This is a genomic window from Sphingopyxis sp. (genome assembly GCF_036675685.1).
Lineage (GTDB): Bacteria > Pseudomonadota > Alphaproteobacteria > Sphingomonadales > Sphingomonadaceae > Sphingopyxis.
In genome coordinates this window covers 1-57,498 of record NZ_JAKFEM010000026.1, presented here as the reverse complement: position 1 = coordinate 57,498, position 57,498 = coordinate 1, and the positions used below count along the sequence as shown (strand labels likewise).

Genomic DNA, 57,498 nt, shown 5'->3' with positions numbered 1-57,498 from the left:
CAGCTTCCTGTTCATGCGTGCCAACGGAGCACAGCTGGCAGAAATCGCCGAGCTCGTCGAGGATGGGGTCATACGGCCCATCATCGACAGCATGTTCGGTTTCGCCGAGACTCCCGAAGCGATAAACCGCGTGGCGTCGGGACGCGCACGTGGAAAGGTGGTTATCGCCGTCGCCGAAACTCCTCCACAAATTCGGGAAATCGCGGCAGCGTGACTATATCTATTGAAACCGCGGATTCAGCCGCTGCTGATCACGACGGCGGATTGACCGCAGGCAGGCTGATCCTGCTTGCGAGCCTGGCCGCGCTGGGGGCGCTTGCCACCAATATCATGCTGCCCGCCTTTCCCGAAATGGCGCGCGCGTTCGGGGCGTTACCGCACGAGCTCGCCTGGACGCTCTCGATCTTCTTCGTTGTCTTTGCGCTGGGCCAGCTGGTTGTCGGCCCGATGGCGGATGCCACCGGACGCGCGCCCTTCGTCCTCGGAGGCCTGGCGATCTTCGTCGTCGGCAGCCTGATCTGCGCGCTTGCGCCATCGCTACCGGTCATGATCGCGGGCCGAGCCATCCAGGCGTTCGGCGCCTGCACGGCTTCGGTTCTCGCCCGCGCGATTGCGCGCGACCTCTACCACGGCCCGGAACTCACGCGCGCGCTAGCGCTGGTGATGATCGCGATGGCGGCGGCGCCCGGTTTTTCGCCTGCCCTTGGCACGGGCATGACGCTGCTGCTCGGCTGGCGCAGCATCTTCCTGCTCGTTGCGGGCGCGGGCGCACTGGTTGCCGTCTGCTACTGGGTCAGCGCCGGCGAGACATTGCCCGCCGCGCAGCGGCGCTCGGCCCGGCCAGCTGCAATCGCCCGGACCTACGTCGAACTCGCGTGCGACCCCCGCTTCATCCGTCCCGCGCTTGGCGTCAGCCTCGTCATCGGTTGCCTCTACAGCTTCTTCGCCGCTGCGCCGTCGATCCTGATGGCCGATCTGGGATTAAGCGCGGCGGACCTCAGCCTCTTTTTCGCGGCGACGGTTGCGGTGGTCTTCGGCAGCGGGCTGATGACCGCCCGGCTCGCGCGGCGCTGGGACGCACCGCGCGTCGGCATGGCGGGCATCGTGATCGCCCTGACGGGCGGGGTGTGGCTGGCCGTCCAGGGCAGCGCGCCCACGCAATTCCAGTTCATGGCGGCGATCACCTTGTTCCTGGCGGGCATGGGCCTCGTCAACCCGGTGGCCACCGCGATCGCGCTCGAACCGTTCGGCGACCGGGCGGGCATCGCATCGGCGTTGCTCGGCTTCCTGCAAATGGCATGCGCGGCGCTCGGCACCGCATTGATCGGGTCGCTGCCGATCGGACCGGCCGCCGCCTATGCGCTGGTCGTCTGCGGCGGAACGCTGCTGGCCGCCCTCATATTCTATCCGGCTTTGCGCAATCGTTCGGACCTGACGAACGCGCCTGGTTCGACAGCATAGCCGAAGCCGACCTCGTCACGGAAGGAAAAGGACATGATCCAGCGATTTGCCGATTGGCTGAGGCGTATGGAAGCCGCGTGGGCCGCGGCCTCGCGGAGCGATTTCGAGATTCTCGCGTCCGAGCTGACCGAACTCCGCGAGAAAGTTCGTCAGCTCGAAGCGAAAGACTGACTTCCGCAATTCGTTCGTTCGCTCGCTCGAACCGCGTTTCCCTCTTAGCAGCCTAGCAAATCCGCAAGCCCCGTCAGGCTGTCCGTCATCCAGTTCCAATTCTGCGCCGCGTCGGCATCGGGCGCGCGGCGACCGCCATATTCCTGTGGACGGTCGATATGAGCGGTCAAGAAACCGCACGCGCGCGCTGCGGCGAGGTCGCTGTGATGCGCAGCGACCAGACATATCTCTTCCGGCGCGACGCCAAGGATCGCCGCGGTGCCCAGATAGGCTTGCGGGTCGGGCTTGTAGGTACGAGTCACTTCGGCACCGAGAATAGCATCCCATGGCAAACCCGCCCGCCGCGCCATCGCCACCATCAATGCGATGTTGCCGTTGCTGAGCGTGACGACCGGAAAGCGGGTTTTCAGCCGCGTCAGCCCCGCGACCGCATCGGGCCAGGGATCAAGCCGGCGCCACGCTCGCACCCACTCGCTCAGGAGATCGTCATCGATAGCCGCCGGGTCGATAGCGAAGGTGTGCAACGTCTGCTCGAGCATTTCACGGTGCAGTACGTCCAGTGCCACGAAGCCGCGCCCAGATTCACGAAAGGCACGCATCACATCAATATAACGGAACCGCCAGCTGTCGGAAAATTCGGCCGCGTCGGCATCGGCACGTCCGATCTGCGCAAGAAACGCGGCGGATTCGCGGATGACACTGGTGCGCCAATCGACCACCGTCCCGAACACATCGAATGCCAGAACCTTGGGGGGCGTGGCGCAAGTCACGAGCCTTGCCTTGCTTTCCACCTGCAGGGCATGGGCCACCCTCAGATTTTGTTCCTCAGTGTCCATCAGCCCTGCCTCAGCCCGTTCGATCGCTGCGTACGCCCGGCGCCTCCCCTCTCCTTCTAACAGAGGCCCCGGGAGTGCCAAGCGCCTCGCTTTTCGTGGCGCCGAGCCTCAAATATGAACAATTTTGGCCGAAAGCCGACCGGCGGCTTGCAACTCCGATTGGAACAAACGGACGCTCCGTACCTGGGCGTCATTGCCGTAGGTCGTCATTTTGCAGCGCTGCCTGATTGGTACGCTGCGGTAGAACAGTCTCAGGCCTTTCTCACGATCCCATTCGCCAACATCCGGTCACACACAAACATTTTTTCAAGCGGGACGTCACAGCATCGGACGCCCGCTCGTCAGGCATGGTGACGCCGATATCGGCTCAGGAAGAAAGGAAGATCAGATGAAGCGGTTGAATTGGTCCGAAGTCGCTCCCGCCGGAGCGAAGGCCCTGTACGGTGTGCACCATTACGTCACCAATAACACCGCCCTCCCGGCAGAGCTGATTCACCTTGTATTCCTCCGGGTCTCCCAGATCAACGGATGCGCTCACTGCATCGATCTGCACACCCGGGACCTTCTCAAGACCATGCCGATCGACAAGGTCGCGCTGCTTCCAGTGTGGGACGAAGTCCCGCATCTGTTCCCCGACCAGTATTGCGCGGCACTGGCTTGGGCCGAGGAAGTCACGCGCGTCAGCGAGACACATGCTTCCGATGCGGCCTATGCGGCAGCAGCCGAGGCCTTCGAGCCGAAAGACCTCGTGGACCTGACGATCGCAATTGCGGCGATGAACGCCTTCAACAGGCTGGGCGCACCATTTCGTCTTCCGGTTGCGGTCAAGCCCTGAGGTGTGAGCGCTGCTCTTTTTGGCGTTATGGTACAATATCAGGTCTACCAGCAAAGCTAACCGCGCCATGCGACCCAAGAGAGCTTGTCCTTTCAGGAAACACGGCTCTTCATCTTACGCCCGTCCGATTTCGATCGGGCGGGCGTTCTTTTGGGCAAATCGTCGTTAATGGCCGTTTGGAGACCATCCGCTTTCGGATGCAAGTCTTCAAAAGCGGCTATTCGAGCGCGATAATGGTTTTCGAAAATTGTCGGACTATTTGAGACATTCGGTGCGGTCTGCTCAGCCCTTGTAGAACATCCATCCAATCATCACCGCGCCGGTCGCGATCAGCACCGCCGACAGCCACCGCCACCGTCCCGTCCCGTGCCACATCGCGTTCCAGATTGGACGCTCGACGATCGCCGCGCGCGCGCTGTGCGCGATGCGGTGCGAATAGATGGCAGCGCCCGATAGTGCGAGACCGGTCATCAACAGTCCGAAGAGGAACCAGGGAACGCGGGTCCAATAGCCCGCGAAGGTTCCGAAATGCAGCGGATCGGCCATTTCGGAGATACGCTGGTGAACGCCCAGATCTCCCCCGTCGCTGGTCATCACGACGCGCGCCGACGCGGCATCGATCCACACCGCATTCGCACGCGGACGCACCAGCCACGCGCTTCGCTGGCCCTGAAAGACGAATGCGCCTGATTTCTCGTCGGGGAATTGGACTGACTCGATTTCGAGCGCCGGGTCGGCGCGTCGCACCGTCGTGACGCTTGCGGCTAGCGCGTCAGCCGCGCCCATTGTGCTATCCGCCGGCGGCAGCGCAACCTCGCTTGCCGGCTCGGGCAGATCGGGCGCATCGCCGCCCAGCGTTTCGACCAGATACCAGAGGCCCGTCAGCGCGATCAGTGCGACGAACCACAGGCTCCACACCCCCGCCAACCGGTGAAAATCGCCCCATGCGGTGCGCGCGTCGCGCCAGCGGATCGGCTTGAAAAAGCCCCGCCACCATTTGCGGTAAACGACAAAGGATGTCGCGACGCTGATGAGCAGCAGGATCGACAGCGATGCCACGATCGGAATGCCATATTTGGTCGGCAGGTTCAGGTGGCGGTGGAGGTTGCGCAGCACGCGCTGGCTGTCGACAAAACCCTGTTCGCCCTGCACCCGGCCGGTCCTCGGATGGACGTGCAAATAGCCGCGACTTTCGTCGGCGCGCTGGAACGCGACCCGCGCGGCAAAGGCGCTAGCGGTCGGCCGGGCGATATAGTTGATCGTCGCGACACCGGGATAGCGCGCCGAATTCTGCGCAACTAAATCCCAGCGCGGCGGACCTTGGACCGACGACGGCGCGACACGCAGCGTCGGATGAAGCAGCCAGTCGATCTCGGCGCTGAGCACCGCGAGCGTCCCGGTGAACAGGATGAACGCGAGGAACAGCGACAGCTTGAGACCGACCCATTGGTGGACGACCCACCACAGCCGCCTCCCGCTGGCCTTCTTGGCTTTGATCGGAACGGCCGCGCCGGTCACGGGTCAGCTTCCCCTAAAACTTATACCCCACTTCGACAAAGGCCGAGCGCGGCTCGCCCGGGAAATGCCCGCCGCGGTCGTTAAAGCCCGACGCGGCATAGGTTTTGTCGAAGATATTGTCGACGCGCAGCCGCACGTCCCACGGCCCGCGGGTCCAGTTCACCGATCCGTCGAAGACGAAATAGGGATTGATCGACTGGTTCGACAGGCTGATCCGCTTCGCGACATAATCGCCGCCGAAGGCAAAGGCGAGCCCAGTGCTCGGGATCTGATAGCGCGTCCAGAACCCCAGCTTGGCCTTCGGGGCATTGGCAAAACGACCGTTCTGCACCGAATTGGTCGGCGGGGTGCGGCCGTTGTCCTTGGTGATCTTGGTGTCGTTGAAGGCATAGGTCACCGTCAGCACCCAATTGTCGGTGAGGTCGGCCGCGACGTCGAGGTCGAACCCCTTCGACGTCACTTCGCCGAATGCGATGAAATTGTTGAACCCGTCGCCTTCGGGGTCGCCGCGCGGGTCGGACTGGAGCAGGTTCTGGCGTGTGATCTGATAGATCGACAGGCTGCTCTGGACACGCCCGCCGAGCAACGCGGTTTTGATCCCCCCCTCGATCATGTCGCCCGTCGTTGGCGCAAAGGGCCCGCCGGCGCGCGGGTCCTGCGACGAAATGCCCTGTGGCTCGAAACTGGTCGCATATTGGGTGAACAGCGATATGTCGTCGCGCACGCGCCAGACGAGGCCGAGGCGATAAGTCTCATCGCTGCCCTTGAAACCCGTCCGCGTGCCATTTGCCGCGACCGCAATGTCCTCGAACCTGTCGGTGCGGATGCCCGCCACCGCGATCAACCGGCCGACGGTCAATTCGTTGAGCACATAAAAACCGTGGCGCTTGGTCTTGCTCAATGTCGTCGTCGCGGCCGGCATATTATATTTTGTCGGATCGCAGGAGCGATAGACCGGGTTCGCAAAATCAAGCGGGCACGGCAGGCCCGCGGCCGCCGTGGCGCGGCCAGTCAGCTGCGATGCCGTCGAAATCCCGTTGTCGCTGCTGTAATCGAAGCCCGCGAGTACGCGGTTCGACACATTGGCCGAAAGCTGCGCAGACCAGATGGCGTTGCCGCCGAACGACCAGATGCGGCTGTCGCGAAGCTGGTCGCGATACTGGCGCGCGACCGCGTCGAACCGGCCATCGCCGTTGCGATCGAGCAGATTGATTGGCTCGTGATATTTCTGCGTCTCGGTCGCGTCGATCCGCCGCCCCGTCAGGTCGATATGCAGATTGTCGGTGGGGTCGAGCTCGAGCTTCCCCTGAAAGGCGGTCGAGCGCAGCTTCAGGAAATCGCTCGGCTCATTATGATTCCAGCGCCGGTCGGCGAGGAAATGGCCGTCGGCATCGACCGCGATGCCGCGCAGCCGGTTCGCCGCGAGGTCCTGCTCGATCCGCCACACCTGTCCGGTCAGTTTCGCGATACCGAGGTCGACGGTCACGCCGCCGTCGAGCAGCAGCGACTTGTTGCCGGCAAATTTGCGCGGCAGGTCGCGATCCTCGAAAAAGGCGCCGCCGCGGAGCGAAATGACGTCGTTCACCGGCCCGGTGACCTCGGCCTGCCCGCCATAGCGATTCTCGGTGCCGCCGACGAATTTGACCGATCCGGCAAAAGTCTGCGACGGCTTCTTGGTCACATAGTTGAACAGCCCGCCTGGCGCGCTCTGGCCATAGAGCATGCCGGCGGGTCCTTTGAGGAACTCGACGCGCTCAATATTGAAAAGCTGCGGGACGGCAAAGCCGATATAGGGGTCGCCGCGCAGCCCGTCGTAGAAATTCTCCTGCTGGCGGAAACCGCGCGCGGTGACCCCGGCATAGGAAAAGAAGCTCACCCCCGAGATATTGCGGTACAGGTCCTGCGCGTCGCGCGCGCCCTGATCTTCGATCAGTTGCTCGGTGATGACGGTGATCGACTGCGATGATGCCAGCGGTTCGGTCGGCATCTTGCCGCTCGCCGTTTCCTCGACGCGGTAGAGCTGCGACGCTCGGCCGGTAACGACAATCTCGTCGACCGCGGCATCCTCGGCCGCCTCTTCCGCCGCCGCTGCCATAGCTGGAAGTATGGCCGAAGCCGCGACCGACAATCCAAGCACAAATTTGCGAATCATTCTCAACGCCCCTTCGTGAGCGCCGATAAGGTGAATGCAAATCAGTTGCAATAGAGAGAGCTGCGTTGCCGTACCACGATAAGCCATCGGTACTTGGCCGGTGCTGGCCGAAAGCGGTCTGGCAGCTTCGCGGCGCAGAGTGATGACAGCGGACATTCGTCCCCGAGCGGTGGAAGAAATCAGTGTGCGATGCAAAGGCTGTTCAGGATGACTTCATGTCAGCCGCCAAAAATTCCTGGCGAAATTCCCGAAACTCCGGCTTCCACCTCGAACAGCGCGCCGTCATAAACCGACGGCGGCAGGCCGGTCTTGGCTGAAGTCACGAACATCCGGTCGAGCCCTTCTCCTGCAAAACAGATGCTTGTAACGCGCAGAGCCGGCAGGGATATCGCACCATCTAGCCGGCCATCGGGCGAAAAGCGACTGATACGCCCCCCGTCCCAGTGGGCGACCCACAGATGGCCTTCGCTGTCGGTCGCCATGCCGTCGGGATAGCCATCCTCTTGCGTGAAAAGGATGAATGGCTGCTTGTCGCTGATGCCGACTTCGGAAAGCGCGAAGCGATAGATCGTCCGGCGCGCGGTATCGGAATGATAGAGCCAGCGGCCGCACGGAGAAAATGCGGGTCCGTTGGGGACCAGATAGCCGCTGTCCATGACCTGCCAGCCCCCGTCCGGCGCCAGGCGGTAGAGCGAACCGCACGCGTCGCGTTCGGCCATGTCCATCGTGCCGCACCAGATCGCGCCGTGACGGTCGGCCTTGCCGTCGTTCATGCGGTTTCCGGGCAAACGCGGTTCGGGGTCGGCGATGGGCTGAACCGCAAGCGTATCGAGCGAAATCCGGGCAAAGCCGCTCTGGAATCCGCCGATCAGCCCGCCGGTACGGTCCTGCACGACCCAGCCGAGCGGTTCGGGCATATCCCAGCGCTCAATCGCGCCGTCGGCGAGCGAAAGCCGGTTGAGCGCCGGCGCGAGAATATCGACCCAATAGACCGCATTGTCGCGCGCGCTCCACAACGCGCCTTCGCCAAGGGTGTCGCGGATGCCGCGGTCGATCAACCGCCAGTGGACCATCGTTTCCTCGCCCCCTTCGGCGTCAGTGATTGTCGCGCGGCAGGCCCATGGTCTGGGCGATGCGCTGGTATTTTTCCGCGCCTTCGAGAATCGCGCCGCTGCTCATCTGCCCGACGACGCTGCGCTGCATCTCCTGCCACGGGGTCTGCGAGACCGGATAGGCATAGCCGCCGCGGGCCTCCAGCGCCGCGCGCCGCGCCGCGAGCTCTTCATCGGAAACGAGCAGATCGACGGTTCGCCGGCGCAGGTCGACACGCACCCTGTCGCCTGTTTCGATCAGAGCGAGTCCGCCCATCGCCGCCGCCTCGGGACTCGCGTTGAGGATCGAAGGACTGCCGCTGGTGCCGGACTGGCGGCCGTCTCCGATGCACGGCAGCGCCGAAACGCCTTCGGTGATCAGATAGGCGGGCGGACGCATGTTCACGACCTCGGCGGCACCTGGATAGCCGATCGGCCCGGCGCCGCGCATGAACAACAGGGTCCTGTCGGTGATGCCGAGCGAGGGGTCGTCGATGCGCCGATGATAATCCTCGGGCCCGTCGAATACGACCGCGGGCCCCTCGAACGCCTCCGGATCATCCGGGTTCGCAAGATAACGGTCACGGAACTCGTCCGAAATCACGCTGGTCTTCATGATCGCAGCGTCGAACAGATTGCCCGACAGCACGAGGAACCCGGCTTCGTCCATGATCGGCTGCGCAAAGGGCCGGATCACCCGTTCGTCCTCGATCGCGGCGTCCCGGCAATTCTCGCCGATGGTGCGGCCGTTGACGGTCATCGCAGCATCCCGGATCAGCCCTTGTTCGATAAGCTGCGCGACGACCGCGGGGACGCCGCCGGCGCGATAATAATCCTCGCCCAGATATTCGCCCGCCGGCTGGAGGTTGACGAGCAGCGGCACGTCATGCCCGATCGTCTCCCAATCCTTGAGCGGCAGGTCGACGCCGATATGCCGCGCGATCGCCACGAGATGGATCGGCGCGTTGGTCGATCCGCCGATTGCCGAATTGACGGCGATGGCATTGTGGAAGGCGTCGAGCGTCAAAATATCGGAGGGCTTGAGATCCTCATGGACCATCTCGACGATTCGCTTGCCGGTGCGCCAAGCGCATTCCTGACGGTCGCGATAGGGCGCGGGAATCGCGGCCGAGCCGGGAAGCATCATGCCGAGCGCTTCGGCCAGGCTGTTCATCGTCGTCGCGGTGCCCATCGTGTTGCAATAGCCGGTCGAGGGCGCAGACGAGGCGACCAGCCGGATGAAATCCTCTTCGCCGATCTCGCCCGCGGCCAGCATCTGCCGGGCCTTCCACACGATCGTACCCGAACCGGTGCGTTCGCCCTTGTGCCAGCCGTTGAGCATCGGCCCGACCGACAGCGCGATCGCGGGGATGTTCACCGTTGCCGCCGCCATCAGGCACGCCGGAGTGGTCTTGTCGCACCCGGTCGTCAGCACCACGCCATCGAGCGGATAGCCATAGAGCGCCTCGACGAGGCCGAGATAAGCGAGGTTGCGGTCGAGCCCCGCGGTCGGACGCTTGCCCGTTTCCTGGATCGGATGGACGGGAAATTCGAGGGCGATTCCGCCCGCTTCGCGAATGCCCTCGCGAATGCGCTCGGCAAGGACGAGATGATGGCGATTGCACGGGGACAGGTCGCTGCCCGTCTGCGCGATGCCGATGATCGGCTTGCCCGACCGCAATTCCTCGAGGCTGAGGCCGAAATTGAGGTAACGCTCGAGATAGAGAGACGTCATGTCGATATTGTCGGGATTGTCGAACCAGGCGCGGCTGCGCAGCTTGGGCATAGTCTTTCCGTTCATGATGATGTTGATCAGCGCGCGGTGGACAGGCGATAGATCATGACATGCCGGTACGGCTTGGCCGGATCGACGCGCGCCGGCACGAAATCGGGATGGTTCGGCGCGTCGGGGAACTTCTGCGGCTCGAGCGCGATCCCATCGCCCATGCGATAGAGATGCCCCGCCTTCCCGACGAGCGTGCCGTCGAGGAAATTGCCCGAGTAGAACTGGATGCCGGGTTCAGTCGAAAACACCTCCAGCACGCGGCCGGAGGCCGGATCCGCAAGGCGGGCGGCCAGCTTCGGTTTGGCGGTCAGGCCCGCGTCGAGCGCGAAATTATGGTCATATCCCCGACCGGAGACAATCTGCTGGTCGGTGCCGTCGCGCAGGCCGTCGGCGATCCGCCGCGGCGCACGGAAATCGAAAACCGTGCCCGCGACCGGGCGCCGCTCGCCGGTCGGGATCAGCTTCCCGTCGACAGGGGTATAATGGCCCGCGGGAATCGTGAGGAGGTGATCCATCGCGCCCTGCGGCGCGCCCTCGCCCGCCAGGTTGAAGATCGCATGGTTGGTCATGTTCACGATCGTCGGCTTGTCGGTCCGCGCCTCGAAGGCGATGCCGAGATTGCCCGCCTCGTCGAGCGAATAGGTGACAGTCGCCGAAAGCGTCCCCGGGTAACCCGCATCCCCGTCGCGGCTGGTATGCCCCAGAATGACCTCCGCTTTCGGCCCCGACTTCGCCGAAACGACGGTCCATGCCGCCTTGTCGAAGCCCTCCCCGCCGCCATGGAGACTATTGTCGCCGTCATTCTGCGGCAGTTGATAGGATTTGCCGTCGAGCGAGAATTTGCCGCCGCCGATTCGATTGGCATAGCGGCCCACCGTGACCCCGAAATAATTGGGATGATCGACATAGTCCGACAATCCGTCATAACCGAGAAGGACATCGGCGACGCGACCGTCGCGATCCGGCGCGAGCAGCTTTTGCAATGTGGCGCCATAGCTCAGGATCACTGCGGACATGCCATTGTCCGCCTTCAGCGTGATCGCCTCCACCGCGGTTCCGTTGGCAAGCGTGCCCGCGGGCGCGCGCGTCGCTTCGGCGGCCTGCGCACCGAAAGCGAGTACAGGAACTATCGCGAGCGCCGCCGCGGCGAATGCCTTTTCCCGAATCCTCATTCCCGATGCTCCCGACAGACTGGATGATGCGCCCCATTGACGCGACAGCTTCGCGCATATACTCCGACAAATAGAAAAAGCGCAAGCGGGTTCATCGACGCAGCCCGCGCCACATCTAGAGAGGACTGACATGCCCGCAATGGTTCCTTCACCCGGCTCGCCGGCCGACGGTCCGCACGGCGGAGGCGTCCGGTACGGCCCGGCGCTGGCGCTGCTCGCCAGCCTCTTTTTCATGTGGGGCTTCATCACAGTCATCAACAATACGCTACTGCCGCATCTGCGCAGCGTGTTCGATCTGAACTACACCCAGACGACGCTGATCGAATCGGTATGGTTCATCGCCTATTTCGTCGCGTCGATTCCGTCGGCGAAACTGATCGAGCGGATCGGCTACAAGAAATCGTTGGTCATCGGCCTGCTCGTCATGGCCGCCGGCGCGCTCGGAATGATGCTCGCAGCGGCAATCCCGTCCTATGGCGTCACACTGGCGATGCTCTTCATCATCGCCAGCGGCATCACCCTGCTTCAGGTCGCCGCGAACCCCTATGTCGCGGTGGTGGGCAAGCCCGAAACCGCATCGTCGCGCCTCAACCTGGTCCAAGCGCTCAATTCGGCGGGAACGATGCTCGCGCCGCTGTTCGGTGCCTATCTGATACTCGGGCGCTCCAAGGGCGGCACCGCCGAGGTTGGAACGGTGCTGACCGAGGCCGAACGCATCGCCGACGCCCAATCGGTAATCCTCCCCTATGGCCTGGTCGCGGTGGTGCTCGTCATCCTCGCCGTCATCATCGCCCGCTTCCCGCTTCCCGCCATGGGCTCGGCGAATTCGCGCGCCGCAAAGGAGGAGCGCAAGCATCTGTCGCTATGGAGCCACCGCAATCTCGTCTTCGGCATCCCGGCAATTTTCATCTATCTGATCGCGGAAATCGGCGTTGCGAACCTCTTCGTGAATTTCGTCAGCCAACCCGACATCGCCAACCTGACCCACGAGCAGGCGGGCCGTTACCTCACCTTTTTGTGGGGCGGCATGATGGTCGGGCGCTTCGCTGGCGCGGCGCTCATGCAGCGCTTCGACGCCGCGAAGGTGTTGGCGGTCTTTTCGGTCGGCGCCTTTGTCGTGATGATCGTCACCGTCTTCGCGCACGGCCCGATCGCGATGTGGTCACTGATTCTCGTCGGCCTGTTCCACTCGATCATGTTCCCGACGATATTCACTCTCGGAATTAAAGGCCTCGGGCCGTTGACCGAGGAGGGGTCGGGTCTACTCGTGATGGCGATCGCCGGCGGAGCGCTGGTGATCGTTCAGGGCTGGATCGCCGATACCTATGGACTCCAGACCTCCTTCCTGCTGACCGCAGCCTGCGAGCTTTATATTCTTTTCTATGCCCTGTGGGGCAGCAAGGCGACGCGGGCGCTACCCGAGCCGGTGCCGGAGGCGAATCCCTCGCGCGCACCCGCCTGACCGGTCGGGCGCCCTCCCGTACCGAGAGGACGCCCCAATCGCCGGACGCTCAGGCGTCCATCGCGCTGCGCGTGTCCTCGAGCGCCAGTTCGACGAGCTGGTTCATCGCCTGCGCGGCCGCATCGCCGTCGCCCGCGGCGATGGCGTCATAAACGCGGGCGTGGTCGGGGATCGGGTTGCGCGGCAGCGCGCGGGTGCGCTGCTTGAACTGCGTGGTCCAGTTGACCGCCGCCCCGATGCTGGCGCTCAGCACCATGAGCGCGTCGTTGCGTGTCGCGTGAAGGATCGCATTGTGAAAATCGCGGTCGGCGGCGCGCCCCGCCTCGGTCGTCAGCGTATGGCGTCGCATCGCCACGAGCGCGTCCTTCATCGCCTTCAGATCGGCCTTGTCGCGGCGCGCCGCGGCCCGGCGCGCGGCCGCCGGCTCGACGATCGCACGCAGCTCGAACAGGTTGCGGACGAATTCGATGTCGGGCTCGCCGGCGAAGGCCCAGCCCAACACTTCGGGATCGAGCAGGTTCCAGCGGTCGCGCGGCAACACGCGCGTTCCCGCCTTGGGGCGGCTTGCGACGAGCCCCTTGGCGGTCAGAACCTGGATCGCCTCGCGATAGGCGCTGCGCGAAACCTGCAGTTCCTCGGAAAAGGCAATCTCTCCCGACAGGATATCACCCGGCGCATATTTGCCGGACAAGATATCAGTCCCCAGCCGATGGGCAATCGCACCATGGAGCCGCCGACCGGGGCCTCGCGCGTCTTCGGGAGCCTTGGCGATATCCGCCTCTTTCACGATCCTGTTTTTCATATCCGGTCGATGCACCTCCTGAGCCGAGCCTAACAGCCCTCGCCTCGCGAAGGAACGACAAAGATTGCCTTTCTCGTCCGCTCATAATATGTCGGAGTAATAAGGAGGACCCAATGCCAGATTTTCGTTCCGTGGCGGCCGAGACCGGCGAGCCGCAAGGCCAGCCGCTTCCCGTCCACGGCCCCGCCGACGTCGCCGCCGCCTGCGCCGCAGCGGAGGCGGCGTTCGACATCTATCGCGCGACCGACGGCGACACGCGCGCGGCCTTCCTCGACCGCATCGCCGACGAGATTCTCGCGATCGGCGATTCGCTGATCGAGACCGCCATGTCCGAAAGCGGCCTGCCGCGGGCGCGCCTCGAGGGCGAGCGCGGCCGCACTATCGGCCAGCTCCGCCTCTTCGCCGACGTCGTGCGCAAGGGATATTGGCGCCAGATCCGCATCGACCCCGCGCTTCCCGACCGCCAGCCGCTGCCGCGCCCCCACCTCAGGCTGCGGATGATTCCGGTCGGCCCGGTCGCGGTGTTCGGCGCCTCGAACTTCCCGCTCGCCTTTTCGACGGCGGGCGGCGACACCGCCTCGGCGCTCGCCGCCGGATGTCCGGTCGTCGTCAAGGGCCATCCGGCCCACCCCGCAACCGGCGCGCTCGTCGCAGACGCGATTTCCAGGGCAGTGGCGGCCTCCGGCCTTCCCGCGGGCGTGTTCGGGCATCTCAGCGGCCCGTCGAACGACCTCGGTGCTGCGCTGGTGCAGGATCCGCGCATGATGGCGGTGGGCTTCACCGGCTCACGCGCGGGCGGCCTCGCGCTCGTGAAGCTCGCGCAGGCGCGCGAGGTGCCGATTCCGGTCTATGCCGAAATGTCGAGCATCAATCCGGTGCTGCTTCTGCCCGTCGCGCTCAAAGCGCGCGGGGCGGCGCTCGGCGCCGCCTTTGTCGCTTCGCTCACCATGGGCGCCGGTCAATTCTGCACTAATCCGGGGCTGGTCCTCGCGATCGATGGCGAAGGTCTCGACGCTTTCGTCGCCGCCGCCACCGTCGCGGTTTCCGCGGCCAACCCGCAGACCATGCTCACCACCGGCATCCGCGAAGCCTATGCCCGCGGCGCCGCTGCCCTAGCCGGCCATCCGGCGGTCGCGACGCTTGCGTGCGGCGCCGAGGGCGACCGGACGCACGGTGGCGCGATGTTGTTCCAGACCAGCGCCGCGGCCTTCCTCGCCGATGGGGCACTGGGGGACGAAGTCTTCGGCGCCTCGTCGCTCGTCGTGCGCTGCGCCGACGAGGCCGAGCTTGCTGGCGTGCTCGCCGGGCTCGAAGGCCAGCTCACCGCAACGCTGCACATGGACGAGGCCGACGAAGGACTCGCCGTGCGCCTGCTGCCGCTGCTCGAACGCAAGGCCGGCCGCATCCTCGCCAACGGCTGGCCGACCGGGGTCGAGGTGTGCCACGCGATGGTTCACGGCGGCCCCTTTCCGGCGACATCCGATCCGCGCACCACGTCGGTCGGCAGCCTCGCGATCGACCGGTTTCTGCGCCCGGTCAGCTACCAGAATCTCGCCCAGCCGGTGCTGCCGCCCGAATTGCGCGACGACGCCTTCCGCGACGGTGCGCCCCGCCTGATCGACGGGCACCTGACGCTCGACTGACAAACCAGCATATCCCGCGGCGCGTTCTTGAGAGTCGGCGCCGCGGCAGGGAGAGAAACATGACCTGCGTTCGCCTGCTTCAACATCGCGCGCCCGACGGCGCCCGCTCGGTCATCCTCGCCGAAGGGGACGACGCCCATTTCCTGCCCGGCGCGAACAGCGCCCGCGAACTCGCGCTCCGCGCCATCGCGGCGGGCACGACCCTCGCAGAGGCCGCGCGGGCGTGCGGGCGCGGCGATCCGGTCGACATCGCAGCGGCGTTCGCGGCGGGCCAGCTGCTGCTGCCCATCGACCATCCCGATCCGGCGCATCTGCTGATGACCGGAACCGGCCTCACCCATCTCGGATCGGCCGAGGGCCGCGACAAGATGCACCAGGCGGCCGCATCGGGCGAGAAGCAGACCGATTCGATGCGCATGTTCCTCGAAGGGCTGGAGGGCGGCAAGCCTGCGGCCGGCAGCGTCGGGCAGCAGCCCGAATGGTTCTATAAGGGCGACGGGTCGCAGCTCGTCGGCCCGACCGATCCGCTGGAGATGCCGTCCTTCGCACAGGATGGCGGCGAAGAGCCCGAGCTGGCCGGCATCTATATCGTCGGCGAGGACGGCACGCCGTGGCGCCTCGGCCTCGCGCTCGCCAACGAGTTCAGCGACCATGTGACCGAACGGCACAATTATCTGTGGCTTGCCCATTCAAAGCTGCGCCAGGCCGCGCTCGGCCCCGAGCTTCTGCTCGGCGCGCCGCCCGAACATATCGAGGGGACGAGCCGGATCCTGCGCGACGGCTGTCCGGTCTGGGAAAAGCCGTTCCTGTCTGGCGAAGGCCATATGTCGCACAGCTTCGCCAATCTGGAGCATCATCATTTCAAATATGACCTGTTCCGCCGGCCCGGCGACGTGCATGTCCATTTCTTCGGTACCGCCACGCTGTCCTTTAGCGACGGGGTGACGCCGCGCGAAGGCGATGTGTTCGAGATTTCGGCAGCGCCCTTCACCCTGCCAGTCGCCAATGCGCTCGGACGCGCACCCGCGCGGCCCGTCAACGTCCGGACGCTCTGACCGATGGATCCGATCCGCATCGCCGTAGTCGGCGTCGGCAAGATCGCCCGCGACCAGCATCTGCCCGCAATCGCCGGCACGCCGGCCTTCAGCCTCGCCGCGACGGTCAGCCCCGATGACCGCGGCCCCGACGATAGCATCGCGCATCTCGAAAGCCTCGAGGAACTACTCGACAAGGGGCCCGCGATCGACGCCGTCGCGCTCTGCACGCCGCCGCAGGTCCGCTACGGGCTTGCCGCGATGGCGCTCCGCCGGGGCATTCACGTCTTTCTGGAAAAGCCGCCCGGCGCCACCCTGTCGGAAGTGGCCGCGCTGCGCGAGCGCGCCGACAAGGTCGGCGCAACGCTGTTCGCCGCCTGGCATTCGCGCTTCGCCGCCGGCGTTGCTCCGGCGCGCGCATGGCTGTCGGAACGGCGCATCACCAAGGTGTCGATCGTTTGGCGCGAGGATGTGCGCGTCTGGCATCCGGGACAAGCCTGGATCTGGGAGCCCGGCGGGCTTGGCGTGTTCGATCCGGGGATCAACGCGCTTTCGATCCTGACCCACATCCTTCCGCGCGCGGTCTTTCTGAAGGCCGCAACCCTCAGCATTCCGGCCAACCGGGCCGCGCCGATCGCCGCCGATCTCGTTCTTTGCGACACGACAGGGGCGCCGATCCACATGGATCTCGACTGGCGCCAGACCGGGCCGCAGAGCTGGGACATCATCGTCGAAACCGACGCCGGCACGCTCCGCCTGTCGCAGGGAGGCGCGGTGCTTTCGCTTCCCTCGGGCACCGAACATAATGAGGACCTGGAATATCCCGGCCTCTATTCGCGCTTCGCCAACCTCATTCGCGGGGGACGCAGCGACGTCGATATCGACCCGCTTCGCCTCGTCGCCGACGCCTTTCTGCGCGGGCGGCGCGAGAGTGTCGAAGCCTTTTACGACTGATTGGGAAAGGGAGAAGAGAATGTTGAAGGCTTTACGCCGCACGAGCGCCGCCCTCCTGCTTTGCGCCGCGCCGCTGGCGGGAACGGCCCATGCCGACACGCAGGATAAGCCGACCGCGGCGACGATCCGCGCCGGCGCCCCCGGGCCGGTTTATAAGAAGGAAATCTTCACCCAGTTCGCCGAGCATCTGGGCAATGGCATCTATGGTGGCCTGTGGGTCGGCAAGGCCAGCAAGATTCCGAACACCAACGGCTTCCGCAACGACGTCGTCGGCGCGCTGCGCAAGCTGTCGGTGCCGGTAATCCGCTGGCCGGGCGGCTGCTTCGCCGACGAATATCACTGGCGCGACGGGATCGGTGAACAAGGCGCGCGTCCGGTCAAGATCAACACCCATTGGGGCGGCGTGACCGAACCCAACACGGTGGGCACCCACGAATTTTTCGAGTTGGTGCGCCAGGTCGGCGCCGAGGCCTATGTCGCGGGCAATGTCGGCAACGGCTCGCCCCGCGAAATGGCCGAATGGGTCGAATATATGACCGCGCCCGCCGGCAGCCTGGCCGACGAGCGGGCGAAGAACGGCCGTAAGGAGCCTTGGGCGGTGCCCTGGTTCGGCGTCGGGAACGAACTTTGGGGTTGTGGCGGTAACATGCGCCCCGAATATGCCGCCGACCTGACCCGCCGCTACGCCACCTTCATCAAGGCGCCGGCGGGGACCAGGATCATGAAGATCGCCGCCGGCGCCAATGTCGATGACTATAATTGGACCGAGACGATGATGCGCGTCGCGGCCGGCCAGCTCGACGGCGTTTCGCTGCATTATTACACGCTGCCTCAAGGCGGCTGGCCGCCCAAGGCCGATCCCGTCAATTTCGACGAGAGCGGTTGGGCCGACGCGCTCCAGCAGGCATGGCGGATGGACGAGCTGATCACGCGGCACAGCGCGATCATGGACAAATATGATCCAGAAAAACGGATATTCCTCGCGGTCGACGAATGGGGCGCCTGGTATGCGCAGGATCCCGGCACGCACCCCGGCTTTCTGCGTCAGCAGAACACGCTGCGCGACGCACTGATCGCTTCGATCCACCTCGACATTTTCGCGAAACATGCCGACCGCGTGCGAATGTCCGCGATCGCGCAGATGGTCAATGTGCTGCAGGCGATGATCCTGACCGACGGCGAGCGGATGGTGCTGACCCCCACCTATCATGTCTTCGAAATGTACAAGCCGTGGCAGGACGCCACTGTACTGCCGATCGCCATCGACACGCCGCGCTATGCCAAGGGCGCGTTCGCGATGCCCGCGGTCAGCGGCTCGGCGGTGCGGGGCAAGGACGGAAAGATCCATGTCGCCCTGTCCAACCTCGACCCGAACAAAGCGAACCGCGTGACCGTCAGGCTCGATGGCGTGAAAGCATCGGCGGTCGCCGGCCGCCTGTTGACCGCGCCCGCGATCAACGCGCGAAACACGTTCGATGCGCCCGACGCCGTCAGGCCGGTCGCCTTCGACGGCGCCGGCCTCAAGGGCTGCGATCTGATCGTGACGTTGCCCGCACGGTCAGTGGTGGTGCTCGAGCTGCGATGAGCAGGACGGTGGATGGGATGCGAAAGGCGATGTGCAACGCGAGTGTCGCCATCGCCAGCCTTGCTTTGCTCGGCGCGGTCGCGGCGGAGGGACGGGCCGAACAGGCCGCGCCCGCGAGCACAATGGGCGCACGGCTTTCGGGCGACCTTGCCCCGACGCACGATCCGGTGATCATCCGCGAGGGCGACACCTATCATGTCTTCGCCACCGGGGACCGGATCGCGGCGAAGACGTCGAAGGATATGCGGCACTGGACCGACGCCGGGCCGGTGCTGCCCGCGATCCCAGCATGGGCGACCGCGGCCGTCCCCGGCGCGACCGGCCTGTGGGCGCCCGACATCGCGTTCGTCGACGGCGCATATCGGCTCTATTATTCGGTCTCGACCTTCGGCTCCAACCGCTCGGCGATCGGGCTCGCGACCAGTCCGACGCTCGATCCGAAGGCGAAGAATTATGGCTGGACCGATCGCGGGCTCGTGGTCATGTCGACCGCCGCCAACGATTTCAACGCGATCGATCCGAATTTCGTCATCGACCGGCAGGGGCGGCACTGGCTGGCGCTGGGAAGCTTCTGGAGCGGGATCAAGCTGTTCGCGCTCGATCCCGAAAGCGGCAAGCCGGCGCCGGGCGCGAAGCACTATTCGATCGCGCGCCGCCCTGCCCCCGCGGGCGGCCCCGCCCCGGTCGAGGCGCCCTTCATCATCCCGCATGGCGGCTTCTATTACCTCCTGCTGTCCTATGATTATTGCTGCAAGGGGGTGAACAGCACCTATTATACCGTCGTCGGCCGCGCAAAAGACATCACCGGTCCCTACCTCGGCAAGGACGGCAGCAAGCTGATGGAAGGTGGCGGCACGATCTTCCTGCGCGCCGACCTTCAGGAGCAGCAGCGCTTTCGCGGGCCGGGCCATGCCGGCGCCTTCACCGATCGCGACGGCACCACCTATGTCGTCTGGCACGCCTATGACAAGCAGGCGAACGGCGCGCCGACACTGCGCCTCGCGCCCATCCGCTGGGGCGCGGACGGCTGGCCCGTTGCCGAATATTGACCCGCCCGGCCACCGCGCCGTGCGCGGACCGGGCAGCAACCCACAATGATTGGAGAGGACCGTCATGACCCACTATCTTTCGCGCCGCGCCTTTGCCGCCACGGCCGCCCTGCTGCCGATCGCCTGCGCTCCCGCCGGCCGGTCGGCCCTAAAGGCCGCGACCACCCCCGCCGCCGCCGGCCCGGCCAACCCGCTCGTCCGCCAGCGCGCCGACGCGCAGATTTTCCGGCACGACGACGGCTATTATTACATGACCGGCTCGGTGCCCGAATATGACCGGCTGGTCCTGCGCCGCTCGCGCACCCTCGCCGGACTTTCCACGACCGAGGAGGTCGTGCTCTGGCGGCATCAGGACAGCGGCCCGATGTCGGGCTTCATCTGGGCCCCCGAACTCCACCTGATCGACGGCCGCTGGATCGTCTATTTCGCAGCCGGGCCGAGCGGCGGCGGCGAGGATGTATTCCGCATCCGCACCTATGCCGTCGTCTGCGACGGCCCCGACCCGATGGCGGGCCAATGGTCGGTACTCGGCCAGTTCGAGACGCCGTGGGACAGCTTCAATCTCGATTCGACCGTCTTTACGCATCGCGGCACACGCTATTTCGCCTGGGCGCAGCGCGAACCTGGGATCGAGACCAATTCCAACCTCTACATCGCCCCGCTGGCGACGCCGCTGACGCTCGCGGCGAAGCCCGCGCGGCTAACGGTGCCCACCCTCGACTGGGAAATCCGCGGTTTCAAGGTCAACGAAGCGCCCGCCGTGCTCCATCGCAACGGCCGGTTGTTCATGACCTATTCCGCCAGCGCGACCGACGCGCGCTATTGCCTCGGCCTGCTGACCATCAACGAGGACGCCGACCTGATGGACCCGCGCGCCTGGGCCAAATCGCCCGCCCCGGTGTTCACGGCCTGTCCCGAGACGTCGGTGTACGGCCCCGGCCACAACAGCTTCACGGTCGACGAGAAGGGCCGCGACATTCTCGTCTATCATGGCCGCGATTATGAAACGATCGAGGGCGACCCGCTGTTCAATCCCGACCGCCACACGCGCATCCAGCGCCTTTATTATGACGCGGAGGGGGCGCCCGATTTCGGCGTCCCGGTCGGCAACGGCCCGCTTCCCGATCGCTTCGCCCCGCTCGCACGTCCCGGAGCGTGGCTCGCTCACGAAGGCGGCCGCGTCTTCGTCGGGACCGCGCCGCTGGCGGCGACGCAGTTCCGCGTGGCGCCGGCCCCCAGCGGCGGCATCCGCCTCTCGCCGATCCTCATGCCCGGCCACCGCCTCGTCGCCCGCCCCGATGGGTCGATAGCGATCGTGCCGCAGGGCGCGCCCGCCGCCCTGGCGAACGCCGACGTCTTCGAGCGCGTCAACGGCGGCGCGAACGATCGCGTGCGCTTCCTCTCGCGAGCCCATCCCGGCCGGGCGATGGCGGCCGCCGGCGAGGCGCTTCGCCTCGCGCCCGCGGCGGAGGCGGCGGCGATCTGGACGGTCGCCTGAACCCACATGATAAACTCTGACAAAACATAAGCATGCAAACAGCGCTCCTGCGCGGTGTTACTAAAAAGCAACGCACCATAAGGGCTTTTCCGTACAAGCTAGATTCCGCTTGCAATTATTAACTCCGACAAATATCGAACCCGAAGCACGTTGAGGCATGGTATGGGCCAGCCTTATCTGGGAGGGTTTTGACGATGGCGTTTCGATCGATTGCATTCTGCACCGCATCCATTTTGGCCTTGAGTCTGCCGGGCATTGCGCGCGCGCAGGGCGTGGCCGGGGCGGAAGCCACCGCACCGCAGGCGGAAGAGGAAATCATCGTCACCGGCGTGCGCGCCTCGATCGTCGGCGCGATCAACGTGCGCAAGGAATCGACGCAGATCGTCGACGCGATCATCGCCGAGGACGTCGGCAAACTGCCCGACAACAATGTGGTCGAAGCGCTGCAGCGCGTCACCGGCATCCAGGTGACCGACCGCAGCGGCGGCGAGGCGGCGACCGTCACGATCCGCGGCCTCAGCGACCCTCTCACCACCCTGAACGGCCGCAATATCTTCACCGCCGCGGGCCAGTCCTTTGCACTGCAGGATGTTTCGGCGAACCTCGTCAATCGCGTCGACGTCTACAAGACCCGCGCCGCCGACCAGATCGAAACCGGCCTCGCCGGCCAGATCGACGTGCAGACCCGCCGTCCGTTCGACTTCGACGGCTTCGCCATCTCCGGCCTTGCACGCGGCATCTACAACGAACAGGCCGGCAGTTATAATCCCAACGTCGCGCTACTCGTCAGCGATCGCTGGGAAACCGGCATCGGCGACATCGGGCTGCTGGTGAACGGGTCGTGGAGCCGCACCAAGTATCGTAACATGTCGACGACGGCTGGCGCGATGGTGCCTTTCGCGACGGAAACTCCGCCGGCGGGATCGGGTTTCGTACCGCTTGAGCGCATCTTCCCCGGCCCGGACAATATCAACTGGACGCCCGGCCTCGACTACGGCCTGCCCGCTGCGGCCGGTTCGACGCTGAGCATCAACGGCGTCGACGTTCCCTATTATCTGTCGCGCGACGCGGTGTTCAGTTCCGACCTCTACGGCAAGCGCGAGCGGCCCTCGGCCAATGTCGCCCTGCAATGGGCGCCGAACGACGCCTCGGTCTATACCGCCGAAGTCTTCTACGCGGGCTTCCGCGGCAGCACCTTCAACTCGCTGCAATTCAGCTTCGTCGATTGGTGGGGCAACCCCGGCCCGGTCGAGCTTTACGAAGGCACCAACATCGTCAAGGCGCGCACCGTCGACGATGTCTATGGCTTCAACAGCGGCGACTTTGCGACCAACAAGACCGACAGCTTCGTCTATGCCCTAAACGGGCAATGGGACGTCGATGGCGACCGCGGCAAGGTCGTCGCCGACCTCGCCTATCAGACGAGCACCAACAAGACCTCCTTCATTGCGCTTCGCACCGACCGCGTCGCCGACCAGATCGCCGTCGATTTCAACGCCGGCGGCGGTGTCCCCTCGTTCCACTTCGACGATGATAAGCTGCTTGCCGACCCGAGCGTCTGGAACGTCGCCGAACTCTATGACAATGCCAACAAGGCGAAGGGCAGCGCACTGACCCTGACGCTCGACGGCTATTACAGCTGGGATGAGGGCTTCCTGCGCCGCATCAAGGCGGGCCTGCGCTACGACGATCGCAAAGCCTCGACCTTCGTCCGCGAGCAGAGCGCCGGTCGCCTTGGCGTGCAGCTGTCCGCCCTGCCCGAAGGCGCGCTGTTCACCAACTCGGGCTTTTTCGACGGCCGCGCCGATGTGCCGACCAGTTGGGTGCTCGGCAACGGCTATTGGCTGCATGACAATGCGGACGATATCCGGACACTCTACAATGCCAATCCGGCCAACAATCTGCTGCTCTCGGACGAATTGTCGCTCGACCGTGTCTTCGACATCGGCGAAATCACGATGTCGGCCTATGCCTTGGCCGATGCCGAGGTCAAAATCTTCGGCCGCCCGCTCCAACTTCAGGCGGGCGTCCGCTATGTCTCGGTCAACACCAAGTCGAACTTCTTCAATCGGCTGGCCGGCGGTGCGCTGACCCGCGCCAGCAACGGCAGCGAGAAATTCCTGCCGAGCTTCACCGCGCGCTACGCGATCACGCCCGACCTGCGGCTGCGCTTCAACTATGGCGAGACGCTGCGCCGCCCGAATTTCGGCGACATCAACCCCAATTATTCGCTGACCGGCGACCTCACGAATGTGGGCTATGGCAGCGGCACCGCCGGCACCGCCGATCTGCGCCCGACGCATTCGAAGAATTACGACCTCGCGCTCGAATGGTATTTCGGCCGCGACAGCGCCATCTATGTGACCGGCTTCCGCCGCGAAATCGACGGGCTGGTGGTACCGCTCACGGTGCGCGAATATATCCCGAACAACGGGATCGTCGCAGGCGCCACCGATTATTTCGCGATCACCCGGCCGGTGAACGCCTCGAACGGCGTGCTCAAGGGCGTCGAAGTGGGGCTGACCTATTTCCCCACCTATCTGCCCGGCCCGCTCGACGGCCTCGGCTTCCAGGGCAGCCTGACGGTCCTCGATTCCAACCAGACGATTCCGATGTCGGATTCGGCGGGGAATATCACCGGCGAGACGCAGTCGGATTTCTTCAACGTCTCGAAACTGTCGTACAACGCCACCCTCGCATACGACAAGGGACCGGTCAGCGCCCGCCTGTCCTACATCTGGCGCAAGGCGTTCCTTCACAACAATGAAGCGCGCCTCTTCGCTAATCCGATCGGCGTCTGGTTCCAGCCCGAGGACAGCCTCGACCTGCAACTCACCTGGAACGTCACCGACCGGGTCGGCGTGACCTTCGACGCGGTAAATATGCTCAAGTCGAAACAGCAGAATTATTACCGGTTCGACAACGTCGGCGATGCTGAGAAATATAATCTCGGCACGCTTCTGCTCGCGCGGACCTTCGCCGTGGGCGTACGTTTCACCTTCAATTGATGCCAGGCCGGCTGCGAAACGGATCGCTATGCCCGCTTCTGGCCGATGCTGTTGAAAAAGTCCGCTAGCGGTTTTGGTCGGCAATATAAGAATTCGAATCCGTCGCCCAGTGCATCAATCATTCGCCCAGGCGAGATCTAATGAATCATTCTTACCGAAATTCAACGTGCGCTTCGTAGGTGCCGACTTTTTCAACAGCATCGGCCGTTAGCAACCTGTCCGGTTTTGGGGAGTGTCGGCGGGAAAGCTGCCTTGTGTCGATGTTCCATCGGGAAAGCGTTACGAGCCCTGATTATCCTCGAAATCGGAGCGCCTCGACAATGACCTTGAAGGCCGGAAGGTTTTGACGACGACTCGGATAATAGAGGAAATAGCGGACAGCTTCGAAAAGATCGCTCAGCGAAAGATAGCGCTCGTCGTCAGGGCGCGAGAACCATTCCGACGAAACGCGACCGATACGCTGGCCACGTGAAATATCGACCCTGTATCCTGATGCCTGATTGGCCGTAGCGCTGATGGGATGTGTCATGGCTCTTCTCCTCGACGACCGGCTGGAGCCTCTCTCCAAGCCTCGGCTCGTCACGAGATTTCGCTTCTCCTCTCGCTCTATCTCCGGAGCGCGAGCGCCGTCCGTGCCTCAAAGCACCGCGCCTCGCATCGCCACACGGTGATTGCTGGGTGATTGCTAGGAGGTTCGATGCTTGGCGAGGAAGCGCCTAAGTCATTGAAAATATGGTGCACCCGACTGGATTCGAACCAGTGGCCCCCAGATTAGGAATCTGATGCTCTATCCTGCTGAGCTACGGGTGCGCCGCGGCTCGTGTAGCGGCGCGGGGCGCAAAGCGTCAATCGGCCCGATCAATTAACGGCGGCGAAGGCGTGCCCTTTGTTGCCGCGGCTTCGCGCGCCCGGTTCTCGCGGATCGCGAGTTCCTCATATCGGCAAAGCGGCACCGGCGCGGCCGCCCTGGGCTTCGCCGCTACTTTCTTCTTGCGCCGGTCAGTTGATGGCATCGGGCGGCACGATCGGCACCAGCAACGGCATCGCAGCGATCCCGTCGTCGCGCAGTTCTTGCGCTTCTTCGGGCGACGCCTGGCCGTGGATCAGGTCCTCGGCCGCGCGCCCCTCGTGCATCGCGCGCGCGGCGTTGGCGAAATCGCGGCCGACCCAGCGCGATTGCGGCAGCATTTCGGCCTGTTTCGCCGCGATCTCGGCCACCACCTTGCGCACCATCTCGGGCGAGATTTCGCCCGGCGCGGACGCGTCAACCGGCTTGGCGGGAACGGCCGATGAGCGGTTCGACTTGGCGCCGACGCGCGGCGCCATCACCGCCTTTTTGACATCGCTGTCGCCGCATATCGGGCAGCCGATCAGCCCGCGCGCCTGCTGTTCGGCAAAGCTTTCGCTGCTTGCGAACCAGGCTTCGAACCGGTGGTCTCCGGCGGCGCAGCAAAGATCGAAAACGATCAAGGTCAGCCCAGCCCCAACAGCGGATCGAGCCCGCCGCGCGCGTCGAGCGCCGCCATATCGTCGCTTCCGCCGATATGTTTCCCGTCGATAAATATCTGCGGCACGGTGCGCGCGCCGCCGGCGCGTTCGACCATCGCGTTGAACCCGGCGCGGTCCATCGTCAGGTCGATTTCCTGATATTCCACGCCCTTGCGGTCGAGCAGCGCCTTTGCGCGCGAGCAATAGGGGCAGAAGAATTTGGTAAAAACTTCGATCTTGGCCATGCGGCTATCCTGTCATCACTTCGTCCGTCATATCGGAATCCAACGAAGCAAAGTCAAATATGTTGCCGGTCATCAGGGCATCGGGGACCACGCGGGCCCAAGTTAGCGCCGATATTTGTGCGGCACCGCTCCGCCTGAGCACTTTCACCGCTGCGCGCAACGTCGCGCCGCTGGCATGGACATCGTCCACCAGCACCACATGGCGACCCGCCACACGCGCTTTTGCGTCCGTTGCCAATGCAAACGCCCCCGCGACGATCCGCTCGCGCTCGCGCCGCCCCTTGCCGCGCAGCGACGCCGTCGGCTTGACCCGCAAAAGCAGGTGATGATCGCGCGATGCGCCCGTCAGCCGCGTCAGTTCGTCGGCGACCAGCGCCGCCTGGTTGAAACCGCGCGACCAGAGCCGCCAGCGGTGCAGCGGCACCGGCACCAGCAAGATTTCGTCCGCCCCGCCCAGCATCGCGAGCTGACGTGCCATCAGCCGCGCCATCAACCGGGCATGGCCGGTGCGCCGGCCATATTTCAAGCGCAGCGCGACGGTGCGCGCGACGGGGCCATAAGCGACCGCGGCGGGGGCACCGTCGAAGGGCGGCGGGCTGGCGAGGCACGCGCCGCACGCGAGCGGCGCCCCCGGCAATGCGATGGGCAAGGGGATCGAACAATGCGCACAGGCGGGTCCGTCGAGGAACTGGAGCGACGACCAGCAGGCGAGGCAGAATTGCCGGTCTTCGCCGACAATGATCCCGCAGCCGGGACAGCGCGGCGGCAGTGCATAATCGACGATCGCACGCGCCGCGCCGCGCAAGCCGCGGAGCAACGCTCGCGTCGGCACATCCGATTCTTCGACTTCCCCCGTCGTCATCGCCATCACCGGCTTGTGAAGCATCGCCCAAGGCGGCACAAGCCGCGCATGTCGCAGTCGCCCCGCCCGCTCTTTTCCGCCGCCCGTCACCGCGCCCAGCGCGACCGCATGGCGCGCCGCCCCGCATCAGCCAATTTCCTCGCGCCGGTCATCGCCGAAACCTTGCTCGACCGGCTGGCGATGGTGACGCGCGAATTTCCGCGCGCGCTGCTGATCGGCGCGCATGACGCCGCGCTGACCGGGCATCTGCGGGCGATCGGCACCGAGTTGACGATCATCGAGGCCGGCGCGCGCCTCGCGGCGACAAGCGGCGCGATCGCGGTCGAGGCCGACGCGGTCGACCTGCCTTTCGCCAGTTTTGACCTCATCCTCTGGCCCGGCGGGCTCGACAGCGTCAACGACGTGCCCGGCGCGCTTCTCCGCCTTCGCGCGCTGCTCGCCCCCGACGGCCTGCTGCTCGGCGCCTTTGTCGGCGACGGCAGCCTGCCCCGGCTGCGCCGCGCGGTGATGACCGACGGTGTGCGATCGATCGCGCGGCTGCATCCGCAGATCGACCTCGCGGCGATGGGCAACCTCCTCCAGCGCGTCGGCTTCACCATGCCCGTCGTCGACGTCGAGGCGTTAACGGTGCGCTATGGCGACTGGTTCGCGCTCGTCCGCGATCTTCGCGCCGCCGGGCTGTCCAGCCGGCTTGCGCCCGCTCCGCCATCGCTGACGCGCGCGGAAGTCGCGCGGATCGCCGCCGCCTTCGCGGCGCAGGCCGATCCCGATGGCCGCATCGGCGAAAGTTTCCGCCTTGTCCATTTCAGCGGCTGGGCGCCGCACCCCGATCAGCCGCGGCCTGCACGGCGCGGTAGCGGCACGGCGTCGCTGGCGGAGGCGTTGAAGCCGAAGGGGTAGAGCGAATTGCAGGAAATCTGAATCATCCCGCTTCCCCGAGCGAAGACGAGGGGCTCGTTCGAGCGAAGCGAGAACCCGCACCGACCTCGCCTTCGCTCGGGGAAGCGGGTCACATTGAAGGCTCGGTGCTTTAAATCAGCGCCTCCAGCAAGCCGATCAGCGGCTTGTCGGCGGGCGGCATGTCGAGGCCGTGCAGCTCGACCGGACGCACCCAGCGCAGCGCGCTCGCATGTTGCGCGATCGGCGTGCCGCGCCATTTGCGGCAGACATAAAGGAGGAGAAGCAGATGCTTGTCGCCCAGCGTGTCGCTCGCAAAGCAGGCGGGCGCGAGGCAGGCGTGGTCGACATCGATCGCCAGTTCCTCCGCCAGCTCGCGGATCAGCGCTGCCTCGGGGGTTTCGCCGGCTTCCAGCTTGCCGCCCGGAAATTCCCATAGCCCCGCCATCGACAGCCCCTCGGGGCGCTGCTGGACAAGTATTCGTCCGTCGCGATCGACGAGCGCTGCGGCGACGACGACAAGCGTATTTTTCGGCGGTTTTCCGGGGCTGGACACGGACAAATTGTTAACCTTCCTATGCGAATATGGGAACCCTCGGGAACTATAAATTCAGTCAGGGGTGGAACAATGCGTAACCTTTACAGGCTGATGCGGTCGACCAGGGCCGCTACGGCCGTCGAATATGGGCTGATACTGGCCCTTATCTTTCTGGCGGCCGTCTCCGCTGTGGGTGGTGTCGCAAATTCGACCACCGGAATGTGGGGCAATGTTTCGAACGCCGCGACAAACGTGATGTAATCCGGACATTGTTCAAAACGGGACGCGGTCAACAAGGGATCCGGGTCCTCTCATTAAGATTTTCAAAACCTATTCACCCTACACCTGCAGATGTTGACCCAGACCAGACCGTCAACAGGGTAAGTGAAATCAGGAGACCAGTCATGAAGTTCATCAAGAAATTCGTTCGCGACACCAAGGCCGCGACCGCCATCGAATACGGCCTGATCGCCGCTCTGATCGCCGTCGCCGGCATCACCGCAATGGGTGCCGTTGGCAACAGCGTCAGCAACACCTTCAACAAGGTCAATACGAACCTGAACACCGCGCCGTAATAAACCGGTCGCGAAACAGGAAAGGGGCGGTGGAAACACCGCCCCTTTTTTGTATCTGCGTCGCGTCAGCGGCTGGCGTAGACGACGATCTTGACCCGTTGTCCCGGGGCCAGCCGGCTGCTTGCGGACAGGCGATTAAGGACCTGGAACCGTTCTGCCTGGTAATTGCTGTACGCCATGCGGCGCGCCAGGCTGGCCATCGTGTCATTGCGCCCAACGGTTACCACGTCGATCCGCCTCGGCCGGATCGCCGCCGCTTCCGCCGCGCTCAGCCGCCGGACGCTATTGAACATCGAATTGAACACACCGCCCCCGCCCGCCTTGGTCAGCGTGACGAAGTGGAACGCGCTGCTCCGCGAAAATTCATAGGCAAAGACGGTGACATCGACCTGCCCCGACTGACTGTTCACGCGCGCGGTCGAATAGGATGCCGGAATGCCATTGACCGTGGTGCGCTGGATCGCGCCCGGGCTGATCGCGGTGTTTCCGGCGATCGCCTTGAACGCCCCGGCGATATAGGCGTTCATGTCGCCGCTATAGGGTCCGGTCGAAAATTGCGCCTGCCCGCCGTTGCCGCTGACCAGAACCGCGTCGGCGCCGTTCTGCATCCCATAGCCCGCCGGAACCGCGAAGCGCAGCCGCAGGTCGGGATGCAGGAATTCATTGCCTTCGACCACCCCTTGCGCCGGATCGTCGCCATAGAGGATGTTGTCGAGCGAGGCGAGAAACGCATCGGCATTCCGCGTCCCGCCGCTTCCCCCGACGCGGCTCGCCAGCGTCTGCGCATTGCGGACGCGCGAGGCGGGGTCGGGGTGGGTGCTCGCCCATGCGGGGAGCGAACGCGCATCGCCGCCCGAAAGCCGGGCGTCGAGGGTCGTCTGGTTCGCGAGGCTCGCGAGCATCGTCGACAGTGCGAGCGGGTCGTACCCCGCGCTGCGCAAATACTGGACCCCCAGCTGGTCGGCTTGCAATTCCTGGCTGCGCGAAAAGCCCAGTGTCGCCATTTGCGCGATCTGCATCGAATTATTCTGGAGCAGCCCGCCAAGCCCGCCCAGCAAACCGCCATTGTCGCCGATCGCTCCGCCGAGTACCGCGCCGAGCACACCGAGGATCTGGTTGCGCGTCGCCGCCGACTGGCGCTTCTTGCTGTGCTGCGCGGCGACATGGCCAACCTCGTGCCCCAGCACGCCGGCAAGCTCAGCCTCGTCGTTCATCAGCGCCATCAGCTGGCGCGTGACATAGACATAGCCGCCGGGGATCGCGAAGGCGTTGTTCACCGGCGAGTTGAGCAGGGTGACAGTGAAGTCGCTGGGTGACCGCGACAGGCCCGACTGGACGGCGATATTCTGGCCAATGCGGTTCACATAGGCGGCCTGCGATCCGCTATAGGCGCCGCCGAATTCGGCCATCAGCTGCGGGTGCGCATCGGTGCCCTGCTTGCGTTCGGCAGGCGAAATGCTGGTCGCGGTCTTGATCGCCTTGAGCTGCGCGTCGGCGACCCCGGTAAAGGCCAGGCTACCCAGCGCCGCCGTTGCCGCCAGCTTGATCGCCAGCCCATTTTTCGTCTTCCGGGTCATAGTCGCGCCTCCCTTATACTTCTGGTCCATCAGGGAATATCCCCGATTCACGACAAGGCAAGCCGTGCCATAGCCAGGGCTCGTCATTGTCTTGATCGGGAACGCAAATGCGCGCGATCGGGTTCCGGATCAGGCGCGGCCCATGGCAAGGAATTTTTCCTCGCGCGCGGCGAGTATCGCATCGCGCGGCAAGCCCGATAGCGTATCGAGCTCCTCCGCGATCGCATCGCCGAGCGCGGCAATCGCGACTTCGGGCGCGCGGTGCGCGCCGCCGACGGGTTCGGGCACGATCCGGTCGATGATCTTCAAGCCCAACAGGTCCTGCGCCGACATCTTCATCGCGGCCGCGGCATCGGCGGCCTTGTCCGACGTGCGCCACAGGATTGATGCGCAACCTTCGGGTGAAATCACCGAATAGACGGCATGTTCGAACATCAGCACGCGGTTCGCGGCGGCAAGCGCGATCGCGCCCCCCGATCCGCCCTCGCCGACCACCGCCGCGACCATCGGCACACCCAATGCGAGGCATTGCTCGGTCGACCGCGCGATGGCTTCGGCCTGCCCGCGCTCTTCGGCCTGGATGCCCGGAAAAGCGCCCGACGTATCGACCAGCGTCACCACCGGAAGGCCGAAGCGGTCGGCAAGCTGCATCAAGCGGATCGCCTTGCGATAGCCCTCGGGCTTCGCCATCCCGAAATTATGTTTCATGCGCGACGGAATATCGTCGCCCTTTTCATGGCCGATCACCATCACCCGGCGGCCGCGAAAACGCGCGAGACCGCCAAGAATCGCCTGATCGTCGCCGAAATTGCGGTCGCCCGCCAGCGGCATCCAGTCGTCGAACAGGTCGGCGACATAATGTTTGAAATGCGGCCGGTCGGGATGGCGCGCGACCTGCGTCTTTTGCCACGGCGTCAGCTTCGAATAGATTTCGCGCAGCAATTTCGAGGACTTGTCCTCGAGCCGTGCAATATCATTGTCGATGTTGAGCGTGGGGTCGTCCCCCATTTCGCGCAATTCGGCGATTTGCCGATCGAGCGCCGCGACCTGTTTTTCGAAGTCCAGAAAGGCTGTCATGGCAAAGAGCGCTAGGACGAAGGCGTCCTGAGGTCAACGCCATCCATCCGCGCGAGCGGGTGCCGCTGATTGACCAGTTCGACGAGGCGGCGGCTGTCGACATGGGTGTAGATTTCGGTCGTCGCAATATCGGCATGGCCAAGCATCAGCTGCAGCGCGCGCAGATCGGCCCCGCCCTCGAGCAAATGGGTGGCAAAGGCGTGGCGCAGCACATGCGGGCTGACCGCGGTCGGATCGACCCCCGCGCGGCCCGCGAGGTCGCGGAGCATCTGGAACAGGCGCACGCGCGACACATGGCTCTTGCCCGACGGAAACAGCCAGGGCGACCCGTCGGCGAGCAGCGGCGCCCAGCGGTCGAGCGCGCCGCGCGCACGCTCCGACAAGGGCACCAGCCGCTCCTTGTCGCCTTTCCCGCGTATGATCAGATATTCGCGCTCGCCGGCGATCGCCCGCCGCGGCAGCGACACCAGCTCGCTCGCGCGCAGCCCCGATCCGTAAAGAAGCTCGAGCAGGAGCAGCATTCGAACCGCCGCGGCAGGCGGCGCCTCTCCCGCCGCTTCCTCGTCGGCCCGATCGAACAATCGTTCGACATCGGCGTGGGTCAGGATGCGCGGCAGCGGGCGCCGCGTCGTCGGCCGCGCGATGTCGAGCGCGGGATTGTCCGGCCGGTCGCCTTCATCGAGCAGGAAAGCGAAAAACTGGCGCAGCGCCGATAGCTTGCGCGCCGCGCTGCTTGCCGCAAGCGATTGATAATCCGCCATCAATTTGCGCAGAACCGCCGCGTCCGCATCGGCAAGCCGCCCCCTCACCAACCCGGCCGCTTGCTCCAGATCGCGGCGATAGGCGGCGAGCGTGTTGCGCGAGGCGCCGCGCTCGGCCGCCATCATCTCGAGGAAGCGGTCGATCGGGGCCGCGTCAGACATCGGTGATGTCTGGCACTTCGATAGCCTCAGACACGCACCAGCGCTTCGGCGGCGATCATTCGCGCTTCCGAACCTAGCCCGACTTCGCGCAGCGCCCGGACGATATAATAGAGATGATAGGGCGGCACTTTCGACCAGTCGCCCTGCATCCCCGCCGCCGCGAGCAACGCCACCATGCCGGGCTCGCGCCGTTCGGCCGCCGCCATGATCGCGCGCGACCAGCGTGTCTGCTTGCCGAGGTCGACGTCGAGGTCGCTCGCCGCCGACGCCGCGGCGCTGGCATCGATCCGCCCGAGCCCGGCGAGACCCGCGAGCAGGAATTTGGACCGCAGATAGTCGGCGCTATCGTCATCGCCCGAGAATTGGCCGACGGCACCCGCGCTCGTGCCATTGAGCGGTCGCGGCGAACCCACCGCGAGCACGCCCCACGCCCGGCTGCCAACCGATACCGTCGGGACCCACGCGATCGCATTCTGATCGTAACCGCCCGCCAACATCGATCCCAGGAGCTGCCAGGGATCGTCGCCGACTTCGGTGCTGGCCGGCAGCGCAGCGGCGGCGCGCGCCGTCGCGACCATCGCGGCATAGCGCTGCGCCGGACCGGTCCCGGCACCCCATAGCTGCCCCATCGCCGCATAACGGTCGGTCCCGCTTGCCGAGCCGAAGGCGCTGCGAAGCTGCTCGGTCTGGCTCGCGAGCGCCTCCGCGGGCTCCTCTTCGCTTGCCGCGGCACTCAGCAGCGACACATAGGCTTCGCTCGACAGCACGCCGCGCGCGGCGGCCTCGGGCGCCGCGGCGACGCGGTTCGCCATGTCGGTCATCGGCGCCAGCACCGTCCAGCTCTTGATATTGGACGGCGCCGAGGTGCGCAGCGCTTCGGGGACCGGGATCGCGGTTGCGGTCGCCATGCCGAAACGCCAGCTCGTCAGCCGGTCGATATTGTCCCATTCGATCGTCGTCGAGCGGCGACCGCTGCCCGTCGCGCCGAGCACGCGTTCGGCGAGCAGGATGTCGAAGTTCGAAATCTTGCCGCTCGACCGCACCCGGCCGATCGCCCAGCCCGCGGGCCCCGCCTCGCCCGACAGGCCCGAACAGATCGCGGCCGACAGGCGCCACGCCTGCTCGTCGCCATGCGCGAGCCCCGCCGGCACATAGGGGCACATGCCCGCCGGATCGGCGTTGGCCAGATAGACCTGCTGCGCCGCGGCAACGAGGCGCGGGCTCGCACGGTCATAATCGACCGCCTGCACGATCCAGCGCGCCGCGATCGATTCGCCCATGCGGAGCAGCAACGACGCGCGCTCGGCCGCGAGGTCGGCGCCGTTGACCGTCGCGGGTGTGTCGATCGCCGATGCGAGCGAACGCCGCAGGAGGATCTGACCCCAGCGCGACGCGAGCTGGCCGTTGGTCCGGCGCATGATCGCGGCGGCATATTGGCCGCGCACGCCAAAGGCGTCGGGGGCAAGCCCGCCGGTTTCGGGGGTCAATGGCCCGATGCGGGTGAGCAGGCGGCGCGCGCCCGGCGGCAGGTCGTATTTCAGCCCGCCCGATTCGATCTCTTCGCTATCCTCGGCGGCGTCGGTATCGGTGGCGCCGACGGTCGCCGTGACCGGTGGCGGCGCAACCGGGCCGCTGCCATTCTTGGGCGTCGCGCCGGGCGCGGGCGTTGGGGCCTGCGACGGAGTCGGCGTCGGCCGCGGCGCGGGCGTTTCGGCGGGATTGCCAAACCCCTCGGGCAGCAACGATTCCTGTGCGAGCGCGGGGAGCACAAGCGCGGCTGCGATGGCGGTGCCTGACAGGCCAAGCGTCAGCGCCAGCGTTTTCATCTTCATCGCGGCGCTCTTTCGGCAATCTTGTCGGTCACATCCACCTCAATCATTCGCGGCTCGATCGGCCGGCCCAGGAACAGCAGGAACAGAAAGAAAGCCACCAGCACCAGGGCCAGCACGATCAATCGTGCAATCCAGCGGCCTTTTCCCGATCTGCCCCGTGCGCGCAATATCCAATGCCTGTCGTTCGTCTCATTCGCACGGGCAGCAAAAACATTGTCCCGCGCGGCTTCGGCGGTATAGCCGCGCGCACCATGTCGCGAAACCCGAAAAGCCCGGGCCCAATTTCCTCTGGGGCCATCCCCGCGTCGATCCGCGACCGGTCGATCGTGCTTGTCGGGCTGATGGGGTCGGGAAAGTCGACGGTCGGCCGCCGCCTCGCGCAGCGGCTGGGCATGCGTTTTGCCGATGCCGACGACGAAATCGAACGCGCGGCGGACATGAAGATCTCCGACATTTTCGCGCGCTTCGGCGAAGCGCATTTCCGCGATGGCGAGCGCCGCGTGATCGCGCGGCTACTTGGCGGAAAGCCGATGGTGCTGGCGACCGGCGGCGGCGCCTTCATCAACGAAGAGACGCGCGCGCTGATCCTCCGCGATAGCCTCTGCATCTGGCTCGATGCCGATATCGCAACGCTGGTCGAGCGCGTCGGGCGCCGCAGCCACCGCCCGCTTCTCAAGGACCGCGATCCGGCCGAAGTGCTTCGCCAACTGGCGGCGGTCCGCAATCCCATCTATGCCGAGGCGCATTTGCGCGTCAGCTCGGCAAGCACGCCGCACGACCATACGGTGCGCGCGATCATGGAGGCGCTAGGAACATGGAAAGCCTGACCGTTGAGCTCGGCAGCCGCAGCTATCCGATCCTGATCGGCGACGGGTTGATCCGCGGCATCGGCGAGCATGTCGCGCCGCTGCTGAAACGTCCGCGGACGATGATCGTCACCGACCGCCACGTCGCCGAACATTATCTGATCCCGCTCGGCACCTCGCTGGCGATGGAAAGCATCTCCTTCTCCTCCTTCGTCCTCGAGCCGGGCGAAAGCACGAAGAGCTGGACCGGCCTCGCGCGCCTCACCGAATGGCTGATCGGCGAGGGCGTCGAGCGCGGCGACCATGTCATAGCCCTTGGGGGAGGCGTGATCGGCGACCTCGTCGGTTTCGCCTGCTCGATCGTCAAGCGCGGTTGCAACTTCATCCAGGTGCCGACCACCCTGCTCGCGCAGGTCGACAGCAGCGTCGGCGGCAAGACCGCGATCAACGTCCCCGCGGGCAAGAACCTCATCGGCGCTTTCCACCAGCCGGCGCTCGTCGTCATCGACCCGACGACGCTCGAAACGCTGCCGCGCCGCGAATTGGGCGCCGGCTATGCCGAGGTCGTCAAATATGGCCTGATCGACGACGCGGACTTCTTCGCGTGGTGCGAAGAACATGGCGCCGCGCTGCTCGCGGGCGACAGCGAGGCGCGCCACAAAGCGATTGCCCATAGCGTCGCCGCCAAGGCGCGCATCGTTGCCGCCGACGAACGCGAAACGCGGGATGTCCGCGCGCTGCTCAACCTCGGCCACAGCTTCGGTCACGCGCTCGAGGCCGAGACCGGCTATTCGGACAAGCTGCTCCACGGCGAGGCCGTCGCGGCGGGCATGGCGCTCGCGCATCGCTTCTCGGTAGCGCAAGGCCTCTGCTCCGCCGCCGATGCCGACCGGGTGCGCGCGCATCTGGCTTCCGTCGGCCTGCCCCACGATCTGGCCAGTGCGGGCGTCGATGCCGACGGCACGACGCTCGCCGGCCATATGGCGCACGACAAGAAGGTCCGCGGCGGCAAACTGCCGCTGATCCTGACGCGCGGCATCGGCCAGAGCTTCGTCACCGACGAATTTGGACTCGATAGGGTGTCGACCTTCCTCGACGGCGAACGGAAGGCTTAAGTTCCGGCCGCTTGCCCGCCTTCCTCTTCCTTCGCCAGCTTTGCCGCCCGGCGTCGTTCGCGCAGCGTTTCGAGGATGCTCGCCGCCTGCCGCCCACCGCCAGCAATGAAACGATGGTCCATGCCCGCCCTCAGGTCCCCTTCGCTGATCTGCGCGGTGAGCCGTTCGTCATCGAGGTGGCGCAGCGCCATCTCGACATCGGCGATCTCCTGATCGCTGACGTCGATCTGCTTGAGCGCCAGCATCCCCAGCGCGATCGAGCTTTCAAAGGTTTCGCGCACCGCGCCGTCGACACCCGCCCCGTCAATCGCCATCAGCTGGCGGCGGTCGAACACGCGCGTCAGAACCTTTGCGTTGGGGAAGGCCTTGACGATCGGAGCCAACACCGCGGCGTCCATGCTCCGATCATCGGTGCAAAAGATGATTAGCCGCGCCTCGTCGGCATCGGCGCGGCGCAGCACGTCGACGCGCAGGCCGTCACCATAATAGACTTTGGTGTCGAACCGCCCCGATGTTTCGATCTGGCTCGGCTTCTTGTCGATCAGCGTCACCGAACAATCGACCGCATTCAGCATCTGCGCGACGATCTGACCGAACCGCCCATAGCCGACGACGATCGCCGATCCGCGCGGAGCGTGTTCGGGGCCATCCATATCCGATCCGTCGGCTTCAGGCGCAAATTCCAGATTGCGCGCGAACAGCATCAGGAAGGGCGTCGACATCATCGACAGCGTCACGACCGCGCTGAACAGGCTGGCCGCTTCCGGCTCGATCAGCAGCGCGTCGGTCGCCTGCGCGAACAGCAGGAAACCGAATTCGCCGCCCTGGCTCAGCAGCAGGCCAAGGCCGAGTGCTACCTTCCACGGCTTGCCGAACAGGCGCACAAGCACGGTGAGCACCGAGAGCTTGACCGCCACCAGCCCCGCGGCGAGCGCGACGACGAGCAGCGGCCGCGCCAGCACCGCCTGAATATCGAGCACCATGCCGACGGCGAGGAAGAAGAGCCCGAGGAGCACGAGGCGGAAGGGCTCGACATCGGCCTCGATCTCGTGGCGATAAGGCGAATCGGCGAGCATCACGCCCGCGATGAAGGCACCGAGCGCGGTCGACAGGTGCAGGCTGTGCATGAAGGCGGCGCTCGCCAGCACGACGAGCAGCCCGACGACGACAAACAGCTCGCGCTCGCCATAACGCCCGACGATCCGCAGCAGCGGATTGACGACGAACCGTCCGACAAGCACCAATACGATGATCGCCCACAGCGTGAAAAAGGCGGTCTGCCAACCCGGCGGCGCGTCGGGATTGGCGGGCGCGCGCGACAGCGCGGCGACGATCGTGATCATCGGCACGATCGCAAGGTCCTGGAACAACAGGATCGAGAAGGCCTTCTCGCCGAAGGGCGAATTGATCCGGCCCGAGCTTTTGAGGCTCGGCAGCACCTGCGCGGTCGACGAGAGTGCGAGCGGCAGCCCGAGCGCGAGCGCGGCTTGCCAGCTGAAGCCCAGCGTCAGGATCAGCAGCCCGGTGAGCACCAGCCCGGTGATCACGACCTGCGCAAGGCCCAGCCCGAAGATCGCGCGCCGCAGCTCCCAAAGCCGCCGCGGGTGCAATTCGAGCCCGACGAGGAAAAGCAGGAAAGCGATGCCGATTTCGGCAAATGCGAGCTTGGATTCGCCGCCGCCGACGAGCCCCAGCCCGTGCGGCCCGACAAGCGCGCCCGCGAGCAGGTAGCCGAGCACGGCGCCGAGGCCGAGGCGGCGAAAGGCCATGACGAACAAGGTCGCGACGCCGAGCAGGATCGTCGCCTCGATCAGCGCCGCGTCGCTCGTCCGTTCGGCGGCGACTTCGGTCGCGGCGGCAGCGAGCGCGAGCAGCGTCACGCCCGCACCGCCTGCTCCTCGAGCGCGGTGATTGCCGCATCGAAGGGCAACAGGATCGCGCCGTGCCGCGCCGGATAGTCGCGCGCCGGCGCGAGCAGGTCGAAGCCCGGCCAGCCGGGTGCCTCGCCCGTGCCGCCGAACCAGCCGGCAATTGCATCGCGCGCGGCGCGAATCTCGTCGAGGCCGCGTCCCGGCGCATGGCGCGCGAGCAACGTCGCGGCGGCCTGCCCCAGCGCGCACGCCTCGACGTGCATGCCGACACTCGTCACGCGCCCGGCATCGTCGGTGTCGAGGTCAAGGATGATCCGGCTGCCGCACAGCGGCGCGCGCGCGCTGGCATGATAGCGCGCATCGGGATTGGGCAAATGCTCGGCCGCCGCCACCGCCAGCGCCAATATGTCGCGATTGTAGAGTGGCGCGCTCATTTGTCGCCCTTCGTTTCGGCCTCGCGCGCCTCGGCGCGGCGCTCGGCGATCACCTTGCTCATCGCCTGGCTCGTCGCGTTGAGCGCGGGATAGGTGCGGCTGTCGGTCATCCACGCCGGGCGCTGCGCATTGCCGTAGCCGATGTCGTAAAGCAGCGTGACGACCATGAAGAGCAGCGCCGCGATCATCAGCCCCTTCACCGCCCCGAAGCCCGCGCCGAGCCCACGATCGAATCCGCCCACCAGCGACGCCCGGCTGCGCTGCCCCATCGCGCGCGATCCCCATTTGGCGAAGGCGAAGACGCCGCCGAAAAGCAGGACGAACGCCAGCATCGCCGCGCCGCCCTCGGTCCCGATCCAGCCGCTCAGCAGGTTGGTGACGAAGGGGTGAAAGAAGCGCACCGCCGCGATCGCCAATATCCAGGCGAGCAGCGTCGTCACCTCCTGGACCAGGCCGCGCGTGAAACCGAGCACCGCGCTGCCACCGACCAGCGTCAGCACGAGAATATCCAGAGCTGTCAGACTTCCCATTTGCCGGTCGCTAGTCGCGCCCGAGCATCAGGTCAACGAGTTCGCCGAGGCGCCCGAAACCGGTGACCGAAATCCCGCCGACTGCCTTCATCCCCGTCGGACCCCAACCGCGCGAAAAACCAAGCTTCGCCGCTTCGCGCAGCCGCAGTCCGTCGTGCGACACCTGTCGCACCTCGCCCGACAGCGACAATTCGCCGAATACGATTGCGTCGGCGGGCACCGGCCGCTCGGTGAATGCCGAGATCAGCGCCGCGGCGACGGCGAGATCGGCGGCGGGGTCGGTCAGCCGGTATCCGCCGGCGATGTTGAGATAGACTTCGGCGGCGCCCATTTGCAGCCCGCAGCGCGCCTCCAAAACCGCGAGCACCATCGCAAGCCGCCCGCTGTCCCAGCCGACGACGGCACGCCGCGGGGTCGCGCCGCTCGCGAGACGGACGGTCAGCGCCTGCACCTCGACGAGCACCGGGCGCGTGCCTTCCAATGCGGGAAAAACCACCGAACCCGGGACGTCGCGGCTGCGATCGGTTAAAAACAGGCTCGACGGGTTCGACACCTCGCCCAGCCCTTCCTCGCCCATCGCGAAGACGCCGATCTCGTCGGTGCCGCCGAAGCGGTTCTTCACGGCGCGCAGGATGCGATATTGGTGGCTGCGCTCGCCCTCGAACGCCAGCACGGTGTCGACCATATGTTCGAGCACGCGCGGACCCGCGATCGTCCCGTCCTTGGTGACATGCCCGACCAGAACGATCGCCGCGCCGCTGTCCTTGGCATAGCGGATCAGTTCCTGCGCGCTCGCGCGGACCTGGCTCACCGTCCCCGGCGCGCTGTCGATCAGGTCGCTGTGCATCGTCTGGATCGAATCGATCACTACAAAATCGGCGGTCTGCCGGTCGAGCGTCGCCAATATGTCGCGCACCGACGTCGCGCTCGCGAGCGCGACCGGCGCGTTGCCGAGCCCGAGTCGCTGCGCGCGCAGCCGCACCTGCGCCGCGGCTTCCTCGCCGCTGATATAAACGACCGACCTGCCCGCCTGCGCGAGCCGCCCCGCCGCCTGCAACAGCAAGGTCGACTTGCCAATCCCCGGATCGCCGCCGATCAGCGTCGCCGATCCCGCCACGAACCCGCCGCCCAGCGCGCGGTCGAATTCGGCGATGCCGCACAGCATCCGTTCGGGCATCTTGCTGTCGGCATCGAGCGTTTCGAGCGCGAGCGTGCGTCCGCCGCGGCTGAGGTCGTGCTTCGCGGAAAAGACGGTTTCCGCAGCCTCTTCGATCAGCGTGTTCCACTCGCCGCAATCGGCGCACTGCCCCTGCCAGCGATAGGTGGCGGAGCCGCAATTCTGGCAGACATATTGGCGTTTCGCTTTGGCCATGGCGTCCGCATAATCGGAACAAAGAAGGAACGCCAGTGCTTTTGGGCTCAGGCTCGGTCGAAAAGCAAAACCCCGCCGCCGCCGATCACCGTCAGGCCTTGCACCGAACGATCGGCGCCGCGATCGAACAACAGTTGCAACGTCCCCGCCGGGATATAGGCGTCGGGCACCACGAAACGGTTGCTCGTTACAGCGACCAGATCTCGCGATTTGCCCTTCGCAGTCATTTGCAGACCTTTAGCAGACGGGGCGATCTCGAGGCTTTCGGCACTGAAAACCGTATCGAGCAAGCCCGCCAGCTTCCGGTTCTGATCCGCCCGCCGTTTATAGCTGCCGGTGAAACTTTCGATCAGGCCGGCTGTCGCAATCGGTCCGGTCCGCACCGACCAGTCACCAGGCCATGACAGCGCGTCGGAAACCGCATTGCGGATTTCATCGCCCAGCACGTCGCCGTTCGCGCCGTTGGTCACAATCACCAGCCCGTCGCCGGTTGCGAGATTGCCTTCGATATAGGCCTTGTAGCTGTCGTTCGCTCCGGCGTGATGGAAGATGCGCGCGGCGCCTTCGCTGGCGAGGCGCGGCCCCAAGCCGAACGGCCCCGGCGATACCGCGGTCATCATATCGACCGCCAGTTCCTGCGGCAGAAAGCCGCCCGGCGCGCGGTAACTCGCACCCAAGCCAAGGACGAGGCGGGCAAGATCGTTCGCCGACGTCCAGAGACCCGATGGCGCCAGCTCGGGGAAGCTTTGCCAGCCCCGCGGAAGCGCGGCGGCCTTTCCGTCGCCGTCATGAGCATGCGCGATGTCGGCCGTGCCAGCAGCCGGGGCGGCGTCGAACCGGCTTCGTTTCATATCCAGCGGCACGAACAGATGGCGCCGCGCCACCGCTCCGAACGACGCGCCCAAGGCATCTTCGATCACCGCTTGCACAATCATGTAACCGCCGCCCGAATAGCGCGACCGCGTTCCCGCCGCATCGATTCGCGCGAGCGGCTTGTTCACTGCCGGAGCCGCGCCATCGAGCGTCTGGACCAGCGTCGGCATCGGCGCATCGGGCGCGATGTCCTGAAAGCCATGCACGTTGAAGCCCGCGGTGTGCGACAGCAGCATCCGCAACGTAATGCCGGCGCTGTCACCGGCCACCCCCGCGGGAACCCGCCAGCGTTTTAACCAGCGATCGATACTCCGATCGAGGTCCAGATGACCCAGCGCAACAAGTTTCAGGCAGAGCGCCGCGGTCGCAACCTTGCTGACCGATCCCACCGAAAACAGCGTGTCGGGTCCCACCGGAGCGGCCTGCCCCGCGATCCGGACGCCATAGCCCGCCACCCTGTCGATCCGGCCATCCTGCAAGATCGCAATCGCCGCGCCCGGAACGCCGCCACGGGCCATTCTGTCCGCAAGGGTCCACCGCTCGGCGCCGGTGTGGACTGTCGGTCGAAGCAAAGATTCGAAAGCCGAACGAGGTTCGGCCGCAGAGACTGGCGTGGATGGAAGGAGGCCGGCGAGCGGCAAGGTCAGGCTTCCGGCAAGAATTTGGCGTCGTTCGAGAAAGGGCATAGCAATCCACCGTGTGTCGGCAGCGCCCGCCTGCTGTCGTTCCAACGCCGATCCGGTGCCCTAATCGGCGCGTTTTGTGCGTCTGCCAGCGGCGACGCACGCCAGTCCATGCACAGCGACGGGGCGCTAGTCAATTGCGAGCGCAACCCCATCGGCCTGTTTGGCCTTGGCCGCGGGAGGGCTATAGGCGGAACGACGAATCGCTCGCACAAGGAATGCCCCGCGCCATGAAATTCTTCGCCGACACCGCCGAAATCGCCGACATCCAGGAACTCGCCGCGACCGGCCTGCTCGACGGCGTGACCACCAACCCGTCGCTGATCGCCAAGTCGGGCCGCGATTTCAAGGAAGTTACCAAGGAAATCTGCGCCCTCGTCGACGGTCCGGTGTCGGCCGAGGTCGTCGCGCTCGACCATGCGACGATGATGAAAGAGGCCGAGATCCTCCGCAAGATCGCCGACAATGTCTGCATCAAGGTGCCGCTGACGATCGACGGGCTCAAGACGTGCAAGGCGCTGACCAGCGACGGCACGATGGTCAATGTCACGCTCTGCTTCTCGGCCAACCAGGCTCTCTTGGCCGCCAAGGCCGGCGCAACCTTCGTCTCGCCCTTCGTCGGGCGCCACGACGACAATGGCTTCGACGGCATGCAGCTGATCGCCGACATTCGGCTGATCTATGACAATTACGCCTATCCGACCGAAATCCTCGTCGCGAGCGTGCGCCACGGCATCCATGTGCTCGAAGCCGCCAAGATCGGCGCCGACGTGATGACCGCACCGCCCTCGGTGATCAAGGGATTGTTCAAGCATATCCTGACCGAAAAGGGCATCGAAGGCTTCCTCGCCGACTGGGCGAAGACAGGGCAGTCGATTTAAGGGCCATCGCCCCACCCATTTTCGTCACCCCGGCGAAGGCCGGGGTCTCGCCGGTGCGTTGAAACGCTATGTCGAGATTCCGGCCTTCGCCGGAATGACGAAATGAGGCTTTCCAGTTGACGTAAACGTCAACTCACCGCGATACTCGTCCGAAAGGGAGAGATTCGCGATGACCGATACGACCATCCTCACCGAACGCCGCGGCCATATCCTGATCGTCACGATCAACCGGCCCGAGGCGCGCAATGCGGTCAATGCCGCGGTCCACACCGGCATCGGCGTCGCGCTCGAAGAGGCCGAGGCCGATCCCGAAATCCGCGTCGTGGTGATCACCGGCGCGGGCGACAAGAGCTTCTGCGCGGGTGCCGACCTCGTCGCGCTGTCGCGCGGCGAGAGCCTTTACCCCGACGATCCCGCCCAGCAGGCATGGGGCTTTGCCGGCATGGTGTCGCACCCGATCTCGAAACCGATCATCGCTGCGGTGGGCGGCTTCGCCTTTGGCGGCGGCTGCGAGATTGCGCTGATGAGCGACATCATCGTCGCCGCCGACCATGCGCAATTCGGCCTGCCCGAGGTCAAGGTCGGGCTGTTCGCCGCGGCAGGCGGCGCCTTCCGTCTCGCGCAGCAGCTGCCGCGCAAGCTCGCGATGGAATATATGCTGACCGGCGACCCGATCCCCGCCGCGCGCGCCGCCGAGTTCGGGCTCGTCAACCATGTCGTCCCGCTCGCCGACCTGCTCCCCACCGCGCTCGCGCTCGCCGAGAAGATCGCGGGCAACGCACCGCTCTCGGTGCAAGCGTCGAAGCGCGTCGCGCTCGGCATCGACGAGGGCCGCATCGCCGCCGATGCGCCCTTTTGGGAGCATAACACCCGCGAACGCGGCGCGCTGATGCGCAGCGAGGACGCCCGCGAAGGCCCGCGCGCCTTCGCCGAGAAGCGCAAGCCGGTGTGGAAGGCGCGCTAAAATGACGATGACCGATCCCGAGCGGATTCCGGTGATCATCGGGGTCGGGCAGGTGAACGATCGGCCCGAGGATCCCGACCTCGGTCTGGATTCGCTTGGGCTGATGATCGAGGCGCTGAAAATCGCCGACACCGATGCGGGCGGCGGCGCGCTGACCGAACTCGACAGCCTCGCGATCGTCGACCAGATCAGCTTCCACAGCCTCGGCAAGCTCTGCGACCCGCTCGCCGCCGCCATCGGTGCCAATCCCGCGGTCAACTACCAGTCCGCCGCGCCGCACGGCGATACGCCCGTCCGCCTGCTCAATGAAGCGGCGAACCGTATCGGCGCGGGCGAGGTCAAGCTCGCCGCCATCGTCGGCGCCGAGGCGCTGCGCACCGCCGCGGGCCGCGCCGCCAAAGCCGCGAGCGGCGAGGACAAGAGCTATAACGCGATCCGCAAGGTGGCGACGCGGCGCGAGCCGAACTATGCCCAGCTTCACGGCCTCGCCGCGCCGGTCGACGTCTATCCGCTCTATGAAAATGCGACGCGCGCTGCGTGGGGCCAGAGCCTTGCCGAAGCGCAATTCGAAAGCGCCGAAATCTGGTCGCGCTTCTCCGAAGTCGCCGCCGCGAACGAAGGCGCGTGGATCCGCAAGCCCGCGAACCCCGAAGACATCCTCACCGTCGACGAGCGCAATCGCCCGATCGCCTTTCCCTATTCGAAGCTGATGGTCGCCAACTCGTCGGTGAACCAGGGCGCGGGCTTCCTTGTCGCGAGCCTCGCCGAGGCGCGGCGCCGCGGCATCGCCGAGGATCGCCTGATCTATGTCGGCATGGGCGCGGCGGCGAAGGAACCGCCAAGCATCCTTCACCGCGACCGTTACGACGGCAGCGTCAGTATGGAGACGTCGATCGCGCGCACCCTCGAACTGAACGCGATGACCGCCGAGGACTTCGATTTCGTCGAACTCTACAGCTGCTTCCCGTGCGTGCCGAAGATGGCGCGCCGCATCCTAGGCTGGCCGTGGGATCGTCCGGCGACGGTGTTCGGCGGGCTGACCTTCGGCGGCGGCCCGATCGCGAACTATATGAGCCACGCCATCGTCTCGATGGTCGACAAGCTGCGGAGCGAGGGCCGCTATGGCTTCCTGTTCGCGAACGGGGGATTCGCGACCGACAATCATTGCATCGTGCTGGGCAAGGAACCGATCGCCGCGGCGAGCTTCCCGCAGGATTTCGACTATCAGGCGGAAGCCGAAACCAAGCGCGGGCCAGTGCCCGAACTGGTCGAGGATTATGCGGGGCCGGCGACGATCGAGAGCTACACGGTGTTCTATGGCCGCGATGGGGCGCCGAAGGCCGGTGTGGTCGTGGCGCGCACGCCCGAAGACAAGCGCACGCTGGCGCATGTCGATGTCGGCGATGTGGCGATGCTGGCGTTCTTGACCGATGGTAAGCAGGAGCCGGTTGGCACAGCAGGCCAAGTCGTTGCGCTAGACGAAGGCTTCGGCTGGCGAGCGGCTTAATCCTCTTCGTCATTGCGAGCGAAGCGAAGCAATCCAGAGCGGTTTACACACTCTGGATTGCCGCGTCGCTTCGCTCCTCGCAATGACGCGGATTGTCAGTTCAGATCGAAACTGACCCCCTGCGCCAGCGGCAGCGCGTCCGAATAATTCAGCGTGTTCGTCGCGCGCCGCATATAGGCTTTCCAGCTGTCCGAGCCGCTTTCGCGCCCACCGCCGGTTTCTTTCTCACCGCCGAACGCCCCGCCGATCTCCGCGCCGCTCGTCCCGAGATTGACGTTGGCGATGCCGCAGTCGCTCGCAACCAAAAACCGCTCGGCCTCGCGCATGTCAGTGGTGAAGATCGCGGACGACAGCCCCGCCGCGACGTCGTTATGCAGCGCGATCACCGCGTCCAGATCATAATAGCGCATCACATAGAGGATCGGCGCGAACGTCTCTTCGAGCACCGGCCCGACCTGCCCCGGCATTTCGACGAGCGCGGGCTTCACATAAAAACTCGCCCCCTCGCCGACGCGTTCGCCGCCGTGCACGACGCCACCCGCCGCCTTGGCCGCCGCCAGCGCATCCTGCATCATCTCATACGCCGCGCGGTCGATTAGCGGGCCGACTAGCACCTCGCCCTCCAGCGGATTGCCGACGCCGACGCTCGCATAAGCCGCCTTCAGCTTGGCGACGAAGCCATCGTAAATGCTGTCGTGGAGGAACAATCGCCGCGTCGTCGTACAGCGCTGTCCCGCGGTCCCCATCGCGCCGAACGCGACACCGCGCAGCGCGAGGTCGAGGTCGGCCGACGGCGCGACGATCACGCCGTTGTTGCCGCCGAGTTCGAGGATCGCGCGCGCAAAGCGCTGCGCCAACCGCGGAGCCACCGCGCGGCCCATGCGCGTCGACCCCGTCGCTGAAACGAGTGCGACGCGTTTGTCGTCGACGAGCGCCTCACCCGCCTCGCGTCCGCCGATCAAAAGCTGCGATAAGCCTTCGGGTGCGTCACCAAAGCGCGCCACCGCGCGCTCAAAAATCGCCTGCGTTGCCAGCGCGGTCAGCGGCGTCTTTTCCGATGGCTTCCATACCACACTATTGCCGCACACCAGCGCGAGCGCGGCGTTCCACGCCCACACCGCGACCGGGAAGTTGAATGCCGAGATCACCCCGACGACACCGAGCGGATGCCAGACCTCCATCATCCGGTGCCCCGGCCGCTCGGTCGCGATCGTCAGGCCGTAGAGCTGGCGCGACAGCCCGACCGCGAAGTCGCAGATGTCGATCATTTCCTGCACTTCGCCCGCGCCCTCGGACGGGATCTTGCCCGCTTCGATCGTCACCAGCTTTGCAAGGTCGTCCTTGCCGGCGCGCAGTTCCTCGCCCCACAGGCGGACGAGTTCGCCGCGCCGGGGTGCCGGGACGTTGCGCCACGTGCGGAACGCGGCACTTGCCTTGTCCAGCGTCTCGTCGATCGTCGCCGCATCGACAACCTGCATCATGCCCAGCTGTTCGCCAGTCAGCGGCGTCACCGACGGCATCGATCCGTCGGTCCACAGCGCACGGTCCACGCCCAATCCATCGAGCAACTGTGCGACCTCTTGGCCCAATAGCGTCATCATATGTCCCTTCGTTGGCGCCGACACGCCCTTGCAGTTTGTGGCTCGCGGGTTATCGCAGCGGGCGAACAATGCAAACCCGAATGGGAGAGTCGCCCGTGCCTGACCTGCCGCCGTCCGAATTGCCGCCGTCCGAACCTTTTGTTCCTGTTCCGGCCGATGCCGCGGCGAACACGCACTGCAGCGCCGCCGATTACGACCGGCTCTATACGCAGAGCATCGAGGACCCCGACGCGTTCTGGGCCGAACAGGCCAAGCGCCTCGACTGGACCACCCCGCCGACCAGGATCGGCAATTGGTCCTACGACCCGGTCGAAATCAAATGGTTTGAGGACGGCGTCCTCAACCTCTGCCACAATGCACTCGACCGCCATGTCGCCGCGGGGCACGGCGAGCGCACCGCAATCCTTTTCGAACCCGACAGCCCCGACGGCGAAACGCGGACGATCAGTTACAAGGCGATGCTTGCCGACGTCATCCGCTTCGCAAACACGCTCAAGAAACTCGGCGTCCGGAAAGGCGACCGCGTCACCATCTATATGCCGATGATCCCCGAGGGCGCGGCGGCGATGCTCGCCTGCGCGCGCATCGGCGCGGTGCACAGCGTCGTGTTCGGCGGTTTCTCGCCTGAGGCGATCCACGGCCGCATCGAGGATTGCGCGAGCGACTGGGTGATCTGCGCCGACGAGGGCCTCCGCGGCGGCAAGACCGTGCCGCTGAAGGCCAATGTCGACAAGGCGCTCGAGCGGATCGATGTGAAGGCCGTGCTCGTGATCGCACACACCGGCGGCGACATCGCGATGAAGGAAGGCCGCGACCATTGGTACGACGCGCTGTCCACCGATGTCGGCGACGAGTGCCCGTGCGAGCCGATGGGTGCCGAGGACCCGCTTTTCATCCTCTACACTTCGGGATCGACCGGCAAGCCGAAGGGCGTGCTCCACACCGTCGGCGGCTATTCGGTGTGGACCGCCAGCACCTTCTATTACGGCTTCGACTATCGCCCCGGCGAGATTTTCTGGTGCAGCGCCGACATCGGCTGGGTCACCGGTCACAGCTACGTCGTCTATGGTCCGCTCCAGAACGGCGCGACGACCTTGATGTTCGAGGGCGTGCCGAACTACCCCGACCACGACCGCTTCTGGCAGGTCGTCGACAAGCACAAAGTCAACATCCTCTACACCGCGCCGACCGCGATCCGCGCGCTGATGCGCGAGGGCGACGATTATGTGACGCGCCACGACCTGTCGTCGCTCCGCCTGCTCGGCAGCGTCGGCGAGCCGATCAACCCCGAGGCGTGGCGCTGGTATCACCAGCTTGTCGGCAAGGGCCGCGTCCCCGTCGTCGACACCTGGTGGCAGACCGAAACCGGCGGGATCATGATCACCACCCTGCCCGGCGCGCACCCGATGCAGCCGGGGAGCGCGGGCAAACCCTTCTTCGGCGTCCGCCCGCAGCTGGTGGATGCCGAGGGCGGCGTGCTCGCCGACGAACAGACCGGCGGTGCGTCGGAGGGAAATCTCTGCATCACGCACAGCTGGCCGGGGCAGGCGCGCACGATCTACGGCGATCACAAGCGCTTCGCCGAAACCTATTTCTCGACCTACAAGGGCAAATATTTCACCGGCGACGGCTGTCGCCGCGATGCCGACGGCTATTGGCGCATCACCGGGCGCGTCGACGATGTGATCAACGTCTCGGGCCACCGCATGGGCACCGCCGAGGTCGAAAGCGCACTCGTGCTCCACGAGGATGTCGCCGAGGCCGCAGTCGTCGGCTTCCCGCACGACATCAAGGGTCAGGGCATTTACGCCTATGTCACGCTCAACGCCGGGGTCGAGCCGAGCGACGAGATCGTCGCGAGCCTCAAGCAGCAGGTCCGCAAGGAAATCGGCCCGATCGCGACCCCCGACCATATCCACCTGACGCCGGGGCTGCCCAAGACCCGCTCGGGCAAGATCATGCGCCGGATTTTGCGCAAGATCGCCGAGAATGATTTCGGATCGCTGGGCGATACCTCGACGCTGGCCGATCCAAGCCTCGTCGATGGATTGATCGAAGGGCGGAAGAACAAATAGCCCCGCCTCGTTCCCCGGCGAAAGCCGGGGCCCAGATGGCCAAGCGCTCGGCATCGTGGACCCCGGCTTTCGCGCCGGGGAACGCCTATTTCGCCAGCGCCTCGCACAGCCGGTCGGTCGCCAGCGCAATGCGCGATTCCGCCGTTTTGCGATTGGCCGCGCTATTCTCGACACCCCGCGTTTCGGTGTTGAACGCCAGCAGGCTCCCGATGCGCTGGTCGGGACAGAGGCTCAGATAGGCGCGAAAGCCGTTCTGGTCGCCATTATGCCCGACAAACCGCACCGCCGCGCTGCGGTCGATGAAAAAGGAAAGGCCGCTCTGCGTCGTCTTGGCCATGCGGCCTTGGGTGAAGTCATCCCCGGCCGCGATTTGCGGCGCCCACATTTCCTCGAGCGAAGACCGCTTCAGCACCAGGTCGAACTCGGGCTGGCGCGCCGGATCGCCGAGCAGGAACGCCACATATTTCGCCATATCGGGCATCGGCGCGTTGAGCCCCCCGTTCGACACCGTCACGCCGGTATCGACATCGAACGGCGCGGCGACCCGCCGGCCATCCTTGATATAATAGCTGTGTGACCGGTGCGACAGGAGGTGCGGCGGTGTGCGGTCGAAATAGCTGGCGTGCATGGCCAGCGGCTTCAGGATATTCTTGTCGACATAGACTTCATAATCTTCGCCCGACAGGCGTTCGATGACCTGCCCCAGATAGACGATACCGGGGTTCGAATAGCTGAAGCGGCTGCCCGGTTTGAACTCGACCTGCGTGTAGGGCAGCATCGCCGCGAGCTGCGACCAACCCTTCGGTTCGAACGGCTGCCAGTCGTGGTCGCGCCACGGCCAGGTCCCGCTGCGAAATCCCGCGCTGTGGCTCATCAGCTGGCGCAGCGTGATCGCAGCCGTGTCACCATAAGGATTATGGACGGCCGCCAGTTCGGGGACATAACGCACGATCGGATCGTCGAGGGTCAGCAGCCCGCGATCGCGCAATTGCATGATCGCGATCCCCGTCATCGTCTTGGTGATCGATGCCCAATGATAGATTGTCCGGGCGTCTACAGGAACATGCGCCTCGGCATCCTGCTCGCCCAGATGATCGGCGGCGACCGTTCGACCGCCCTGCACGACATAAAAGCTGCTCCCTACGATGCCCGACCGGCGCATTTCGGCACGGTGCAGCTCGCGAAAGTCGCGCAGCGCCGTATCAAAGCTCGACTCTTGGGCCGCGGCCGGATTGGCGGCGATGGCCATCAGAACAAGTGCGGCAGCAATCCAGCGCGACATGGCGATCCTTTCCCGTACGTTGACTGGACCGCGGCCAGGGGCGATCAGAAATGAAAGTCGGGTAGCTCCGCCAGTGCAATGCCCAGCGCCTCGGCCCAGCCGTCGGCGACGCTTTCGAAATAGGGGTCGTTGCGTTCGAACCGCCGTTCGCGCACCGTCGTATAATCGTCGCGCTCGTGGATTTTGAGATCGATCGGCAGATCGACGCCGGCATTGGCGCGGATCGTCGAATCGAACGACACGCACAGCAGCTTCACCGCATCCTCGAACGACATCGCGGGATCGTAGGACCTGACGATGATCGGGCGGCCATATTTGGTCTCGCCGATCTGGAAGAAGGGATTGTCTTCGCCCGCCTCGATGAAATTGCCCTCGGGATAGATGAGGAACAGGCGCGGCTCGGCGCCCTTGATCTGCCCGCCAACGATCAGCGAGGCGCGGAACAGCGACTCCGCCGCGGGCCCCTCGTCATTGTGGCGCATCACGACATTGCGCAGCGTTTCACCGATGATTGTCGCCACCGCGAACATCGACGGCGCTTCGAGGATCGACGGATGCCGCTCCTCGGGCGCCTTGGTGCGTTCGTCGAGCAGGCTGACAACCGCCTGCGTCGTCGCGAGATTGCCCGCCGACATCAAGGTGATGACGCGCTCGCCCGGCAGGTGCCAGCTGCGCATCTTGCGGACCTGCGAGATGTCGTCGACACCGGCGTTGGTGCGGGTGTCCGACATGAACACCAGCCCTTTGTTCAAACGCATGCCAACGCAATAAGTCATCGAATCCTGTTTCCCCGCCCCGGATTATCTGATCGCCCCGGTCCGCTTATTGCTGGACCTGCAATTGAACAACCAGATTTTCCTGCGCCGCACCATAGCGCATGCCGCGAACCGGGGCCGCATCACGATAATCGAGCCCGGTGGCGACGCGGATATATCGCTGATCGGGCGAATGGCCGTTGCTGACGTCGAAGCCGATCCAGCCGATATGGTCGAAATGCGCCTCGGCCCACGCGTGCGTCGCATCCTGCTGGGTGCGGTCGTTCATCATCAGATAGCCCGACACATAGCGCGCCGGATGGCCCAGGTGGCGCATCGCGGCGATGAAGATATGCGCATGGTCCTGGCACACCCCGCCCTCGCTGCCGAGCGCCTGTTCGGCGTTCGTTTCGGCATCGGTGAAGCCGATCCGGTACGCCAGCCGGTCGATGATCAGCGCCGAGAGCGCATGCGCGCGCTCGATGTCATTGGCATGGTCGCGGCCGAGCTGCGCGGTCAGTGCGCGTACCTGCCGCCCCGCGCGCGTCAGCGCGGTCGGGCGCAAGAAGGTCCACAGCGGCATCGCGCCGCGGTGGACGCCGATCACCCCGTCCCATGTTTCGAGCTCGACCTCGCCATGACAGCGGATCACCAGCTCGCTCGCGCCGCTCTGCACCGCGATCAGGTCGACGCCGTTGCCGTGATGATCGGTATAGTGCAGCTGCTGCGCGCCGCCCTCGACATCGACCGCCCAATTCAGGATACGCTGCTGGCCCGGCCGGTCCTTCGGCGTCAGCTTAAGCTGCTGCAACGCATAGCTGACCGGTGCATCATATTGATAGCGGGTGGTATGTTCGACGCGCAGTTTCATTCCACAAACCGATAGTCGCGCTCGACCTGCCGCGCGAGTGCGGCCGTGTCGCGGAGGAAGCCGGTCACATATTGGTGGAGGCCGCCGTCGAAGATCGACTGGATCGGTCCGGCAAGCTTTTCGTGGCACAGCGTATGCGCCTGGCGCCACGCCTCGGTCTCCTCGCAATAGTGACGCTGGAGCTGCGCCAGATTGTCCTCCATCCGCTCGCAGCAGAAGGCGAGGCTGCGCGGCATCTGGCGATAGAGGATCAGGAATTCGGCGATCTTGAGCGCGCTGATCTCGGCCCCGTAAAGCCAGCGATAGGCACGGTGCGCCGACACCGAACGCAGGATCGTCTCCCACTGCACATTGTCGATCGTCGTGCCGATATGCGCGACCGAGGGCAGCAGAAGATAATATTTGACGTCGAGGATGCGCGCGGTGTTGTCGGCGCGTTCGAGGAAGGTGCCGAGCAGCGAGAAGTTGAACCCGTCGTTGCGCAGCATCGTGCCGTTCAATGCCCCGCGCACATGCGCGCTCTGCTGGCGGATCGTCGTCAGCACGTCGGGCAGATCATCCTCGCGCACCGGGCGCCGCAGCAGCGCGACGAGCGTCATCCAGCTCGTGTTGACCGCCTCCCACGTCTCGCGCGTCAGCGCGGTGCGCGCGGTGCGGGCATTGTCGCGCGCCAGCTTGATGACCGAGAGGATGCTCGACGGGTTGGCGGGGTCGCGGAGCAGGAAGTCGATGACCCGCGCCGAGCTGTAATCGCCGTGTGCGGCCTGAAACGCCTGGTTGACACCGGCGGTCACGAGCACCGATTTCCATTCGGCGGCGGCCGTGCTTGAACGCGTCAGCGCGATGCGGAACCCCGCGTCGATCAGCCGCGCGTTATTCTCGCTGCGCTCAAGGTAGCGCGCCATCCAGAAGAGCGAGCCTGCGGTTTTCCCGAGCATCAGTCTTCCAACACCCATGTATCCTTGGTGCCGCCGCCCTGGCTGCTGTTCACCACCAGCGACCCTCTGGTCATCGCGACACGGGTCAGCCCGCCGGGGGTGATCGTGACCCCCTGCGGCGACATCAGCACGAAGGGGCGCAGGTCGACGTGGCGCGGCGCGAGTCCCTTCTTGGTGAAGATCGGTACGGTCGAGAGCGACAGCGTCGGTTGCGCGATATAATTGCTCGGGTTCGCCTCCAGCTTGGCGCGGAAGGCGGCGAGTTCCTTCTTGCTCGCGGCGGGGCCGACGAGCATTCCATAGCCGCCCGACCCGTGCACTTCCTTGACCACCAGTTCGGGCAAGCGATCGAGCACTTCGCGCAGATGCTCGGGGTCCGAACAGCGCCAGGTCGGCACATTGGGCAGCAGCGCCTTTTCGCCCGTATAAAATTCGATGATGTCGGGCATGTAGCTGTAGAGCGCCTTGTCGTCGGCGATGCCGGTGCCCGGCGCATTGGCGATGGTGATGCCCCCGGCGCGATAAACGTCCCAGATGCCGGGCACGCCGAGCATCGAATCGGGACGGAAATTCAAGGGATCGAGGAAGTCATCGTCGACGCGGCGGTAGATGACGTCGATCGCCTTATAGCCCTGCGTCGTCCGCATCGCGACGCGCCCGTCGACGACGCGCAGGTCGTTCCCCTCGACCAGCTCGGCGCCCATATGGTCGGCGAGGAAGCTGTGCTCATAATAAGCGCTGTTGTGGATACCCGGCGTCAGCACCGCGACCGTCGGCGTCCCGCCGCACGCCGGTGGCGCGCAGGCCGACAGCGATTTCAAAAGGTTGATCGGATAGTCGCTGACCTCGCGGACATGCACCTTCGCGAACAGCTCCGGGAACATCTGGAGCATCGTTTCGCGGTTTTCGAGCATGTACGACACGCCCGACGGGGTGCGCGCATTGTCCTCGAGCACATAAAATTCGTCGGCGCCGGTGCGTACGATGTCGGTGCCGCTGATATGGGTATAGATGCCGCCCGGCGGATCGAGCCCCATCATCATCGGCAGGAACGCCTCGTTTCCCGCGATCAGCTCGACCGGCACGCGGCCGGCGCGCAAGATTTCCTGCCGGTGATAGATGTCGTGGAGGAAGGCGTTCAAGGCGCGCACGCGCTGTTCGATGCCGCGCGACAGACGGCGCCATTCGCTGGCGGAGATGATCCGCGGCACGACGTCGAAGGGGATCAGCCGCTCGTCGCCGTCGGCGGCGCCATAGACGTTGAAGGTAATCCCCGTGGTACGAAAGAGCGCTTCGGCCTGCACCCCCTTATGCTGGATGCGCGCTGCATCCTCGGCCTCGAACCACCCGCAATAGTCTCGATAGGGCGACCGGGTTTCGCCCTCCTGGCTCGTCATTTCATCGAAAAAGGAAATGCGCCTGCCCTTTCCACGCAACATGCCATCCATCGGCCGCGCCCGATGTCTTCGGCCTGCGCGCCCCTATGTTCCAGCTGCTGCATCGCCCGGCCGACTGCGTGGCCGCCAAGCTTATAGGCAGGATGCTAATCGCGCCCGCGCGCCTTGGCAAGCGGGCTCGTGAAGCGCGGTGTTACCGTAACTTCAAGGACTTGCGATCAATCCCGTCGCCCCCGCCTTCGCGGGGGCGACGGGTATTTATCAAATCGCCCCGTGGCAGTGCTTGTACTTGCGGCCCGAGCCGCAGGGGCACGGTGCGTTGCGGCTGATGTCGAGCGCCGCATAGGGATTTTCGCCTTCGGGCAGGTCGGGACGCGGCGCCTGCATCGGCGGCAGCGTGTTCGCGATCACGCCAAGCTGACCGCCATCGAGATCGGCGCTGTTATCATCGCCGGTGAACGGGTCGATGTGCGTGGTCAGGAAATCGGGCAGGTCGGGCAGCGGCATCGGCTCGGGCTCTTCGAAGCGCAGGTCGATCCGCGCGACGGTGCGCGTCACATCTTCGCGGATGTTCGACAGCATGCGTTCGAACAAAGCAAAGGCTTCCTGCTTATATTCGTTGATCGGCTGCTTCTGCGCATAGGCGCGCAGGAACACGACCTGGCGCAGCGCGTCGAGCGTCGCGAGATGCTCTTTCCAATGATGGTCGAGCGTCTGGAGCAGCACCGATTTCTCGATGCCCTTCCACGTTTCCTCGTCGACGAGCCCGGCCTTTTCGGCCGCGACCGCATCGGCCTGCGCCTGGATGCGTTCCTCGAAGATTTCGGCGTCGACCGCGTCTTCCTGCATCCAGTCGTCGATCGGCGGAGTGAGATCGAGGATGTTTTCAACGCGCTCCTTCATCTGCTCGATGTTCCACTGTTCGGGATAGCTGCCCGGCGGGCATGCGTCGGCGACGATCGCGTTCACCGTCTCGGCGCGCATCGCGAGCATCACATCGTCGACGGTCTCGCTGTCGATGATCTCGCCGCGCTGTTCGTAAATGACCTTGCGCTGGTCGTTCATGACGTTGTCATACTCGACGACCTGTTTACGGATGTCGTAGTTGCGCGCCTCGACCTTCTTCTGCGCGGTCTCGATCGCCTTCGACAGCCACTTCGACCCGATCGCTTCGCCATCCTCGAGATTCTTGTTCATCATCTTCGAAAACAGCGTGTCGGGACCGAAGATGCGCAGTAGATCGTCGTCGAGGCAGAGGTAGAATTTCGACAGGCCAGGGTCGCCCTGACGCCCCGAACGGCCGCGCAGCTGGTTGTCGATGCGGCGGCTTTCGTGGCGCTCGGTCGCGAGCACGAACAGCCCGCCCGCGGCCAGCACCGCCTCGCGCTCGGCGGCAACCTCGGCGTGGATGCGCGCAATGCCGGCTTCGCGCTCGGGGCCGTCGGGCAGGTCCTTCAGCTCGTCATCGATGCGAAATTCTTCGTTGCCGCCGAGTTTGATGTCGGTGCCGCGGCCCGCCATGTTCGTCGCGATCGTGACCGCGCCGGTGCGGCCCGCCTGCGCGACGATATGCGCTTCGCTCTCGTGGAAACGCGCGTTGAGCACGCTGTGCGGCACACCGTCCTTTTCGAGGAAGGACGACAGCAATTCCGACTTTTCGATCGACACGGTGCCGACAAGCACCGGCTGGCCGCGCTCGTTCGCTTCGCGGATCGTCTTGGCGATCGCGCCGAACTTGTCGGTGATATTCTTGTAGAATTCATCCTCGTCGTCCTGGCGCGCGATCGGGCGGTTCGTGGGGATGTTGACGACATTCATCTTGTAGATGTCGAAAAATTCGGCGGCCTCGGTCGCCGCGGTGCCGGTCATGCCGCTGAGTTTCGGATACATGCGGAAATAATTCTGGAAGGTGATCGACGCGAGGGTCTGGTTCTCGGGCTCGATCTGCACGCCTTCCTTCGCCTCGACCGCCTGGTGCAGGCCGTCGGACCAGCGGCGGCCGTCCATCATGCGGCCGGTGAATTCGTCGATGATCACGACCTTGCCGTCCTTGACGATATAGTCGGTGTCGATGCGGAACATCTGAATCGCCTTCAGCGCCTGGTTGACGTGATGGACGACCTGCGTGTTCTCGATGTCGTAAAGATTGCTGCCCTGGAGCAGCCCGGCATCCTCGAGCAAGCGCTCGACATGCTCGGTGCCGTCCTCGGTCAGGTTGATCGACTTGGACTTTTCGTCCTTCTCATAATCATCCTCGACCAGCTGATGGACGATCGCGTTGACGCGGATGTACAGCTCGGACTTGTCGTCGGTGGGGCCCGAGATGATCAGCGGGGTGCGCGCCTCGTCGATCAGGATCGAATCGACCTCATCGACGATGCCGAAATTGAACGCGCGGTGGACCATCTGCTGGCGGTCGAACTTCATATTGTCGCGGAGGTAATCGAAACCCAGCTCGTTGTTCGTCGCATAGGTGATGTCGCTGTTATAGGCGTCGCGGCGCTGCATTTCGTTGAGGTTGGGGACGATGATCCCCGTGGTCAGCCCCAGGAAGCCGTAAACCTGTCCCATCCATTCGGCGTCGCGGCGGGCGAGGTAATCATTGACGGTGACGACATGGACGCCCTTGCCCTCGAGCGCGTTGAGATAGGCGGCGAGCGTCGCGACGAGCGTCTTGCCCTCGCCCGTGCCCATTTCGGCGATCTCGCCGCGGTGCATGACGATGCCGCCGATCATCTGGACGTCGAAGTGCCGCATCCCGAGCGTGCGGACCGCCGCCTCGCGCACCGTCGCAAAGGCCTCGGGCAATATGTCGTCGAGCGTCTCGCCGGCGGCGAGGCGATCGCGGAACGCCTGCGTCTGCGCCTGCAGCGCGGCATCGTCCAGCGCCTGCATCGCGGGTTCGAAGGCATTGATCTTCTCGACGATCTTGCGGATCGAGGCGACATAACGGTCGTTGGACGAGCCGAACAGGCTCTTGGCAAGGCCAGCAAACATGGAATTTCCCTTGGGATTAGAATGAAAAGGCGGCGCGCTTCGGCCGCATGAATATGCAAAAAGGGCCCCGGTGCGGGGCAGCGCCTCACAAGGGGCGCTGGGGCGCCGCTCTATTCGAGCGCGCGGTCGCTGCCGGTGAGCAGGCCGGGAAGGTGCGGCGGCGCGGCCTTGCGTGGTTTACCGCTGCCACTCGTCGTACGCCGCGTCGGCGCGGTGGTGGTTGGACGACGTTCGGCATCGCTTGTTTCGACCTTGCCCGCCGTTTCGGCGAGCATGACCAAGGCCCCCATCGCCGCCGGGGTGGCAGGCGCGGCAACGGCCCGGTCGGCGGTCGCCAGGCCGGTCAGCAATGCCAAAAGGGTCAACAACAACCGCAAGAATCGCCCCTCTTTAGATCCGGAACGACAAATATTGCGCCCCGTTCCCTGAACATAGGGTGAAAGCGGCGCGGCGTCTAGGGGTTGGGGAGCGGGCG

The 57,498-nt window shown here is 65.3% G+C and carries 50 protein-coding genes and 1 tRNA gene (1 of these 51 only partly in view); 20 read left to right on the top strand and 31 right to left on the bottom strand.

Annotated features, from left to right (window positions below):
* The 3 genes in view from V6M50_RS12090 to V6M50_RS12080 are tightly spaced (at most 33 nt apart) and all read left to right on the top strand, a layout consistent with a single transcriptional unit that may run on beyond the window.
* A protein-coding gene (locus V6M50_RS12090; RefSeq protein WP_332818816.1) for an NADP-dependent oxidoreductase crosses the window boundary here: on the top strand, positions 1-214 show its 3' portion. 818 nt of this gene lie to the left of the window's left edge; the window shows 214 of its 1,032 coding nt (coding positions 819-1,032); its start codon lies off the left edge, out of view; its stop codon occupies positions 212-214.
* Complete coding sequence (locus tag V6M50_RS12085) at positions 211-1,461, top strand: multidrug effflux MFS transporter (protein ID WP_332818815.1); 1,251 nt, start codon at positions 211-213, stop codon at positions 1,459-1,461. The genes V6M50_RS12090 and V6M50_RS12085 overlap by 4 nt, the downstream gene beginning before the upstream one ends.
* 33 nt (positions 1,462-1,494) lie before the next feature.
* Positions 1,495-1,632 carry a hypothetical protein gene (locus V6M50_RS12080; protein WP_332818814.1) on the top strand — a complete coding sequence of 46 codons (138 nt, stop codon included), beginning with the start codon at positions 1,495-1,497 and terminating at the stop codon, positions 1,630-1,632.
* Between the two features lie 44 nt (positions 1,633-1,676).
* On the opposite strand, the gene V6M50_RS12075 is transcribed toward V6M50_RS12080, so the two are convergent.
* Positions 1,677-2,468, bottom strand: coding sequence for a haloacid dehalogenase type II (locus V6M50_RS12075; RefSeq protein WP_332818813.1), 792 nt, complete (start codon positions 2,466-2,468; stop codon positions 1,677-1,679).
* A gap of 388 nt (positions 2,469-2,856) precedes the next feature.
* On the opposite strand from V6M50_RS12075, the gene V6M50_RS12070 reads away from it, so the two are divergent.
* Entirely contained in the window at positions 2,857-3,303 is a 447-nt protein-coding gene (locus V6M50_RS12070; protein WP_332818812.1) for a carboxymuconolactone decarboxylase family protein, read from the top strand.
* Between the two features lie 282 nt (positions 3,304-3,585).
* On the opposite strand, the gene V6M50_RS12065 is transcribed toward V6M50_RS12070, so the two are convergent.
* The 5 genes from V6M50_RS12065 to V6M50_RS12045 all read right to left on the bottom strand — a co-directional run bounded on the left by V6M50_RS12065 (position 3,586) and on the right by V6M50_RS12045 (position 11,022).
* Positions 3,586-4,821 carry a PepSY-associated TM helix domain-containing protein gene (locus V6M50_RS12065; protein ID WP_332818811.1) on the bottom strand — a complete coding sequence of 412 codons (1,236 nt, stop codon included), beginning with the start codon at positions 4,819-4,821 and terminating at the stop codon, positions 3,586-3,588.
* A gap of 13 nt (positions 4,822-4,834) precedes the next feature.
* Entirely contained in the window at positions 4,835-6,973 is a 2,139-nt protein-coding gene (locus V6M50_RS12060) for a TonB-dependent siderophore receptor (protein WP_332818810.1), read from the bottom strand.
* A gap of 218 nt (positions 6,974-7,191) precedes the next feature.
* The gene (locus tag V6M50_RS12055; protein ID WP_332818809.1) at positions 7,192-8,046 is read right to left on the bottom strand and encodes an SMP-30/gluconolactonase/LRE family protein; all 855 of its coding nucleotides are present in this window, start codon (positions 8,044-8,046) and stop codon (positions 7,192-7,194) included.
* Between the two features lie 22 nt (positions 8,047-8,068).
* Positions 8,069-9,865 (bottom strand): IlvD/Edd family dehydratase, encoded by a 1,797-nt coding sequence (locus V6M50_RS12050; protein ID WP_332818808.1) that lies wholly within the window; start codon positions 9,863-9,865, stop codon positions 8,069-8,071.
* An 11-nt stretch (positions 9,866-9,876) separates the two neighbouring features.
* Entirely contained in the window at positions 9,877-11,022 is a 1,146-nt protein-coding gene (locus V6M50_RS12045; protein ID WP_332818807.1) for an aldose epimerase family protein, read from the bottom strand.
* A 130-nt stretch (positions 11,023-11,152) separates the two neighbouring features.
* Between V6M50_RS12045 and V6M50_RS12040 the strand changes: the two genes are divergently transcribed.
* A complete protein-coding gene (locus V6M50_RS12040) occupies positions 11,153-12,484 on the top strand; it encodes a sugar MFS transporter (RefSeq protein WP_332818806.1) in 1,332 nt (443 codons plus the stop codon).
* Between the two features lie 49 nt (positions 12,485-12,533).
* Here the strand turns inward: V6M50_RS12040 and V6M50_RS12035 are convergent, their stop codons facing one another.
* Positions 12,534-13,286 (bottom strand): FadR/GntR family transcriptional regulator, encoded by a 753-nt coding sequence (locus V6M50_RS12035; protein WP_332818805.1) that lies wholly within the window; start codon positions 13,284-13,286, stop codon positions 12,534-12,536.
* Positions 13,287-13,399: 113 nt separating this feature from the next.
* Here V6M50_RS12035 and V6M50_RS12030 point away from each other — a divergent pair, with 113 nt between their 5' ends.
* From V6M50_RS12030 to V6M50_RS12000, 7 genes are all read left to right on the top strand, one after another.
* The gene (locus tag V6M50_RS12030) at positions 13,400-14,929 is read left to right on the top strand and encodes an aldehyde dehydrogenase (NADP(+)) (protein WP_332818804.1); all 1,530 of its coding nucleotides are present in this window, start codon (positions 13,400-13,402) and stop codon (positions 14,927-14,929) included.
* 59 nt (positions 14,930-14,988) lie between these two features.
* Positions 14,989-15,984: an AraD1 family protein gene (araD1, locus tag V6M50_RS12025; RefSeq protein ID WP_332818803.1), complete on the top strand. Its 996-nt coding sequence runs from the start codon at positions 14,989-14,991 to the stop codon at positions 15,982-15,984.
* 3 nt (positions 15,985-15,987) lie between these two features.
* Positions 15,988-16,917, top strand: a complete 930-nt coding sequence (locus tag V6M50_RS12020; protein ID WP_332818802.1) for a Gfo/Idh/MocA family protein — start codon at positions 15,988-15,990, stop codon at positions 16,915-16,917.
* Positions 16,918-16,936: 19 nt separating this feature from the next.
* Positions 16,937-18,502: an alpha-N-arabinofuranosidase gene (locus V6M50_RS12015; protein ID WP_332818801.1), complete on the top strand. Its 1,566-nt coding sequence runs from the start codon at positions 16,937-16,939 to the stop codon at positions 18,500-18,502.
* Positions 18,499-19,551, top strand: a complete 1,053-nt coding sequence (locus tag V6M50_RS12010; protein ID WP_332818800.1) for an arabinan endo-1,5-alpha-L-arabinosidase — start codon at positions 18,499-18,501, stop codon at positions 19,549-19,551. The genes V6M50_RS12015 and V6M50_RS12010 overlap by 4 nt, the downstream gene beginning before the upstream one ends.
* A 64-nt stretch (positions 19,552-19,615) precedes the next feature.
* Positions 19,616-21,049 carry a glycoside hydrolase family 43 protein gene (locus V6M50_RS12005; RefSeq protein ID WP_332818799.1) on the top strand — a complete coding sequence of 478 codons (1,434 nt, stop codon included), beginning with the start codon at positions 19,616-19,618 and terminating at the stop codon, positions 21,047-21,049.
* 194 nt (positions 21,050-21,243) lie between these two features.
* Positions 21,244-24,057 carry a TonB-dependent receptor gene (locus tag V6M50_RS12000; RefSeq protein ID WP_332818798.1) on the top strand — a complete coding sequence of 938 codons (2,814 nt, stop codon included), beginning with the start codon at positions 21,244-21,246 and terminating at the stop codon, positions 24,055-24,057.
* A 292-nt stretch (positions 24,058-24,349) separates the two neighbouring features.
* Here V6M50_RS12000 and V6M50_RS11995 read toward each other — a convergent pair whose 3' ends face one another.
* From V6M50_RS11995 to V6M50_RS11975, 5 genes are all read right to left on the bottom strand, one after another.
* Positions 24,350-24,586, bottom strand: coding sequence for a hypothetical protein (locus tag V6M50_RS11995; RefSeq protein ID WP_332818797.1), 237 nt, complete (start codon positions 24,584-24,586; stop codon positions 24,350-24,352).
* Positions 24,587-24,790: 204 nt separating this feature from the next.
* Positions 24,791-24,867 (bottom strand) — tRNA-Arg (locus V6M50_RS11990).
* A gap of 189 nt (positions 24,868-25,056) precedes the next feature.
* Positions 25,057-25,527 carry a DUF1178 family protein gene (locus tag V6M50_RS11985; RefSeq protein ID WP_332818796.1) on the bottom strand — a complete coding sequence of 157 codons (471 nt, stop codon included), beginning with the start codon at positions 25,525-25,527 and terminating at the stop codon, positions 25,057-25,059.
* Positions 25,528-25,529: 2 nt separating this feature from the next.
* Entirely contained in the window at positions 25,530-25,790 is a 261-nt protein-coding gene (grxC, locus tag V6M50_RS11980; protein ID WP_332818795.1) for a glutaredoxin 3, read from the bottom strand.
* Between the two features lie 4 nt (positions 25,791-25,794).
* Entirely contained in the window at positions 25,795-26,652 is an 858-nt protein-coding gene (locus tag V6M50_RS11975; protein ID WP_332818861.1) for a ComF family protein, read from the bottom strand.
* Positions 26,653-26,700: 48 nt separating this feature from the next.
* Between V6M50_RS11975 and V6M50_RS11970 the strand changes: the two genes are divergently transcribed.
* Positions 26,701-27,552 carry a methyltransferase domain-containing protein gene (locus V6M50_RS11970; protein WP_332818794.1) on the top strand — a complete coding sequence of 284 codons (852 nt, stop codon included), beginning with the start codon at positions 26,701-26,703 and terminating at the stop codon, positions 27,550-27,552.
* A gap of 130 nt (positions 27,553-27,682) precedes the next feature.
* Here the strand turns inward: V6M50_RS11970 and V6M50_RS11965 are convergent, their stop codons facing one another.
* Positions 27,683-28,111 (bottom strand): (deoxy)nucleoside triphosphate pyrophosphohydrolase, encoded by a 429-nt coding sequence (locus tag V6M50_RS11965; protein ID WP_332818793.1) that lies wholly within the window; start codon positions 28,109-28,111, stop codon positions 27,683-27,685.
* Positions 28,112-28,491: 380 nt separating this feature from the next.
* On the opposite strand from V6M50_RS11965, the gene V6M50_RS11955 reads away from it, so the two are divergent.
* Positions 28,492-28,662, top strand: coding sequence for a Flp family type IVb pilin (locus tag V6M50_RS11955; protein WP_137752146.1), 171 nt, complete (start codon positions 28,492-28,494; stop codon positions 28,660-28,662).
* Between the two features lie 65 nt (positions 28,663-28,727).
* Here the strand turns inward: V6M50_RS11955 and V6M50_RS11950 are convergent, their stop codons facing one another.
* The 5 genes from V6M50_RS11950 to V6M50_RS11930 form a co-directional block, all read right to left on the bottom strand.
* Positions 28,728-30,239: a M48 family metalloprotease gene (locus V6M50_RS11950; protein WP_332818791.1), complete on the bottom strand. Its 1,512-nt coding sequence runs from the start codon at positions 30,237-30,239 to the stop codon at positions 28,728-28,730.
* Positions 30,240-30,368: 129 nt separating this feature from the next.
* Positions 30,369-31,316: an acetyl-CoA carboxylase carboxyltransferase subunit alpha gene (locus tag V6M50_RS11945; protein ID WP_332818790.1), complete on the bottom strand. Its 948-nt coding sequence runs from the start codon at positions 31,314-31,316 to the stop codon at positions 30,369-30,371.
* Positions 31,317-31,327: 11 nt separating this feature from the next.
* Entirely contained in the window at positions 31,328-32,239 is a 912-nt protein-coding gene (locus V6M50_RS11940) for a tyrosine recombinase (protein WP_332818789.1), read from the bottom strand.
* 26 nt (positions 32,240-32,265) lie between these two features.
* Positions 32,266-34,071: a hypothetical protein gene (locus tag V6M50_RS11935; protein ID WP_332818788.1), complete on the bottom strand. Its 1,806-nt coding sequence runs from the start codon at positions 34,069-34,071 to the stop codon at positions 32,266-32,268.
* Positions 34,068-34,193: a hypothetical protein gene (locus tag V6M50_RS11930; protein ID WP_332818787.1), complete on the bottom strand. Its 126-nt coding sequence runs from the start codon at positions 34,191-34,193 to the stop codon at positions 34,068-34,070. Before V6M50_RS11930 ends, V6M50_RS11935 begins: the two co-directional genes overlap by 4 nt.
* 129 nt (positions 34,194-34,322) lie before the next feature.
* Here V6M50_RS11930 and V6M50_RS11925 point away from each other — a divergent pair, with 129 nt between their 5' ends.
* Entirely contained in the window at positions 34,323-34,898 is a 576-nt protein-coding gene (locus tag V6M50_RS11925; protein WP_332818786.1) for a shikimate kinase, read from the top strand.
* Entirely contained in the window at positions 34,886-35,992 is a 1,107-nt protein-coding gene (gene aroB, locus V6M50_RS11920) for a 3-dehydroquinate synthase (RefSeq protein WP_332818785.1), read from the top strand. Before V6M50_RS11925 ends, aroB begins: the two co-directional genes overlap by 13 nt.
* Here aroB and V6M50_RS11915 read toward each other — a convergent pair.
* Genes V6M50_RS11915 through V6M50_RS11895 form a run of 5 tightly spaced genes read right to left on the bottom strand, consistent with a single transcriptional unit; the run spans position 35,989 to position 41,590 of the window.
* The gene (locus V6M50_RS11915; protein WP_443030507.1) at positions 35,989-37,872 is read right to left on the bottom strand and encodes a cation:proton antiporter domain-containing protein; all 1,884 of its coding nucleotides are present in this window, start codon (positions 37,870-37,872) and stop codon (positions 35,989-35,991) included. The genes aroB and V6M50_RS11915 overlap by 4 nt on opposite strands.
* On the bottom strand, positions 37,869-38,297 hold the full coding sequence (locus V6M50_RS11910) for an iron-sulfur cluster assembly scaffold protein (protein WP_332818784.1): 429 nt from the start codon (positions 38,295-38,297) through the stop codon (positions 37,869-37,871). Before V6M50_RS11910 ends, V6M50_RS11915 begins: the two co-directional genes overlap by 4 nt.
* Complete coding sequence (locus tag V6M50_RS11905; protein WP_332818783.1) at positions 38,294-38,827, bottom strand: CvpA family protein; 534 nt, start codon at positions 38,825-38,827, stop codon at positions 38,294-38,296. The genes V6M50_RS11910 and V6M50_RS11905 overlap by 4 nt, the downstream gene beginning before the upstream one ends.
* A gap of 10 nt (positions 38,828-38,837) precedes the next feature.
* On the bottom strand, positions 38,838-40,199 hold the full coding sequence (gene radA / locus V6M50_RS11900) for a DNA repair protein RadA (protein WP_332818782.1): 1,362 nt from the start codon (positions 40,197-40,199) through the stop codon (positions 38,838-38,840).
* Between the two features lie 47 nt (positions 40,200-40,246).
* Complete coding sequence (locus tag V6M50_RS11895; RefSeq protein WP_332818781.1) at positions 40,247-41,590, bottom strand: serine hydrolase domain-containing protein; 1,344 nt, start codon at positions 41,588-41,590, stop codon at positions 40,247-40,249.
* 395 nt (positions 41,591-41,985) lie between these two features.
* On the opposite strand from V6M50_RS11895, the gene fsa reads away from it, so the two are divergent.
* The 3 genes from fsa (at position 41,986) to V6M50_RS11880 (ending at position 45,107) form a co-directional block, all read left to right on the top strand.
* A complete protein-coding gene (gene fsa / locus V6M50_RS11890; RefSeq protein ID WP_332818780.1) occupies positions 41,986-42,636 on the top strand; it encodes a fructose-6-phosphate aldolase in 651 nt (216 codons plus the stop codon).
* A 169-nt stretch (positions 42,637-42,805) separates the two neighbouring features.
* A complete protein-coding gene (locus tag V6M50_RS11885; protein ID WP_332818779.1) occupies positions 42,806-43,600 on the top strand; it encodes a crotonase/enoyl-CoA hydratase family protein in 795 nt (264 codons plus the stop codon).
* A 1-nt stretch (position 43,601) separates the two neighbouring features.
* Entirely contained in the window at positions 43,602-45,107 is a 1,506-nt protein-coding gene (locus tag V6M50_RS11880; RefSeq protein ID WP_332818778.1) for an acetyl-CoA acetyltransferase, read from the top strand.
* A gap of 95 nt (positions 45,108-45,202) precedes the next feature.
* Here V6M50_RS11880 and amaB read toward each other — a convergent pair whose 3' ends face one another.
* Complete coding sequence (gene amaB, locus V6M50_RS11875; RefSeq protein ID WP_332818777.1) at positions 45,203-46,708, bottom strand: L-piperidine-6-carboxylate dehydrogenase; 1,506 nt, start codon at positions 46,706-46,708, stop codon at positions 45,203-45,205.
* A gap of 104 nt (positions 46,709-46,812) precedes the next feature.
* On the opposite strand from amaB, the gene acs reads away from it, so the two are divergent.
* Positions 46,813-48,783, top strand: coding sequence for an acetate--CoA ligase (gene acs, locus V6M50_RS11870; protein WP_443030508.1), 1,971 nt, complete (start codon positions 46,813-46,815; stop codon positions 48,781-48,783).
* Between the two features lie 85 nt (positions 48,784-48,868).
* On the opposite strand, the gene V6M50_RS11865 is transcribed toward acs, so the two are convergent.
* The 7 genes from V6M50_RS11865 to V6M50_RS11835 all read right to left on the bottom strand — a co-directional run bounded on the left by V6M50_RS11865 (position 48,869) and on the right by V6M50_RS11835 (position 57,388).
* On the bottom strand, positions 48,869-50,065 hold the full coding sequence (locus V6M50_RS11865; protein ID WP_332818776.1) for a serine hydrolase domain-containing protein: 1,197 nt from the start codon (positions 50,063-50,065) through the stop codon (positions 48,869-48,871).
* Positions 50,066-50,109: 44 nt separating this feature from the next.
* Positions 50,110-50,841, bottom strand: coding sequence for a peptidase (locus V6M50_RS11860; protein WP_332818775.1), 732 nt, complete (start codon positions 50,839-50,841; stop codon positions 50,110-50,112).
* A 46-nt stretch (positions 50,842-50,887) separates the two neighbouring features.
* Positions 50,888-51,691: a transglutaminase family protein gene (locus V6M50_RS11855; RefSeq protein ID WP_332818774.1), complete on the bottom strand. Its 804-nt coding sequence runs from the start codon at positions 51,689-51,691 to the stop codon at positions 50,888-50,890.
* Complete coding sequence (locus tag V6M50_RS11850) at positions 51,688-52,629, bottom strand: alpha-E domain-containing protein (protein ID WP_332818773.1); 942 nt, start codon at positions 52,627-52,629, stop codon at positions 51,688-51,690. Before V6M50_RS11850 ends, V6M50_RS11855 begins: the two co-directional genes overlap by 4 nt.
* On the bottom strand, positions 52,629-54,026 hold the full coding sequence (locus V6M50_RS11845) for a circularly permuted type 2 ATP-grasp protein (RefSeq protein ID WP_332818772.1): 1,398 nt from the start codon (positions 54,024-54,026) through the stop codon (positions 52,629-52,631). The genes V6M50_RS11850 and V6M50_RS11845 overlap by 1 nt, the downstream gene beginning before the upstream one ends.
* A 261-nt stretch (positions 54,027-54,287) precedes the next feature.
* Complete coding sequence (secA, locus tag V6M50_RS11840; protein ID WP_332818771.1) at positions 54,288-57,023, bottom strand: preprotein translocase subunit SecA; 2,736 nt, start codon at positions 57,021-57,023, stop codon at positions 54,288-54,290.
* Positions 57,024-57,133: 110 nt separating this feature from the next.
* The gene (locus V6M50_RS11835; RefSeq protein WP_332818770.1) at positions 57,134-57,388 is read right to left on the bottom strand and encodes a hypothetical protein; all 255 of its coding nucleotides are present in this window, start codon (positions 57,386-57,388) and stop codon (positions 57,134-57,136) included.
* Positions 57,389-57,498 lie beyond the last annotated feature (110 nt).

Excerpts from the sequence above, each read along its gene's own strand:
- V6M50_RS12080 (WP_332818814.1), top strand. The coding sequence starts at position 1,495 with ATGATCCAGCGATTTGCCGATTGGCTGAGGCGTATGGAAGCCGCGTGG.
- V6M50_RS12075 (WP_332818813.1), bottom strand. The coding sequence starts at position 2,468 with ATGGACACTGAGGAACAAAATCTGAGGGTGGCCCATGCCCTGCAGGTG.
- V6M50_RS12070 (WP_332818812.1), top strand. The coding sequence starts at position 2,857 with ATGAAGCGGTTGAATTGGTCCGAAGTCGCTCCCGCCGGAGCGAAGGCC.
- V6M50_RS12060 (WP_332818810.1), bottom strand. The coding sequence starts at position 6,973 with ATGATTCGCAAATTTGTGCTTGGATTGTCGGTCGCGGCTTCGGCCATA.
- V6M50_RS12055 (WP_332818809.1), bottom strand. The coding sequence starts at position 8,046 with ATGGTCCACTGGCGGTTGATCGACCGCGGCATCCGCGACACCCTTGGC.
- V6M50_RS12050 (WP_332818808.1), bottom strand. The coding sequence starts at position 9,865 with ATGAACGGAAAGACTATGCCCAAGCTGCGCAGCCGCGCCTGGTTCGAC.
- V6M50_RS12045 (WP_332818807.1), bottom strand. The coding sequence starts at position 11,022 with ATGAGGATTCGGGAAAAGGCATTCGCCGCGGCGGCGCTCGCGATAGTT.
- V6M50_RS12040 (WP_332818806.1), top strand. The coding sequence starts at position 11,153 with ATGCCCGCAATGGTTCCTTCACCCGGCTCGCCGGCCGACGGTCCGCAC.
- V6M50_RS12035 (WP_332818805.1), bottom strand. The coding sequence starts at position 13,286 with ATGAAAAACAGGATCGTGAAAGAGGCGGATATCGCCAAGGCTCCCGAA.
- V6M50_RS12030 (WP_332818804.1), top strand. The coding sequence starts at position 13,400 with ATGCCAGATTTTCGTTCCGTGGCGGCCGAGACCGGCGAGCCGCAAGGC.
- araD1 (WP_332818803.1), top strand. The coding sequence starts at position 14,989 with ATGACCTGCGTTCGCCTGCTTCAACATCGCGCGCCCGACGGCGCCCGC.
- V6M50_RS12020 (WP_332818802.1), top strand. The coding sequence starts at position 15,988 with ATGGATCCGATCCGCATCGCCGTAGTCGGCGTCGGCAAGATCGCCCGC.
- V6M50_RS12015 (WP_332818801.1), top strand. The coding sequence starts at position 16,937 with ATGTTGAAGGCTTTACGCCGCACGAGCGCCGCCCTCCTGCTTTGCGCC.
- V6M50_RS12010 (WP_332818800.1), top strand. The coding sequence starts at position 18,499 with ATGAGCAGGACGGTGGATGGGATGCGAAAGGCGATGTGCAACGCGAGT.
- V6M50_RS12005 (WP_332818799.1), top strand. The coding sequence starts at position 19,616 with ATGACCCACTATCTTTCGCGCCGCGCCTTTGCCGCCACGGCCGCCCTG.
- V6M50_RS12000 (WP_332818798.1), top strand. The coding sequence starts at position 21,244 with ATGGCGTTTCGATCGATTGCATTCTGCACCGCATCCATTTTGGCCTTG.
- V6M50_RS11995 (WP_332818797.1), bottom strand. The coding sequence starts at position 24,586 with ATGACACATCCCATCAGCGCTACGGCCAATCAGGCATCAGGATACAGG.
- grxC (WP_332818795.1), bottom strand. The coding sequence starts at position 25,790 with ATGGCCAAGATCGAAGTTTTTACCAAATTCTTCTGCCCCTATTGCTCG.
- V6M50_RS11975 (WP_332818861.1), bottom strand. The coding sequence starts at position 26,652 with ATGACGACGGGGGAAGTCGAAGAATCGGATGTGCCGACGCGAGCGTTG.
- V6M50_RS11970 (WP_332818794.1), top strand. The coding sequence starts at position 26,701 with ATGTCGCAGTCGCCCCGCCCGCTCTTTTCCGCCGCCCGTCACCGCGCC.
- V6M50_RS11955 (WP_137752146.1), top strand. The coding sequence starts at position 28,492 with ATGAAGTTCATCAAGAAATTCGTTCGCGACACCAAGGCCGCGACCGCC.
- V6M50_RS11950 (WP_332818791.1), bottom strand. The coding sequence starts at position 30,239 with ATGACCCGGAAGACGAAAAATGGGCTGGCGATCAAGCTGGCGGCAACG.
- V6M50_RS11945 (WP_332818790.1), bottom strand. The coding sequence starts at position 31,316 with ATGACAGCCTTTCTGGACTTCGAAAAACAGGTCGCGGCGCTCGATCGG.
- V6M50_RS11940 (WP_332818789.1), bottom strand. The coding sequence starts at position 32,239 with ATGTCTGACGCGGCCCCGATCGACCGCTTCCTCGAGATGATGGCGGCC.
- V6M50_RS11935 (WP_332818788.1), bottom strand. The coding sequence starts at position 34,071 with ATGAAGATGAAAACGCTGGCGCTGACGCTTGGCCTGTCAGGCACCGCC.
- V6M50_RS11925 (WP_332818786.1), top strand. The coding sequence starts at position 34,323 with ATGTCGCGAAACCCGAAAAGCCCGGGCCCAATTTCCTCTGGGGCCATC.
- aroB (WP_332818785.1), top strand. The coding sequence starts at position 34,886 with ATGGAAAGCCTGACCGTTGAGCTCGGCAGCCGCAGCTATCCGATCCTG.
- V6M50_RS11910 (WP_332818784.1), bottom strand. The coding sequence starts at position 38,297 with ATGAGCGCGCCACTCTACAATCGCGACATATTGGCGCTGGCGGTGGCG.
- V6M50_RS11905 (WP_332818783.1), bottom strand. The coding sequence starts at position 38,827 with ATGGGAAGTCTGACAGCTCTGGATATTCTCGTGCTGACGCTGGTCGGT.
- radA (WP_332818782.1), bottom strand. The coding sequence starts at position 40,199 with ATGGCCAAAGCGAAACGCCAATATGTCTGCCAGAATTGCGGCTCCGCC.
- V6M50_RS11895 (WP_332818781.1), bottom strand. The coding sequence starts at position 41,590 with ATGGCCCGTGGCGGCGTTCCGGGCGCGGCGATTGCGATCTTGCAGGAT.
- fsa (WP_332818780.1), top strand. The coding sequence starts at position 41,986 with ATGAAATTCTTCGCCGACACCGCCGAAATCGCCGACATCCAGGAACTC.
- V6M50_RS11885 (WP_332818779.1), top strand. The coding sequence starts at position 42,806 with ATGACCGATACGACCATCCTCACCGAACGCCGCGGCCATATCCTGATC.
- V6M50_RS11880 (WP_332818778.1), top strand. The coding sequence starts at position 43,602 with ATGACGATGACCGATCCCGAGCGGATTCCGGTGATCATCGGGGTCGGG.
- amaB (WP_332818777.1), bottom strand. The coding sequence starts at position 46,708 with ATGATGACGCTATTGGGCCAAGAGGTCGCACAGTTGCTCGATGGATTG.
- V6M50_RS11865 (WP_332818776.1), bottom strand. The coding sequence starts at position 50,065 with ATGTCGCGCTGGATTGCTGCCGCACTTGTTCTGATGGCCATCGCCGCC.
- V6M50_RS11860 (WP_332818775.1), bottom strand. The coding sequence starts at position 50,841 with ATGACTTATTGCGTTGGCATGCGTTTGAACAAAGGGCTGGTGTTCATG.
- V6M50_RS11855 (WP_332818774.1), bottom strand. The coding sequence starts at position 51,691 with ATGAAACTGCGCGTCGAACATACCACCCGCTATCAATATGATGCACCG.
- V6M50_RS11850 (WP_332818773.1), bottom strand. The coding sequence starts at position 52,629 with ATGCTCGGGAAAACCGCAGGCTCGCTCTTCTGGATGGCGCGCTACCTT.
- V6M50_RS11845 (WP_332818772.1), bottom strand. The coding sequence starts at position 54,026 with ATGACGAGCCAGGAGGGCGAAACCCGGTCGCCCTATCGAGACTATTGC.
- secA (WP_332818771.1), bottom strand. The coding sequence starts at position 57,023 with ATGTTTGCTGGCCTTGCCAAGAGCCTGTTCGGCTCGTCCAACGACCGT.